Origin of the sequence: Clostridium beijerinckii HUN142, assembly GCF_000621745.1 — a bacterium.
GTDB classification, from domain to species: Bacteria; Bacillota; Clostridia; order Clostridiales; family Clostridiaceae; genus Clostridium; species Clostridium beijerinckii_A.
The window spans coordinates 1-57,671 of record NZ_JHXK01000029.1 but is presented as its reverse complement, the minus strand read 5'-3'; the positions used below and the strand labels follow the sequence as shown (position 1 = coordinate 57,671).

Sequence of the window (57,671 nt, the reverse complement as noted above, 5' to 3'; positions counted from 1 at the left end):
TAACATTTCCTTGTTATTAACACCTGTAATATTTGCCACTTTGATAACTTGGTTGACCATACACGGCAAGCATTTATCATGCATTTTCATAATTACACCTCTTTCTTCTTAAACAATTAGCAGTTTAAACTACCCTACAAATTACAATTTATCTTTTAGCTAATGATAGTAAATCTTATATATCAATCAGTTATTTTTAGATAATTATTTACTATCCTCCAAATTATTTTTTGTGCCCCTAAGACTCATCTTATATCCTAAATTTACAATTAAGTTATAGAGTATGTTTGTTTTAGATTTTCTTATTCTCTTATAAATAGATTTTAAAGAATAAAACTCTCTCCTAAACCACATGTAACCTTCAAACAGTTCTTCTGCACTCATATTTTTAGGAATAAAAGCTACTCTAGTTTTTCCATTGTAATAGCTCCAATCCTCTGTTATTAATCTATTTTCTTCTTTTAATTTCGAGTATACTGGTGTTTTAGGCAGAGGCGTTAATATACTTACAGTAGCTCCATCTATCCCTAGCTCATTGCAAGCATCTAGTGTTTTCTTGAATACATCCTTTTTATCTGTATCAAATCCAAATATTATTCCTGCTTGTACGCAAATTCCATTATTATGGATTTTATCTATTATACTTTTATATTTATTTACATCATTTATACCTTTATTTACACTTCCCAAACTATCCTGTGAAAAAGATTCTATTCCTACAAAAAAATATACGCAGCCAGCCTCTCTAGCTAATTTTAATAATTCATCATCTTTACATCTCTCTAATGTTACTTGTGCTGCCCACTTTTTATTAAGCTTTTTCAATTCTATCAGTAATTCTTTTACAAAATTTATATCCCCAAAAAAATTATCATCCCAAAATACAAAAAACTTACTTTTCATTGTCTTTATCTCAGAAATAACTTCTTTAATAGGTCTTGTCCTAAACGGTTCACAATAAATTTGCTTTAAATTGCAATAACTACAATTATAAGGACATCCTCTTGAAGAAATAATTGCCCCTTTTGTAAAGTATCTTTTATGAATTAGGTCTCTCCTTGCTATCGGCATATTTTTTAGATTAGGTACTTCTTCGCAAATATATTCTGGTCTCGCTTTATCCTCAAAGAAATCTTCTAAAAATTCCGGCCATATAATTTCGCCTTCTCCCACCATTATATAATCGCAATGTTTCTTTACCTCTTCTGGTAATAATGTTGCATGAGGACCACCCATCACAACTTTAATATTTTTATCCATAAACTTCTTAGATATATCATAACAATGGGTAGCATTTGATGTATTTACCGTTATTGCAACCAAATTAAATTTTTCTTCAAAAGGAACTTTTTGATTATATTCATCAACTAGCGTTATTTCATATTTATTTTCATCTATAAAAGCTGCTAAGTATGGCATAGTTATCTGAATAAAATTGTTAAATTGACTTTTTCTAAATCTGTTAATTTCCTCATTTTCTGGTGTTATTAAAAGTATTTTTTTCTTCATGCTCAGATCTCCCCATATCTATTATTAATTGATGCAAGTTTCTTTGTTACGATTTTTTTCTAAATGACTTTGGAGTTCATCCCAATTTGGCGTTGAAATATTTGATTTTTGCTTTAATATATTGAATGCATCATTCAGCATGAACATCTCATTAACTGCTGACATAGCATGATCACTTATTGCTAGTCTGCCCATAGGTGTTATCATAGTAACTTTCAATAATAGATAGAACATATATGATTTCCTTCTAACAAAATTTTCTTCATTTTTAGGTAAAATGGAGTAACCAAGCGATTCTAATACTTTATATCCTTCATCGATTGCTTTAATAATTTGATTTAAAAGTTTTTTGCTTTTAGCTACTTTATGTAAATCTCCATCACATGCATATGAAGCATAACAAAGAGGCATAATTAGAGCAATATGACTTTTAAGCCACGAATCCATATCATCAAAATAAGTTAATTTATATTTTGTGTTTTTAAAAGCCCTATCTATAATGTTTTTCCATGATAAGTTACCATCTAATCCACCTAACTCCATTTGTCCGATTATACGCACGCAAATAACTTTTCCATTTTCACGTCTTCCGCCAGTACTTTGGAACCCAAAAGCAATATGTTTTTCATTACAGCTATTTTTTAGCATATAATTCTTAATTGCATGGGGATCTGCATTATTACCAACAAATATAATATTAGAACTTTTATTATTTGAAAGACATGGTAATATTGAATTTAAATGTGTATATTGCATTACTACAAATATTATTTCATACACTTCATTTGAAGGAAGAAAATCTATTACTTTTACTTTGTCAGTGGTAGTTTTACACTGTATATAATGGCGAATAATAAGTCCATTATTCTTCAATTCTTTAAAACGTTCGTTTCTAGCAAGCAATGTAACATCATTGCCTCCGCGTATCAATACATGAGCCAAATAACTTCCTAAAACACCAGCTCCATAAACTAATATTTTCATGTAAATTCCCCCATTCGTAATATATTAGCTTCTCACTATAAACACCGCACTATTAAATCTTCAATAACATTTAGCTATAACTAACATTACAGTAATCAAAAAATGATCCTTTTTCATTACATGCCATAAAAGCAGATTCTATAAACCTATTGCAATTATATTTCTATTATAGCATTTTTTAACAATATAACATTATTAGACTTCTAAATATTATACTTTCTGTTTTATTTGCCATTGTCTACACCTCTTGTTCAACGTAACTTTTAATTGAATCTATAACAAAAAGTATCACATATCATATGATACGTGATACTTCAATTTACTATTTATTTTTATAACTGTATAAAATAATTTATTGTCCATTGCTATACCATTTCTTTATAACTTCTGTACTTTCTTGACTAGGATAATAATGTTTGTCATTACTTTGTTCACCCACTGCAAATATGGAAAATCCTAAAAACCAAGGTTCGTCTTGAAACTCTCTTCTATAGGCTTCAAAACAATTAGCTTGCTCAACGTTATTAATATTATTATTCTTATATGGATTCCAATTCCAAGGCTCATATGATGCATAATCAAATTTAGGAAAGCCAAGTTCTCCAAAGAAAATAGGCTTATTCCATTTATCATAGAAGTTTTTTATTTCTTGTTTTATATTTTGGTGTCTAACTTGTCCATTAAAATCTATCTGAGAATTTTCTATTGCGCTTGTAAGATTTTCAACTGTATTTGTAGGATTATTTGTAAGTTCGAAATAAGCTGCTATAGAAATAAAGTCTACTTTTGAAAATAACTTATTATTTAACTTGTTATTATATGCAGTAATACTGTCAGGAGCCCATGAAGCAGTATCCCATTTATTTGTTCTGTATGTTACCAATCCTTTATAATATGTTCTAACGTAATCTATCGTATCACACCAATTGTTTTCTTCTGATTCCATGTTAACTAGATTACTTCCTATGTTTAGGGCTGTTACATTATATGGCACTGCAATATCAGTCATCAATGTCTTTAATACATTAGTCTTCCAATTTAAAAAGAAAGCATTCATGTTATTAGGTTTCCATTCAGTTTCAGCCTTTATCCCCTGCTCTATCCAAGGATATGGCTCTAATATCACATTTATATTTGCATTTGTATTCTTTAATTGTTTAATTAAATTAATTGCCTTTTCTTCGCTTGTTTTATCAACTATCATACTACTCGAAGAAATATTATCTACATCTATCATTACAGGTATATTTAAGGTATTCAATTGAAACTTATTTATATCATTTAACACTTGTTCAGTATTATAGTCTGTTGATAAGCTACCTGATTTAATCTTCTTCCCATCAATTATCCATCCGATTTTAGAATTTGATGTTTGATCACTTGTAAGAGTTGCTGCTTTTACATTAGATGAAATAATAAAAAAACTAATGAAAATAATTGCTATTAAAATTATATTTTTCAGTTTATCTACTGTTTTGCAATTGTTTATATATTTCATGTATTTATTTCTCCCCTAACTTTGTGCTTTTATAAATTCTATTTAACATTCACCCTTGTAAATATATTCCTATTATAACACAATTTAAGGTAACACATTAGTTAATTTAAAAAACATTTTTATTTGTTATGTAAGCTTTACAGATCACTCCACCATATGAAAATAATATCAAATCTTGCTATCTCTTTTAGTAATTTCATCTGTTATTAACGATTTTGAAATATACATTGCATTTATGATATTTTTAAGGCGAGTATGATGAGATGTCCCCTCCTCAAATTTTAGCTGAGCCTTCTCACATTTACTAATAATAGAAGCTACAGGTGGTAGTGCTTCTATTAATTCTTCTTTTGTATATTTATCCATAATATCTTCATATGTTATTAACGATTTTGAAATGTATAGAGCTTTTAACCTATTATTAAGAAGTGTATGTTGTGAGGTACCTTCTGCAAATTTTAGCTGCGCTTTTTCACAATTATTAATAGTTGAAGACACAACTTTTAGTGCATCTACCAATTCTTCTCTTGTGTATTTTTCCATAGAATTTTACCTCCTAAAGATCCTTCAGTTTTTTTAATTAACAACTATAAACATCCATTTTAAATTTTAAATACTTTTCATAAGTTCAATATTAAACTTATATACTCAATATAGCTATGTCCATCTTTTACCTTTCTAATAACACTATTAATATAAATTTGTTTTAACTGAACAAGATAAATATTAAAATCAAACTATAAATTATCTCTAAATCATTATAAACAAGTATCATACCTTCTCAAACTAATCTATATACTCATTCTGGCTAAATCTATTTTACTGATTTAAACTAACTTATCTACTTAATAATTTTTCTTGTACCATTATAATATCTCTCATACAAAGAAATCAATAATTCTTCAACTTTCCTCTCATCTGGTTCTTTAGGCAATGTAGTATTAACTGATGCTTCTTTAAAATTAAAATCATATAACTCGACTAACTTAAACAATTCATCATAACTATACTTGCCTTTTCTGATATCCATTAATAAATCATGTTCTTTCTCTCGATAAGTGTTGATTTCATGAGTTTTTAATATTTCTGTTCCCATAATTAGGAGCCTTATTAAGTGCATAGCATGTTTTAAGAGCTTCCCCTCATCTTTTTTTCTATTCCTATGATTAAGCTTATCATAATCGTGAACAATATTACTCATTTCTGAGTATATACTTTTAAAATCTCTTAAAGAATACTTATCTATATGAATGTCCATTAATATCTCTGCTTCCTTTTTATCAGATTTATCAATATATAATTTTATACTCCCCTTTGGAAACTCTGTATAATTAGATGAAAAATGATTCATTTGATTATTTATTGTATTAAGTATATGCTTCTCCTTTTCTTCCTTCGGATACTCATCCCTTGCTAAGGCATTTTGCAGTCTTCTTAATTGTGCAGTAGCATAATTACCAAAAGTGTGTATCACTCTTTTTGATAAGAACAACCCTCTATTTTTACGTAATGCCTCCCCATATTTATTCATATATATAATATGCTCATCCTTAGTACCTAATAATTCAAGAATATTAGGATTTCCCTTTAATGCTAATGAAACAAATTTCCTAAGTCCATATATAACAGTATCAGTTGCTGTATCTTCAAATTGTTCAAAACTTTGAAATCCATATATATTTTCTTTTCTTTCAATTGTAATTCCTCGTAAATCTACATCACTATTATCTATATTAGTACCATATCCAATTGACCCTGAAAGTGTTAAGTATATTATGTTTTCTCCTAAGTTTTCATTTGAATGTATAAATTTATATTCCTCTTTATTTAAAATTTCCTTTGTTACTTTATTCATTCTATATCACCACTATATTCTTTAATAGTCTTATAGAAAAATTCATTTAGGATACTAGAATCTCTTTCTTTTTCAGTTCTAATATTTTTTGCATAACTATAATAATATTCTAGCTTGTCTCTTAAGAATTCCATTAATTCTGTAGGTTGTTTTATCGTGTCTGACTCTATCCTATCAGCTTTGATAGTAACAAGTTCTTCTATTATCGTCTTGACTTTGTCATCCATTTTAACTTCTTTCATCATTGCTTGTAAATTCATAGGTGGAATTGTATTGAAATTCTCTATCCACATACATGATAAAATTGGCCTAATAACATAAAAAAGCTTTTTGATGTTAACATTATTTAGGCCTTCCAATCCATCAAAGCTTTTCTTTGCAATATTTATATAATGGTATGTGACTGATATTGGTGAAAAGTACTTTTCTGCCACCTGTCTTAATTCTTTTACAAGCTCTTGATTTTGCCTGTAGGTAATTGGCGATGATAGCCATTCTAATAAAGATGCATTTGACCTGTACATTAGTTTTAATGCTTTTCGAAGATCCCATCCATTAACATCTAGCACCTCATCTACAGGTATTTCAATAATATCAGGGCCTTCAAATACACTTAAATACCATTCAACTGGATGTATATAAATAAATCTCACATCAAAATCACTATCCTTAGATTCAAATCCCCAGCCTCGACTTCCTGACTCTATTGCATATAGTATTTTTACATTATTTTTTTCTTCTATATCTCTTAATTGAGCTTGTATTACTTTATCCATACTCAGTCCCTCCCAACAGTTAAATATGTAATCCAATAAATTATTATTCATCTATACACTTCATCTATGATACTTATAAATTGCATTTTAGCATTACATTATACACATAAGGTAATGCTAAAATAATTATTTCCAATAATAAATCTTTTTCCATAACCTAAAATCTTTATCATCAAGCCTTTTTTTATAATAATTAGGAAAATTATCATAACTTCCATAAACTATCAGACAACTTTTAAGATCTCTTTCAAGTTCAATCTTATATTCATTCAAAGTTTCTCTAAAAACATAATCACGGAATGTCCAAGTATCATAAACCTTCCTATATGATTTTCCACTATGAATTTCAGTGGTTCTGCGGATCTTCTTATTTGCAGACCTCTTATACCAATATAAAGACTTTAATCCATATCCATCTTGATAAACCGGTGTTTTTTTATAACTTCTTGACATTATATCGCCTCCGTTACAAGGCGTCATCTCTCCAAATCATTATCCTCAGCTCCTAACTTATTTTAGAAAAAATAATTTTGAAATCAGTGATTTAAATATTCTAATTACCCTTGAGCTTTAAAATTATAAATTGGTTTGATTATTTCAATAATATCAACAGTCTCAGAAATATTTTCAAGTATTTCTTCCTTAGGCTTATACACCATTGGAGCTTCATCAATTGTCGCTTCTGTAACTGAAGTTGTAAAAATCCCTTCCATTGAAGCCTTAAATTCTTCCAAATTGACTTTTTCCTTAGCTTTAGTCCTGCTCATAATACGGCCTGCCCCATGTGGTGCTGAGTAATTCCAATCTGGATTACCTTTCCCTATTGCAATTATGCTTCCATCTCTCATATTAAGGGGAATTAATACTTTTTCTTCTTCATAGGCTGAAATACTTCCTTTTCTAATTATATTGTCTTTGAAATTTATATAATTATGAGTAGTAGAAAATGCTTCAAATTCATCAAAGCCTTTTCCAAACATCTTTTTCAAAATTATATCTGCCATTGTGTTTCTATTTAAGACAGCATATTCTTGGCAGATATTCATATCATGTAGATAATCCTTCCTATAATCTCCACTTAAAAAGCACAACTCTTTTGGGTAGCTTGGCATTAAGTCATTATATAGTGCTTCTAAATCTTTTAAAGCTTTCTGGATTTCTTTTCTACGCCCATCAGCTTTATATTCACTAATTATTTTTTCTCTTTTAACAAAGTAATCACCTTTACCACTGCATAAATCTATTGCAAGATTTTGATAAATGCTAGCCACTTGTGTTCCTAAATTTCTGCTTCCTGAGTGAATCACAAGATACTTTATGCCATCAGCACTTTCATTTATTTCAATAAAGTGATTTCCTCCACCTAAAGTGCCGATACTTCGCTCAATTCTTTTAGTATTTTTCAAGCTCCTATAACATTTTAAATTTTGTAATTCTGGAAATCTAACTACTCTTCCTTCATGGACATTCATTCCTGATGGAATATATTTATGAATAATCTCATCTAGCTTTTCTAAATCAACATCTACTATTCCTAAATTTACAGTTAACATCCCGCATCCAATATCAACTCCTACAATATTAGGAATGACTTTATCACCCAAATCAGCTGTAAATCCAATAACACAACTTGCCCCTTTATGCGTATCAGGCATTATTCTAACCTTACAGCCCTCTACAAAAGGCTGATTACATAATTCTTTTAATTGTTCAATTGCTTCTATTTCTATATTATCTGTAAATACTTTTGCAGTATTATATTTTCCTCTAACTTCTATCATAAATATTACTCCTCTAAAATTAAGGGGAGAAAAACTATTTAAGTATTTAGTGCTCTACCACCTGAGCTACTTATAATCTTTCCAAATTATAAGACCGGGTTCGAACCGGTGACATCTATCGTTAAAATCGAAGTAACTTAAATATACACTTCCCCTTACTATTTTTGTCTATATAATCAATTCTAATTTTTCCTTAAAATAATACTCTTCAATCTTGTCCTTTATATTGCTAAGACCATTTTCTACATTTGGTATGAATTCTAGTATTTTTTCATTCCAGCCTGCAATTATATTTACTTTGTCTCCTTTAAATTGCTGTGTGCCGTAACCTAAAAGGTCAATTGCATGTACCCAGACATTAGGATTTACTTGCTTTCTATATTGATTTATCAAATCTTGGCATACTCTAGCATATCCATAATTTATTTCGTTGTCTGATAGAATTATTATTCTATCAACATAAATTTTATTATCTAACAAATGATATATTGGCAATGAAAGATTTGTCCCTCCGCCTGTAACACTTATAGAATTTGCATTAGCTATAATTCCATTTGTAGCTGCAAAAGGAATTATTTTAAATCTTGTATCAAAAGTACTTGTTATAGCTTCATCACAAATGCTATTTGCAATCGCCATAAGAACAGTACCTATTTCAGCACAAGTAGTATCACTTTTTCTACTTAGCGTACTTCTCATAGAACCTGATACATCAGCTGATATAAAAGTCTTACCACTAAGTCGCTCTATGTTGTCTGTAGAAAATCTGATTGCATTTTCCAATACATCATAAATTTTTGATGTTCCTAATCCTTCATTTGATAATACTTTAAATGCTGAATAATATCTAAAAGGTAGCTGCTTGCTATTTTTAACTCTATTCTCATTTTCTAAAATTTCATATACCTTTTCTATATTATCTGGTTCAGCTTTAATGATGTTTCTCAAATTACGAAGTATAGCCATATAACCAAGCTTATTGCTATCAATTAATTTTTCCCAAGTATTCTTGTTATTGCCCTCACTTGAAAGCATTGTTTCCCATGTAAATGGTGTTTCTAAGTTATCCTCAAGTAATCTCTTAAACATATCGCTTTGCTTACCTGTACTTGGTTTTGGATGAACTAAATTTACTATGTCCTTAAGTTTAATCTCCTTTGCTCTATTGTATTTTGCAAGAGAATACTCATCAAATCTTATGAAAGAATCACCTAAACCTTTCTTGAGTGAATTTGGAATTGGTTTACCATATACATTTAAGTAATAACTTAAAATTTCCGCCATATCATCTACTCTTTCAACGATTTCGCTTAAAACTCTTCTAACATACTTCTTTCCCTGCACATCATGAGCAAGCTCTGCAGCCATAACATGAGAAATGCTTCGTAAATGAATTTCTTTTCTAGCATATATGGCCAAATTTGCTGCAAATTTCGGATCTATCTTAATAACATTTCTTAAATCATTAACTATTTCTAAAGAATTATCTCCATAAAACTTTCCTTCATTAAAGAAACTTGTTAAAACTTCAGTTATTAATTTTTCCTTCAGTTCCATTTTAAAAGCCACATGGCCTTCCTTATTTACTGTATTTACTGTTGTGTTTTTAAAAAAATTAAATTTTGACATTTTAATTTGCTCCTTTCAATGATGAAGTTATATTTTTCAGATGACTTATGGAGTTGCACCATACTAATACTCTTATCATCATGTTAAATCAATTTTAATTAAATTGATTTATATCCTTTGCGTCCTACTTGTGAAGAAAAAATTTAAAACAATAAGGGAGAAAACCTAAAAGTGTTCATTGCTTTTATTGCAATTATCTTTACTCCGAAGTAACACCTTCATGCACTTCCCTTAATTTAATTAGATTGTGGAGTAAATCTACCTGAGTTGTTTACACTTAGCTAGCCCAATGGTATCACTCTTCTCTCTGAAATAAAGTTACTTTAGGAATTATTTTAATCTTACTAAAGCATTAAGTTTGTATTGTTTATTTCTAAATTTAAACCATTCCTTTAACTTAATATTTTAATTATAATTTTCCTTTTACGAAGTAACTCAAATATGCGCTGCCACATCTAATTTTAATCTCTATGAAATATGGAGAAAAAAGCTATTTAAGTATTCTGGTGGTGTGTTATCCCTTCTACTATACATATTAAAATATGCAATTGGATTCGAACCAATATTACCACCCCTAAAACGAAGTAACTTAAATATACACTGCCATATTTTTTCATCAATACAACAATTTAATAAGGAGAAAAGTTATTTAAGTATAATCTATTAGTGCTCTACCTGCTGAGCTACTCACAACTTTTTTAAGAATTATGAGACTGGAATCGAACCAGTGACACCTATATTTAAAACGAAGTAACTTAAATATTCACTTCCTTATTGCTTTGTCCTCTCGACTACAATACTTATTATATTATTTCTATAATTTTCTTACAGACAAAAACTTTGCATCTTTTGAATTATAATCCATTAGTACCAGTAAAATGTCAAACACCTGTCTCAATAAAAATAATCTAAATACACTTAAGTAGCATATATACTGTAAAACAAAAGAGCCCGAAGTCTTTTTAACTTCCAGCTCTATTTCTTGATTATATATAATTAAGATAACTTATTTATATTTTCCATACCTTAAGTTGTTTCATACATAAATGCTCTTTTAATCTTATCAATAATAATCTCTCTAACCCTATTAGGCGCCTTTACTTTAACATATGGACCTAAGGACATTATTTTCCTTATAACCTCATCTTCTTCAAAGGTATAATAATAAATATCTATTTCATATTTATTTTTTGAAATGGTTCTAGAATTTCTTTCAAATGAAGAAAAACTCATAAAACACCTTTCCATAGCTCCCCTAATATCTTCAAGTTCAATTGTAATTGGAACTTCTGAGTATTTCTTTTCCTTTAATTTCTTAAGAACATCTTTTCTTTTTATATTCGAATCTACATTATTGGCTATTTTAACTTCCTTTAAGGTATGTAAATTAACTAATATAGATCGTTTCTCATCTAAAGAATATAGGGATGCTCTAAATTTATCATCTTTTAATGAATACTCAATTCTAATTGGAATTGCTAATTGGTTATTATATTCATTGCCGTTTTTATCTACATTAGAATATAATATAGGCTTCTCATTAATTATACCTTCCAAAATAGTATAGAAATCCTTACTTAATTTTTCTAAATCAATATCAAAGCCATTTTGTACTTTATTTGTAAATTCTATTATTTGATTACTTCCCTTTTCTTTCATATCTGTCAAAGCTGTTTCTAATTTTTTTAAGGTTTCTTTTCCAAGTAAAGCTTGTACTACTGGTTCCTTAATCATTCCATTAAGCCAGGATTTTTCTAGCTTTGAAAATCTGACTTTAAGAGGTATACTATCTTCACTATTTAAAATACTATAATATTTTCCTTCTCTTTCTTCTAAAAAATTGAAATTATCCTCTTTACCATATCGATTTAAAATCATTCCTTCAAAAGTTTTAAAGTCTTTTCCTATTACTTTTTCATCGTACTCCTCGTCTTCAATAAGCCTTATAATTTCATCTTTATAAAGTCCATTTTTTGCTAGATTTAAAATTCTAAACACTAAATGAAAATATTTATTTTTATATTCATGAAATAACTCCATAATTATTTAGCATATCCTCCCAATCCTTTTTTATTTTCTTATGAAGATATCTAGGTGAAATAACCTTTAAATAGCCACCATATTTTCTAATCCACGGAATCATTTCACAAGAATCATTTACTATCTTTTTAAATAAATATTTAGTATCACTTATCTTCTCAAAAGTGCAATCCCCAAGCTCCCCTTTTATCTTTTCAACTATATAATATTCATTTAAAGAATCAATATTAACTTCAAATTCAACTTCTTCGTATGGAGTATCAGCGTTATGAGGCACACTTGAAAAACTTTTTTCCATAGCTAATTTATACTTTTCCTCATATTCCTCATAATTAAATCTTGTTTTTAAAACCTCAATATCATCTTTCCTATCAAGCCTAGCACTAATACATCTTCCAGTGCTAGTAAACGAAAAGACGTAGAACCTTCCACATTCAACATCGTATCTAAGCTTAAAAGGCCTAATCACTTCATTATCATACATCTTGACACGAGTGGTTTTGCAATCATTTTTAAATCTTATCTCATTCCTATTTTCAATTGCTCTCATAACTTTCAAAATCAATTCTTCTTCAATTACAGGATGAAAATGCAGGTTTTTATATTGAAAACAATTCTTATCCTTTGGTATTACATTTCGTTCAAATTCTAAATAATCCCTTAGTGTATCAAAAAAATAATGTCCACTTACATTAGGAAAAATAATATTTTTATATAAATCCACTATATTGTAAAGCTTTAGAATTTCTTCATTATCAAGTTCTTTTAGTATATCCTCTGAAATGTAATACTCTTTAACCCGTCCATTCTTCTTAACTGATACGATTTCCATAGAATTTGCTAATTCATTAAGCTTTCTTTCTATAGTTTTACTACTTATATTTTCATAATCAATCAATTCTTCACTTACCAGTTCATTTTCAATATCTGAAAAGGCCATTGGTTTATTTTTATAATTTAAAATTAAAAGCAAATAATAATATAGGATAATATCAGCTTTAGTAAAACTCTTGCTCAAATATGTATTGACTAAAAAGTTTTTCGTATTTGAAATATCATCATAGCTTAAACTTAAAAGTTTATTCTTTCCATCTTTATCTATCTTAATAAAATCCTTCTCTATATATTGTTTAATTCGGCGCATCTCATAACTAACTTTTCGTGAGCTCCCATGATTTTTACTTTCTAAGTCACCTTTTGAAAAACATCCATACAAAAAAACGTCCCTAAGTATTGAACGTATTAAATCATAATGCTTAATAAAATCTGGAAAAATAGAAATCCCCACCTTTGCTTAATCAATATCTAATCAGCCTTTTTACTTTTTAACTTAGCTACTTTTGTTTATGAATCATCCAATTTCTTTTATAATATATATGTTGCAATCCACAGTGCACATTTCACAATTCACAATCACGGCTAAAACTCTTGCAGTATTTTTAGAATTATGATGAAGAATTATTTTTGCTATATATATATACTTATTTTCATGGCAGATAAATTAGAATTTGGCACTATAATGATTTTTCAAAGCACTTCAAATCTTCCCATATTACATTTTGAAAATGAAATTTTGTTGTACCTACATAAACATATCCAATCTTAGGATATAGCGTTGCAGCTGGAATATTGCCTTCATAAGTATCAAGGCGAATAACTTTATATCCTTGCTCTTTAGCGTATTTTTCAATGAATTCCATCATTATTTTTGCTTTACCTTTTCCACTTGCAGAAGGTCGAATACACAAAGTATGAATGACCATAATTTCGCTTGGTTTTGCCTTTGTAACCCACGAAATATTGTCATATTCTTTTGGTTGAATACTATTAAGCACTACGCATCCATATATTCCTTTTTCGTCTTCGCCAACAAACATTGTATTATTATCAATAGCACTCCTTGCATAATCAACTGTTGGATAAAGCCCCTTTTGCCAATTTGTATAAGACACTGTTTGTTCTTCATAATCCAAAATCTCATTATATATCTTTTCTATTTCCAAAATATCATCTACAGTAGCAACCCTAACCATCGTCTTTCTCCTCCACAAATCACTATTTTTTCTTTCACTTATTATAACATATCTTGTAAATACCACACTTCGAAATTTTTAAATAGCATTTTATACCTTTGCTCATAAATACTCTATAGATGACACAATCATAAACTATACTTAGACTATGAAATATATTCCAGCCAGAAATGAGTGATATACTTTTGTGGAATGTTTCATTGGTAATTTTGATGGATGTGATTCTTTGGCTATAAGTTGTTCCAAGTGTGCTAGTTCAAAGCTTGTTCTTTGAAGCTAGCACTTTGGGTGCAACTTTATAGCCTTAGAATCACCCATCAGAGTTACCTAGAAACTGGAACAAAAGTATGTTATTCATTTCGGCGAGTTATATGCATAAGTTCATGTCTTAGTTGGGTTATCTATATGTGAAATAGAACTTTTGCTTATAAAAATAGAGCAGCTTTTAAACCACTCTATAAAGTTATTTATTTAATTATTGTTTATGACTAAACGCTTACTACAATCTTATTTTCATTTACACCAGATCTACGTAAAAGTTGTTTCATTGCTTCACTCTTTACATAAAAGTTTGTATTTTTACATCCACCAAATGCACTCATTCCTATTTGAGTTACACTGTTAGGAATTGTCATACTTGTTAAGTTAGTGCAGCCTGCAAAAATACTAGGTTCTATAGATGTCAAACCACTTGGAATGTTTGCACTTGTTAAGTTTGAACATCCAATAAATGCACTATTTACTATACTTGTTACACTATCAGGAATTTTTATCTCTGTTAAGCCTGTACACCCTTCAAATGCTCTGTAATCTATAGTTTTTACACTATCAGGAATTTCTATGCTTGTTAGATTTGTACATTTACTAAACGCACTATTTCCTATAATTATTACACCACTGGGAATTGTATAATTTTTATCTACTTTTGCAGCAGGATAACATAGTATATTAGTTCCGTTTTTACTATATAACACTCCATCAACACTTTTATAACTTATATTATTATCATCTACAGATATATTTGCTAAGCTACTACAACCTATTAATGCTTTTTCCCCTATAGATTGAACGCTTGCTGGAATATTTAAGTTTGCCAAATTTGCACAGCCATAAAATGCAGAGTCTTCTATGTTTTTTACACTATTAGGAATAATTATAGTTTTAATATTATTGTGTTTATAAAATGTCTTATTACCTATACTTGTTACTGCAACATTATCAATTTTATCTGGAATTACTACATTGCTGTCAGAACCTAGATATGCTACTATTTCACCTGATAATTTACAAAAAGCCCATGCCCCATTTATTGTGACATTTGTAAATTGCCCATCATCATTTAATCCAACTTTATCTCCAAAATCATTTGGCTTACCATGATCCATATAGCCTTTTGAATCAAAAAAATATAAATACCCATCTATTACTCTGAAACCTTCAGCCCATGAGTTTCCTTCTGTATACCACCAGCCTTTTGCATCCTGTCTCCATTCTGCATTTGCTCCTATTGGATTTAATGCCAATACTGAAGCTGCTACTAATGTACTAGCTATTACTTTTGTTAATTTTAATTTTTTCATATTTCTCTCCTATATCCCCTAAAATTTAATAAGTTTTAATAATATATTAAATTTTACCATTCCTGTAAATAATTGTCTACAAACCCCTTAATCCTTTATAATAAATATAATAATCCTACTCGCATTGTCGCACTTTAAAGCTGCATAAAAAAATACCACATTTTCTAAATGCGATATTTCAATCTGTTATTTATTTTTGCTTGTAAATAATGATAAAATATTATAAAGATATAAGTTTTTTAGCAAAATCTTTTGCATTTTGAAAATCCTTATCATTTGGCCTGCCTTTAGCGATTCCACCAATTAATTTAAATGGTCCAAAAGTATCATAACCCTTGCATGCAAAACTACCAACAACATTAAACCCTTTTTCTTTTAGCTTTTGTTCAACAAAATCATTATATTTGGTTTTACCCTGTCCACTCGTAGAAAAAACAAATACTTTTTTATTAGACAAAGTTGGTAACTTGTCAATTAAATCAAGAATATTTTTATGTAACTTTCCATAATATATTCCAGAACCAAAACCTATTAGATCATATTCATTTAGTGTATTTATCTTTAAATCTCTTGTTTCTATTATATCAGCATTTATAGATTCGCCCATTGCCTTTGCTATTTTTTCAGTATTACCATGATGTATAGATGAATAGATTAATAAAACTTTCATGTTAATATCCTCCTAAAAATATACTATAAATCTATTATAACATATTTTGTAATTTTTCAATTGTTCTGTTTTCATATATATGTTGCAATTCACAATGTACATTTCACAATTCACAATTACGGATAAAATTCGTGTAATATTTTTAGAATTATGATGAAGAATTATTTTTGCAACGTATATATTATGGTTAATGGTATTTTAATTTAAATATTATTATATAGATTTATTTTTAAAATATCTTCTTCTGTATTCTTCTTCACTTATACTTTCAGTTAAAAATTTATGGGTCTGCTAGGTAAAAATATTGTTATCCTAGTACCAATGCCTTTTCTACTTAATACAGAGAAATATCCTTTATGTCCATCAACAATCCATTTTGCTATAGATAATCCTAACCCAGTACCACCGTTCTTTCTAACTCTTGCTGTGTCAGCTCTAAAGAATCGCTCAAATATATGTGGTATGTCCTTTTCATCCATTCCTATACCATTATCCTGAATTGAAAAATAAGGTTCCCCTTTTTCATTTATTCCTGTTTTTAGCATTATAACTTCATTTTCTTCAGTATACTTAGCTGCATTTTCAATTAATATTCTAGCTGCCTGCTTAAGTAAACCAATATCACCATGAACTATTATTTCTTCTGAACTGTAGTATTTATATATGTGCTTTTCATCTATCATCTTCGACTCTTCAAGTACTTCATTCATCATATCATTTAGTAAAAACTCTTTAGGGTTAATCTGTGTTTTACCATTAATCCCTCGAGCTAAAAATAGCAGCTGTTCTACTAGATTTTTCATATTTTCAGATTCACTTTTGATAGCTTCAATAGACTCGTTTAATACACTTTCATCATTTTTTCCCCATCGATCCAGCATATTAGCATAACCTTGAATTACTGAAATTGGAGTCCTGAGTTCATGAGATGCATCAGAAACAAACCTTGCTTGTTGTTTATAAGAATCTCTCATTCTTTCCAAAAGATTATTTATTGCCTCCTCTAATCCATGAAGCTCACTATCCCCTGTATATATTCTTTCATCAGAGGTTACAGGGCTAATTCTAGAGATAGCCTCTTCAAGATTTTGGAACTTCTCTTCATCAAAGGTCATATTACTAAGTCTGCTTGCAGTTTGAGCTATTTCATCAAGTGGTTTTAGCGCCCTTCTAATTTTCATTGTTCCAAAGATGATTTCTTTCAATAAGAATATTCCCTCTATAACAGCTATAGATTGAGCTACTCTCTGAATTATATATAAATAACTGCTTGAATCTTTAATCATAGTTTTACCGTTATCAAAAACTACTGTATATGTGGAACTTTCTATGGGAAAAAAGATAAATGTTCTTTTGGCATTTAACAGAAATTCTCCATAGAAATTAACTTCCAAATCAATACACCAATATCCAATAAGAAAGAGTATTAAAAATATATCAATCCAAAGAAACTTTGAAAATAGCTTTCTTACAAAAATAGAATTCAATTTTATTGCAATAGATGTAACATTTTTTGATTTACTAACTTTATTCATCTTTTATAACGTATCCTACCCCACGTACCGTGGATATTATCTTTGTTTTAAATGCATCGTCTATTTTGGTTCTTAAAAATCTTATATAAACATCTATTACATTAGTTTCTCCAATATAATCATAGCCACATACTTTTTCCATTAGTATATCTCTAGTTAATACTATGTTCTTATTTTCCAATAAAATTTTTAGTAAAGTAAACTCTCTGTTTGTTAATTCTATTTCTGTATTATCATACATTACCTTATGTCTCATCTTATCTAAAGACAATAATCTGCAGCTTATTATGTCTGTATCTCTTTTTTCAATAACAGTTCTTCTTTTAAGAGATGTTCTTATTCTTGCTAATAACTCTTCTATTGCAAAAGGTTTTGTTATATAATCATCTGCTCCTGCATCAAGTCCAGATACCTTATCCATAACAGCATCCCTTGCAGTAAGCATTATAACAGGCAAATCTGAAGTTTTCCTAATTCTACGTAATACTTCTAATCCATTTATTTGTGGAATCATTATATCAAGAAGTACTAAATCTGCTTCACCCTTCTCAGCTATTTCAAGGCCTAATCTTCCATTATCCGCCTTTAAGATTTCATATCCTTCATGTAACAATTCTAACTCTACAAATCTTGCAAGCTTCTCATCATCCTCAACAATTAAAATTTTAACCATTTTTAAATCCTCTCTTTAATTTACCTTTTATCTTTTTAATATTTTCTGATATTTCCTTAAGTACATGATTAATCTTATTTATTTCTGCCCTATTTCCTGATATTGAAAACTCAAAATCAAAGAAAAGACCTACTATATATAAAGGTATAACTGCCCAAAACGCAAATATTAATAATACTATAATCACTGTGACTGGAATCCTAAGAAATATCTTATTCTCTTTCTTTATCTCAAAGAAAATATTATTGCATATGTCTATTATTTTGCATACTTTTACAAAAACCCCTTCAAATCTATTATCCTTTTTTGAATTATTATAATTATTCCCTTGATCCTTATTATTAGTTATCACGCCATTTTTATGATTTTCCTTATATTCATTAGTATAAAAGATATTAACCGAAGGCTTTTGAACTTTACCCATGTCTTCTAAATAAACAAACGCATCTAAAATGTCCCAGTTTGACTTTTCTAGCGCACTTTTGGCTTCTTCATAACTTATATTAGCTTCGTTTTTTAATTTTTCTACAAGCTTATAATCTTCCATAGTAACCCTCCATATCCATGGCTATCTGATAAAGTGAAACTTTTCAGGCGGAGTATACTCCAGCTGAATTTAGTTGAACTTATACCCACAAGGGGCACCTAGTACAGTAGCGTGCAGCCGTTATCTCCAATTGGAATAAATGGGAGTGTTACGGATGCTAGCTATCGCATAAATTATACCATTTAATCTAATGCTTTTATATACACCAAATTAGAGGCTTCGAATAATTTCAAAACCTCTAGCACTATACTATTAGACTACTCCTATCCTTTATAGCTTTCTTTAAAATCACTTTTTATATTATCTGCTGATTCTGAAGCTTTATCCAAAATATCATTAACCTTATCAGTATTAATATCAGGACCTGCTATTGAATATTTATATCCAAAAAATAAACCAACTAATAATAATACTGAAACAGGCCAAAACCCGATTATTAAAAGTAACGCTGCTATCGTAAGTGATATCCTTATTGGCTTTTTATTTTCCTTTTTCATTTCAAAATAGTTTTCATTTCCTTTGCTTATAACCTTTCCTATAAACTTAAATATTCTACCAATAATTTCTCCAATGCCCCCACTTTTCTTTTTATGATTTTCCTCATTTTCTTTTTTATTTTCTTCATTATTATCTACAGCCACTTCTATAATTGTATTGGCTCCATTATTTTCAACTTTTCCTTGTCTTTCTAAATAAATTATAGCATCTAAAAGATCAAAGTCACATTCTTGCAACACTTCTTCTGCTTCCTCATAACTTACTTTAGTCTTTTCCATTAAAATTTTAATGATTTCATTTCTTTCCATATTAATCATCCTCCAAAACTTTGTATTGACTTATCATGTTTATATAGTACTTAGAGAAAATTAATCTAAAATATAAGAAAGATTAAAATCAGATTAAAATTGCATAATTTTTTATAATAATTTTATTGGAGCAATTACTCTTAAAGCTGAGCATTTCAATAAAATCTATTGGTCTTGATTTTTTAATTGCCTTACTTCCGTGTATTTCGCGTGCTCCTGTATATTCTAAAATATATTCAAAATAACCCATAAGAATCTTATATAAACATTCTCACAGGTTTCGTTATGATGCAAAATGCAACTTATTTTTTTGTTCCTAAATGTTGAAGATGTATACCTACATGTCCTATGCCAAGTATGATAACAGACGCGATCAGCCAAATAACTTTCCCATAAACACCCAATAACAGAAAAGCTGTGACAGGCAAACTGGCAAGAGGCACAGGAATTCCACAAAAACTACGATAAAAACTTTCTTCTGTATGCTCATTAATAAAATATCTAATCCAACAGATCTCATATAATAACATTAGCAAGAATGATACTATAAGCCACAAACTCCATGTTGAGAATGGAGCAAGGTTAAAATCACTAAAAATCAACACACTGCATGTACAACAAACTTGACCTACTCGCTCAAATGATAATAAAATTTTGTTTTCTTGAACATTGTTATAATCTATAGGTTGATTCTTACTCCAAATTATATTAGGAATAAATAACATTAATAAATATATCAGACCCACATATGAAAATCCTAAACTTCCTAGCATACAATTTCTCCTCTACAAATTACTATTTATCTTTCAGCCTAATTAACATGTAGTTTCATTTATGGCTGACCATTCTACTTACTATTTCTATTGACTCCACGCTTCACCTGAAAAATTAGTATGCTCAGACGATACTCTGTTGTTTTATAATCTTCTTATTTTTAAAGTAGATAAATTGTGATTTATTTAACTCTTTTGAACATTTGATGATTTTCGTTAAACTCAACCAGATCCCACAAGTTACCATATAGATCTTTAAATACTGCAACAATTCCATAATCCTGTTTCTTTAGGCTCTCTCACAAATTCTATTCCTATTTCTCTCATTTCATTATAATCACGCCAAAAATCATCAGTTCCTAAGAAAAGAAAAACTCTTCCCCCTGCTTGGTTTCCTATAAAATCCTCTTGTTCAGGCTTAGATGCCCTTGCAAGCAGTATTGTTGTTCCACTTGAACCTGGCGGAGATACTACTACCCATCTTTTCTGTTGTTCTGGTTGATATGTATCTTCTACTAATTCAAAATGAAGTTTTTTTGTGTAAAACTCTATTGCTTCATCATAATCTTTCACTACTAAAGCAATATGTACAATTGATTGAATCATTATTTATCCCTTCATTAATTCATTAAAATCAATACATAAATCACATTTATCTTTCAACATAATTATCACGAGTTTCATTTATGCTGACCATTCTAATTACTATTTCCATTTACTCCATACTTCATCTGAAAAATTAGTACGTTCATACAAATATATTTTATAATTCCTATAACTCTTCCTAGGTTATACTAGGTCAACTACATTAAAACCTTGTTTCTGTGCTTCCTCAATAAAATTTTCTCCATCAATATGAATACAATAAACTTGATTTCTATATTTGATAGGAATATTTTTACCCAAAACTCTTAATGAAGTGTGTACATTCTCTTCATTAAGACATGCATCATGATAAACTAAATTTCCCGACTCTAGATAAGGAATTAAATCAAAGTTTGTCTCATATGTATCTCCACTATAAAAAATATCGTTTCCTTTATCAAACTCCACTTTGTAAGAATAAGTATTCAATGTCTTGACATGCTTAGTTATCGATGCTGAAAATTTCAATTCCAATGAGTCAATTCTCTTATTATCAGCATTATCCACAATAAAACTCTCACCTTCTTTTAATCCGAGAAGTTCTAAAAACATACTTATTTTTTCTTTTTCATTAAAATAAACCTTAGTCACTATTTTATATTTCCAATAGCAGAATCCTATAAATCCACCTAATGAACCAATATGATCTGAATGCATATGGGTGATTAATACATGTATTTCTTTAATTCCTTCAAGTAATTCTTTTTCCAAAATCCTTTTAAATACAGTTTCACCACAATCTATTAGTAAAAATGTTTCATTTTTTCTTATATAGGCAGCAGTATTTCCTTCTTTAATGTGATAACCTGATCCTCTTCCTAAAAACTCTAATCTATTCATAACTCCCTCTCAGTTCCGTCATATTTATACTTTGCTCATGATATACGCCCAACAGCAGATCTTATAAACATGCTGTAATTTCATTTCTATTATAACATTTTTTAACATTACCTTTCGTAGAATTCACGCAGAATATAATAAATCTTTGATTAAACCTTAACTATCATTTAGTCAAATTCTTTTAAAATTGTCATTCTCCATTTTGAATTCAGTATTTAAACCTGAAGATTTCTTAATAAACTTCTCCTATAATTTATTAGTAATGAAAATATATGAATCTTTTTTCACCATACCTTGCATTATAGAGTAGTCAGTGTTATAGTGTATTTAATGTTATAGTGCGTTTAGGAGGTGAATATATTGGAGATTGATAAAGAAGTCCTGAAAGGATGCATAGATACCATTTTAATAGCTCTACTTAATGATACACCTATGTATGGTTACGAATTGATAAAGAAAGCAAGAGAAATTAGTGATCAAACTTTTGAAATAAAAGAAGGAACTTTATATTTATCTTTAAAAAGACTTGAAAAAAACAGTTATTTAGAATCTTACTGGGATGATAATGAAAGTGGTGGAGGCAGACGTAAGTACTACAAAATCACACCTATTGGCAAAGAATATTTACATAAAAAGAAGGACGAGTGGTCTTTATTAAACAATATAATGAATAAATTTTTGGGAGGAATTTAGTAGATGAAGAGTATTGATCAATTTGTAGATTCTCTTTATAAAGGGGTTGATGGAAATTTAGAAGAAATAAGCGGCTTTAAGGAAGAAATGAAAGCTCATCTTATTGAAACGGTTAAAGAGTTGAAAAAAGAAGGTAGAACTGAAGAAGAAAGTCTCAGAATTGCATATGAAAGATTTGGTGAAATTAAAATAATCAACACTGGATTATTAAATTTATTTCATAAACAAAAGAAATTTATTTGATTCATTTTAATCTCCGCTATAGTTTTCTTGTTAATCGGAGTAACTTCTTATATTTTTATGTCTCAAAGGGATCTAAAATTTCAAAAAGAGCAAAAGATATTAACACAAGGAATATTAGACATTGTTAAAGACAGCGATACTATTACAGAAGAGAATAAGTTAAAAATAGAAGAAATAGTCCAAAAGTATAATTACATTAATTACATTGCTTTATTTAAGATTGAAGATAATTCTCAAATACAGAAAGCAATTGAAAAAGATAGTACTCTAAATATTAATGGTACTTATAGATATCCATTTAATATCAAAATGGCTCAAATAATATATCCTAATGATGCGCAGCAATTAACTTCCCCGCTCAACAGTTGTAGCAACCAATAAGAAATGGGCTGTACAATATGAATATAAGGAATCTATTTATAAGTATGTTGAAAATTATTCAAGCAGGATAGTATACTCCTCTTTAGATTATTCTACTGCTACTTTTAACTATAAGAATTCACTTTATCTAATTATTATAGGCGGAACGCTTTTTGTATTATGGCTAGGATTTAACATCTATAATAAACTAAGTTTTCGTAAATTTGAGTATTAGTAAAAATGATATAACTTTTCAGCAATTCTTATATTTGCCATAATTATAGATGGATAAATCCATCTATAATTTTTTTTACTCTATTTTACTTATAAAATGTCTTTAAATTATTCTATATATGTTTTTTTATAAAGGTCTTCTCAATTCTTTAATTCCACTTTAATCATTTAAGAACACGCTCTATAAATTTATTATTCTATTAAAACCTTTCTCTGCTGATATTAAGATTTGTTTTACTATTTTAATTAACATAAAAATCTATGTTTTCTTAATTCTATAGCCTTCACCCCGTATTATTTAAGCATATTCTTAAGAATATATATTCTAGTATTCTTAAGAATAAATATTGCTTAGAATGTATATCCTTCACCATATTTATGGTAAAGAATATTAGAATACAGTAGTGCTTCTGGATTGTTTCTATTTGGAATCAGTGCTTATTACCATGTAACACTGATTATAAAGTATATTTCATCCTATTATTCACTTGTAATCAAATTTAACTATCTCTATATGATGATGTCCACTTGAATTATTAAAGTTACATCGTGTCATTGCTAATATAATTATAGTAAAATCGAGGAACCCTTTTGCTATTTATTTTTCTTTCATTAAGTGGTTGTCCAAGAATTTTTTTTATGTTATATCCATCTGATATACGAAAAAAAGTAAAAACTCTATAGTTAATAGCCATTTTAGGACAAGAGTAAACACATCGCATGCAACTGCAGCAAGAAAACTTAAATCTAATTTTACCATTACTCTCATATATATTTCTAGTTGGACAATTGCTTATGCAAAGTCCACAATGAGTGCATGATTCGTTAGCACTTAAATCTTTTCCAAGCAAAGGAAATATCCATCGAGTTATTGACATAACTCCTATCATAAGCGCCTTAAGACCAATTCCTGTTTTAAGTATTCGACTTTCACCGTTAATAACTTCTTTGCACATGATATCTACCTTTTTAGTTGTTGCCTCATAGAGTTTTTTAATAATTGCATCATCAAATTTATCTATCCAATTGCTGCTTATAGAGAATATCCTCTCATAGAAAACTTCATATCCTTTTTTCGAAAGTTTTCTTATTATTGGCCTTGAGGAATTATAATTAATTGGTACCACACCACCTGCTGTTCTAAAAATAAACATCTTTTTGTGCAATACTTTAGGCATACTATTAATAAACTTATATACTATATTAGGCATACCAAATCCAATAACTTGACATCCAATTCCAACCAAATCATATTTCTCAACTTCTATTTCAAGATTTTTCTTTAGAACATCTTCAATTTTCACTACACTAACTTTGTATTTGTAATTCATAAATCCTTCTTTAACCATGTTAGCAACAAGTTCCGTATTACCTGTTCCTGAAAAATAATAAATTATAACTGATTTCATATTCTAATAACCTCCTTACCATTTTTTCTTTTTACATTTTTAAATCTGATATCTTTTCTTTATTTTGCCCTTCCATTTGCTTCTGATTGCTTGATAAAATCCATACAAGTTGGTATACTATCAGTATACTAATATACCACCAGTATACTTTTTTACCTATTTCTTTGTCAATAGATGGGAGAGATGTTTTTTGAAGGAATTAACAAGACAAGAAAAAGAACGATTAGAACGTGAAAATATTATAGTATCTGTAGCTGAAGATCTATTTTGTAAATATGGATTTGAAAAAGTGTCAATGGATAATCTAGCTAAAGAATGTGAGTTTACTAAGAGGACAATTTACAGATATTTCACCTGCAAAGAAGACCTATTCTTTGCAGTTTCATTACGAGGCCATAAGAATCTTTTTAAGATGATACAAAGTGAAAGCCAAAAAGGGAATACAGGCTTTGAAAAAATACGTTTATCTTACTATGCTTATTATAATTATTTTTGTAATTCTCCTGAAATGGTGCAATTAACAAATACGTGTGGAGTTATAAAATCAAATTCTGAAGGGATTAATATTCCTTATCGTGACAAATTTACTGATTTAGATAAATGCTTGTTTGAGGAACTAATTAAGATGTTTCATGAAGGAAAAACTGATGGAAGTATTCGTTCTGATTTAGAAATATCTACACTTGCCCTTTCCTCAATTTTTGTTGCTACAAGCTTCTTCCAGATGCTTTCTTTATCAGGTAATACCTACACAAATTATTTTGGTTTAGACAAGGAAGCATTTATTAAATTCACAATTGAGATGCTATTAGATTCTTTTAAACATCAGTAGCCTAAGAAGAATTATTTTACAAACCTAGAATTGGTGATATGTTATCAAAAGAAAATTTAACACAGTAATTTAAATTATTATAAACCTCAAGCAAAAAGACTCTAGGGTTAAATCCCTGAGCCTTTTTGCTTATCTTTACACTTTTAATCTAATTCAAAACATCTTAGTTTAATAATGCTATATTCTGTAATCTCAGCTTCTCCATTTACACCTTGGCTTAGTTCTCCTAAATCACTTAGATAAATTACTAAGTTATTATTTTTATATTAAGCTCTTCTGATCCTACGTCTCTAGTTCTGTTTGCTGCTATCCGAGAAGCGAATGAATTTATAAATATCTGATCTATTTCAGATCTACTGTAAATTTATAATTTTCATGCAACTTATACATATCTTCGATTTTTCTCATGCATATTTTGTATTGTGTATTTTGGTTTACTCCTTTGAAATTTATCATAAAATCATGTTGATTTGATTCATCTAAACCTACACTTTCACCAAATACCTTTCTATTTTGACTGTCTAATAAATACATGTTTTCTGCTTGGATTAATTCTCTTTCTCCATCAGCAGTATAATAAATATTAAGATTATCCTTGTTCCATTCTAATCTATTTATTACTAGTTTTCCTGAGTTTCCCTGAGGTATTTCTAACGGAAGTCTACTTATGTCATAAGTTAATGGATCACCAACTTCATTGGCCTCTTCATAAGGTAAAAAAGTTAGTTCTTTAGTCTCTTTATTTATTAGACTACAATATTTGAATTTCTCATAACTTACCTCTGAATTGCTATAACTGCTTAAGCCTGTATACTTTATTATATTTCCTTTATCATCAAATATGAAATATCTATACTTTCCATCTAATGTGTCAGTTATTTCAATATCTGTTGATAATGGGGATGTAATTATTTTTTTGATATTAATCTTATCTTCACCAATATCCATATCTTTATTTATATTATATTCTTTTGTATCTTTCGAAGCCTGCTTTTTATCTATAATTAAATTTAATTTCCAACTTCCTTTCAAATCACCTATTGAAACTACATCTACATTAAGCTCAAACGAATCTAAAAAGTTTCCATTTTCTGCTTTTAACTCAAAAACACCTTGCCCAAGTATTTCATCACTTCCACCGCTACTAATTTGATTCTGTTCGATATCTTCCCCATTAATTTTAAAATTTGCACTAACTATTCCTTTGGCCTCTTCTCTGTTCTTGTCGCCAATTACAATATATGAAAGCATGATGTTATTATCATCAGAAATCACTTTATTTACCGCAAATCTAACTCCTTGATCATCTGCATATGAATATACATTTTGAGTATATTTATCTAAATCCACATAATTTCCGCTACGTAAAATCATCAATTTTTCAAATATCCGAGCACCTATTCCATTAGCAAAAGCTATATTATTAACAGTAGCTATAACTAAACACATAAACATCATTGCCGAGACGAAATATTTCAACTTTCTCCTCTTAGCATATAATTTCTTTTTCATTTTCTTTTCAATTCGTTTGTAAGTCAGTTTATCTAATTGAAAATCTTCATTATAATTATTATCTATTTCAGCATAGTTTAGTAATTCAAAGATATCATCTTTATTAATATCTGTATTTTTCATTTAACTACCTCCCCATTATCTCATTCCATTTATTTTTTATGATTCTTCTGCCTCGAGATAACCTATTATCTATAACACTTCTTGGCAATTTTAAATGATTTGAAATATTTATAATACTCTCATCTAAAAAATATCGCTTAATGAATATTTTCTTGTCCACATCACTCATGTTACTTATAATTTCATAAACAGTTTTTACATTGTTATTTTGAATAATTTTACTTTCTATATTGTCACTTGAAATTATCACATCTTCATTAAGTTCAACAGTTTCGTACTTTCTCCTTAATTTTCTAAAATAATCTATAGCCTCGTATTTCGATACCGCTACTATCCAATTTTTAAAACTTGTTATGTTTTCATTATATTTTATAGCATTATTCCAAACTTCTATAAAAATATCACTTACACATTCTTCAATATCCTCTTTAGCAGCTGTGCCGTTTAATATGTCATAAACAACTTTATAAACTAAACCTGAATACTTAGAATATATAAAGCCTAGAGCTTTTTGATTTTTATTTTTTAATTCTTTAACATAATTATCTTCATTTATCTTCATGTATAATACCTCCTGAAGAGCTCTTCATTAACTATATACGAGTATTACATTTCATTTCTATCAAATAAATAAAAATTATTATAGTAAAATAAAATTATAACGCTGGCAAAAGCTTTTACTGCTTATTGCCAGCGCTAATTTAGATATCTTATTCATTACCACATTCTATCTAATTATTGATCTTCTAAACATAAGAATATGATCTTTTTATTAACTTATAAGAAATTATTCAGCTACTACTTTATTTTCAAGAGCATCTTTTACTGCACCAATTATACCTTTAGATGAATATGTAGCACCTGAAACAACATCAACATCTGTAGATTGTTTTTCTAAAATTTCATTTATTACACCCTTTTTGGCTTTACTGTAATAATCCCAGTCATCCTGCTGCTCTAGTACAGATACTTTAGTAATCTTGCCATCACTAACTCCTACCCTAACTTTTATATTGCCCTTATACCCAGCGCTGTTACCAACATAATATACAGAATTATCAGCTTCTCCTTTTTTTGGCGCAGTTGTTTCTTCTTTTACTACTGCTTCTTCTGATTTTATGTTAGTCTGCTGCCTGTATTGATTTATACAAAAAAACACCACTAATACACCCAGAGAGCAGGCAATTTTTATATTACGTGTTTTACCTTCAACCATCCCATATGTAAGGGTATTTTTTTTAGGACAATTTTTAATACATTCAAAGCAGTTTATGCAATTAAGCGAGTTAACTGTCTTATTGCAGGTAGATATTTTAATATTCATATCACATGCTTTATCGCAGCGCTTACAATTAATGCAGGAGTTTGTATCTCTTTTTATTGTAAACAACCTCAAAGAACTAGCTAGTCCATATTTTGCTCCTTGAATACAAAAATATTTACAGAAAATTTTATTATAAAATAAAGATAAAGCGGCAAATCCTAAAATACTTACAAACATAATAATTTTAGCTGGTTTACCTGTTAGAATTAAAAACAAATTAGATCTCGCATCAAATTTTAATAAAGAACTTATAAAACCTATAGAGAAAAAAGTTACTAAAATAAATAGTACATATCTAAGCAATCTCAATATCTTATCAAGTTTATCTGGGATTGTTTTCTTTTTTATTTTGAGCTTCTTTCCTACTGCAGAAGATAACTCTTGTAGTAAACCAAAAGGACACAAATATCCGCAATAAAAGGAGCCACAAATTGCCGCTATTATCACTAATATAGTGGCACTATAGCTAAAATTATTTATAAGCATTATAGTTAATGGGAGTGCTGCTATTAATTGAATTATCTTTCTTATTCCGATTTTTTTTACATTTATTTTCAAGTTATTTCTCCAACTTTCTAATTATTTAGCTTTTAATAATGCTTCTAAAGTACCAATTCTAACAGCTTCACTTGATAAAGTAGCACCAGAAATAGTATCAACATCTGTAGATTGTTTTTCCACAATTCTATCTGCAATAATATCAAAAGCTCCATTAGATCTATCATCTTGAGGAGTTGCTTGATTAGCTTTTACATTTGATACTTTGCCATCTTTAACTGTGACTTTAACATTTACAGGACTTTGCATAAAACTAATTGAACTGCCCTCATATTCTCCGTCCTTAAGATCTTTTAAATCAGCTACTTGTCCACTTTTAGCTTTCTCTGCTAATTCTCTATAAGCTTGAATTTGAGCAAAAGATGCTTTCCATTGTCTCATTGCATACTCGTTATTATCTTCAAAACCTTCAAAATATGCTGGATTTTTGCTATCAACACCTTCCTTACTTATTTTATCTGTTAGTTGCAAGACTTTATCATAATCCCCATTTGAAAAAGCATAAGCTGCCGAACCTACATTTGAAGTTGCAGTCTTTAATTTGCTCTTTTCCTTAAAGTTATCTGGATTTGATGCAAATTCAAAGGTCTTATATGCTTCTTCTTTATTACCTAAAGTTCCAAGTGCAAATGCTATTGTTGAGGCATCAGTTGGGCTATCATATTCAATATCTTTATTCTTAGCTTTAAATTCTTCATCATATCCTTCAACTGCTAATATCTTTAAAATCATAATTTTTGCATTACTATCTAAATTTAAGTCTTTCTTTGTATTTTTTACTATCTTACCGTCTTTTCTAGTTTCACTAACAACTGTATCAGCTGGTAAGTCTATCACTTTTGTTAAATAGTTGTATGCTAACTTATATTCACCTACTTTTAAAAGACTATCCCCAAGGTTATACATCCAATAGTAATATGAAGGAGTCTCTTCTGATGGCTTTGTATTTTCAATTAAATAACGTAGCTGTTTAATATTATCGTGAGCACTTCCAAGATCAATGGAAGATCTTAATTGGAAAGTTGCATATTTCACATCCTCATCTATATCTACTGTACTTGGCTCTGCCCACTCTGGCCAAACATTTTCTTTTTTCTCCCAAGCTGCAAAAGTTGGTTTTACAGTTGATGATTTTTCGGCTGAATTGAAATTTGCACAGCCTGTAAACACGCTACTCCCCACAACCAATAATGATATTAATAATTTGCTTTTCTTACTAAGCATAAATGACCTCCTAAATAATAAAATATGTGTTTAAGCTATCAATTTCATTGATTTACTTAAAAGTAATGTATGAAAATAACGACCTTAAAACTTTTTTATCTTTTCGTCTTAATATAAAAATTTTATGTAAATTATTCATAAGATTAAGATATAAAAACTTTACTACAAAACAATACCATAACTGATAATGATTTTCAATATCTTTTTTTCTCAAAAACTTGTTGAGCCTCTTAGCTGACTCTCCAATACAAAAATACAATTATATAAGTTGCATTAAATATTTCATAAAAGATTATCAGCAGTTAAATTTAAAAATTAACTGCACTCCAAAGTTTTTATTCCAACTTATTTCAATCGTAAATTTCCTTTTAGACATATAAAAATTAATAATAGGTCTGAAACTTCTATGATTACACTAATGTAAATCCATCAGTTTTAAAGAAAGTAAAATCTTCCTTTAAACCTTTTGTAACATATATTTCTTTATCTTTAGTTATAAATATAGCCTCCATATCTTCTTGTCTATCAATTAACTTAATTCCAGCCTCAAGTCCTAATATAAATATAGCTGTGGACAGTGCATCTGCAACTATAGACTCCTTTGATACTATAGTTGTACTAATTAAAGAAGACTCAGCAGGATAACCTGTTCTAGGATCTAAAATATGGTGATATTTTTTATTATCTTTTTCAAAATATCTTACGTAGTCTCCAGACGTAACAACTGTTTTATTAGCTGCATTCACTGCTCCTAAACATTGCCCCCTTTGAAGTAATGGGTTTTGAATACCAACTCTAAAGGAATCTCCATTTGGCTTGTTCCCAAGAACTGCTACGTTGCCTCCAAGATTTACAAAAGCCGATTCTATTTTATGTTGTTTATATATTTCAATTGCTCTGTCAGCAGCATAACCTTTTGCAATAGCCCCCAAATCCACGCATTGCCCTGATTTTTCAAGTTTTGATGTCTTCAACTCATTATTTATACTTAGGTAATTATGTCCAATAAGTTTTAAAGCTTCATTAACTTCTTCTTGTAAAGGAATTTTTTCACTACTAGTAAAGATTCCCCACAATCTAGCAAGTGGAGCTATAGTAATATCAAAGCTCCATTTACAAATCTCTGAATAATATTTCGCTTTATTTAATACAAATAAAACTTCATCACTAAGCTTAACTTCATATTGACCAGCAGCTCTATTTAACTTACTCACTTCGCTAGATTCTAAAAAGAAACTCATAAGTCTCTCTAATCTTTTCATTTCATCCTCAACTTCAATTGCTGCTATTTTTGCATTTTCTCCGTAAACCTTCTGACTTATTATTGTTCCCATGCAAAAGCTTTCCATTTCATAAAATCTATCCATAAAAATCTCCTTTTATAACTCTATAATACTTTGTATAAATTGATATTTCATATCAATTGATAAATTTTATCAACCGTTCCTTATTATATACTGTTTTGCTATTTATCACAACGGTTTATTAAAAATTTTAATATGGATATGATATGACTAGACAGTTAGAAGTGCTTGTGACGAAAAAAAAGTAGCCACTACTCACATTTAGTTGCTACCATCTTTGTTTAAATTTATTTAACTTATCTACTTTTATAGATTGTCTGCTTTTTTAGATATCACTACTCATTCACACGGATAGTCAAACACTTCTGCTAGTTTTAAAACAAGCTGAGTATGATTAGTCAATTCTTCATATCCATCATTTTGTAGGCACCACTTAATTGCAGTCATAACAAGTGCTGCATATAAATCTGATACATAATCTAAAATTTCAGGTGACTTTTTATTTTTTGTTTCATACTGGTCATAAAAACTTCTCTTTAAAAAATCGGACATATCATCATATAGATGAATCGTATCTGTATGAATGGTAAAAAGAGCTAAAATTTCTTCTCGTTTAACAGATAATATATGATATAAAGGTTTTATAACCATAATTGCATCATCTACATTAGAACAGTCAAATCTATCTTTTACACCAGTTTTTAGTAAGTTAAATATTTCATTGCAAAGAGTTTCAGCTAGTTTGTATTTATCTGTATAATGCTTGTAAAATGTAGAGCGATTAATTAAAGCCCTGTCCAATATATCTTGTACTGTTATTTTGTAAAAATCTTTTTCCCCAAGTAAATAAATAAAAGATTCTTCTATGTTTCTTTTTGTCTTTATAACACGCAAATCATTTTCATTCATATGCAGTTCCTCCATACCATTATTTTAAAGAAGTATATATATATAAACAACACTTTATATACTTTTTGTAGTTTAAATACATAAACACTTAGATATTGATGTTTGAAGCATTAAAGTAAATGAGTAAAATAAATAACAAAGGGGGAATGAAAAATGAATGAATTAAAATGGTTTGTATGGATTTTTCCGTTATTATTTATTGTACACGATATGGAAGAGATTATTATGGCAAAGCACTGGTGTAAAAAGGATTTAAAACAATATATACCTCTAGCTATAACTCCATTTGGAGGCACAAAAAATACAGCTGGATTCGCAATAGGTGTATTTGAAGAATTGATTTTGTGGATTATAGCTACTATGATTGGCAACATTAGTGGATTTTATGGTTTGTGGTACGGTTTACTTGTAGCAAATATCGTTCATCTGATCTTATTCCATATTATATTATTACCATTATCCTACCGTCATTATGTCCCTGGTGAAATAACAGCATGGCTAACAGTTGTTCCATGTTGCTATATTTTAAAACTTGCCCAAAATATCTTGGGGTGCTCCGCTATTGAAATTTCTATTTGGGTAATTATAGGAATTGTATTTGTTTTTGCAAATGTAAAGATATTGCATAAAAACATTAATAAATTATCCGAATTAGTGGAATGATCATACTTTTACGGTATTCATTCCTGTTTACAGTAATATCTACACAGTTTTACAATCTCTATCAAACTAATCCCCAATCGTTAAATTAAGCACAAATCAATATTTTACTAAATGTAAACTGAAAGCATACGTTTTAGCCGATACGTATACTTTCAGTATAAATAAATCTGACTGGTTCCTTCGATACTTTTCATTTCGAAGATATCTCACATATTCTATATAAATTTCAATGATTAACTGCTATTATATTAAAATAGATAACTAAATTTTTATATCTAAATTATTAATATAATAATAAAATTTATATAATAAGGAGCGTTTTCAAATCATGAATATATATAGTGAGTATGTCATTCCAGAATCAGATAACATTGAAAGATTACTCCAAACAAAAATGACTCGATTAGCACACCTGCTATATACCTGTGCTCCACAGGATGGTGTTTTAACTCTGCCCATCTCTGGTCTGTCTATCATTCGTTATTCAGGAACAGAGATAGATTGTCCAAAGACTTTCTATTTACCTTCTTTAAGTATTGTTGCCAAAGGAGCAAGGTCTATCTCAATAGGTCACGAGACATACAAGCTTGATAAATCACAAATGTTAATGAATCCAATCACCCTGCCAATTTCTCTGCAAACTATGAAGGCAACTAAATCTGAACCTCTCCTTATTATAAGGCTGGATCTTAATCCCGAGCGGATTGCTGAGATTGTTCCAAAAGTTTATTCTCATGGTCTGCCTGAAATAAAACAGTGGCGCGCTGGACATGTTATGAATGCAGATATAAACATTATTGATGCAATGATAAGGCTTTTAGAGTGCTTGCAAAAACCAGGAGATGTAGAATTCATTGCACCACTGATTATGGACGAAATTCTAATTCGCCTACTTCGCAGTTCCGCTGGAGTTAATGTTGCGGCCATGGGATTTGCAGACTCAGGAGTACATCAAGTGTCAGATGCAATAGCTTGGCTTCGTAAAAATTTTTCTCAGGCAGTTAAAGTTTCAGACTTAGCCAAACTGACACATATGAGTGAATCCTCTTTCTATAATCATTTTAAAGCGGTCACTTCGATGTCCCCTATGCAATATCAAAAAGCTCTGCGTCTACATGAAGCAAGGAATCTAATGCTGTCACAACACATGGATGCGACCACTGCCAGCAGAATGGTAGGTTATGTTAGTAATTCTCAATTTAGCCGGGATTACAGAGCTTCTTATGGAGCTCCCCCTAGAAAAGATATAGGCAAATTATATAGACAACCCTAAAAAACATATTAATCTAAAATATAGCTTTGAGTTTATAGTAATTGATATGATTTTTGATCCACAAAAAAGAGACTCCAATCACTGCTCTATCATGCCTGCTGCCTATGAGCTTGCGGGCTTTCCTTATATTAATGAAGAATATTCTGTTGGTTTAACACCCTCAGTTTTCTAATGTGGCTGAGAAATAATAAAGATCTGGAGAATAAGGCAAAAAGATAATTGAAAAAGGCAAATATTCTTGTTATGTAACATTTATAATTAATTTAGTCTTTGAACCGGTACTAGCCTATCATCTTGGAATGTCATGCTGGTTCGAATACTCTTTTAATTTTGAATTGATATTAGGAGGTAATAAAAATGAAAGTTATAGCTTTTGTAGGCAGCGCAAGAAAGGACGGAAATACTTCAAAAATAGTTGATGCCATTTGTTCCGGCATTAAGAAAAATGGACATGAAGTTGAAACTTATAATTTAGCAGAACTTGATAATAAAGGCTGCAGGGCTTGTGGTTTATGTCAAGCAAATAAGGTAGAATATTGTTCTATTAACGACAAGATGACTGAACTTTTACCTAAGATAGCTGATGCTGATTGCATTATAGTTGGAACACCAGTCTATATGGTGCACGTGAGCGGTTATACAAAAAATTTCCTAGATAGACTATTTACGTTTTTTGTGGAATCCAATCATACCACAAGACTTTTACCAGGGAAAAAGTATATAACTGTTACATGTAGCGGTGCACCTGCTGAAGCATTTAAAAATGTTACAGAATATCTTAATCAAATTTTTGGCGACTATAGTCAAATGGTGAATGCAGGTAATATCATCGCAGGAAACTTGCACAGTAAGGATGATATCCTTAGTCAACAAGAAATGTTAAATCAAGCTGAGGAAATAGGGCAAAAACTAAACTGATTGTTGTAAAGTAGAAGAAAATCCCCCTACCATCCAGGCACGGCAAAACTTCTAGCCACTTTTAAAACAGCCCAGTACCTTATTCTTGAAGGAAATGTTTGTTTCTCCCAAAGCATTGCGGAGAAGCAAACAACTTTCCCATAAACATTTTTCAAAAGATTAATGAGTCCGATAATAGCTCATTAAATTTATATATATATATATGTTGCGATTCACAATGCACATTTCACAATTACGGCTAAAATTCTTTCAATATTTTTAGAATTATGATGAAGAATTATTTTTGCAATATATATGCAATAAATACATTAGGGATTATATTTTAGCAGTTTCTCAGGACAATTATCTTTAATGCAATCAGGGGTATGTTTAGCAATCGAAACAGAAAAATTCATATTATTTTTTTCTTCTATCTAAAAATGTAACATCTAAAAAAGCCAAGCCAAAGGATAAACTCAAGGCATGAGAAGCAGCCTTAATTATATCTATATTAGGACTTTTAAAGATGTAATCAAAAACGCAATTAAGTGCAAAAAATATTACAAACTTAATAGCAAATTTACTTAATACTTTTCTAAGATAATCCCATTTCAATTTTCTCGCATTAAATAAAGTAATTATAGGCACATACAATAACATAAATAGAGCAAACACAGCATAGCCAATCACAAATTTTAAAGCCATACTATTATCTATGTTGCCATAAACAATGATACATGTAATTATTGTACATATAAAAAATATTGAATAAATAACTTTGGTAAAGAGTAATGTTTTACTCATATAATACCCCCAACTCTATATTAAGACTATAAATTTACTATAACAAATAAGTTATAAAATATTTCTGTAAAATCCATGTTTAATTTTATTTGAAAGATTATAATATAGTGGTATAAGTTTACCATTTGCTAGAGAATCCTTCAATTTCTACTGAAGCTCTGGTTCATCTCCTACTATTTTGTAACTGCGTTCTTCAACAACTGTTCCATCTGATTTCGTTTCTTTAAAAGTGATCACATCATATCCATCAGCGCTTTTACTTTGAGATGTTTCATAAATTAGCCTTATTCCATTTTCCACACGCTCTTTTGTTCCTAGCCAATAAGGACAGTCATTTATAAATAAATCATGCTTCCCCAAGTATATAAATAATTTATTTTCTGCTGAAACATTAATATTAGGACGTTTTTTCTCAACATATTTTGAGCTTACTGCAGCAGTTCTACCAATTTGTTTTAAGTATTCTTTAGCCTCATTCTCTTTTGATTCTGCAAGCTGCAAATAGCTTTCCTGACCTTTTAAAACCTTGTCCCATAGCTTCTCTGGAAACATCTGTTTTATAGAATTTTCACATTCTTCTCCATCTTCAGGTTCTTTATATTCGATTAATGAATAACCACCATTTGAATTTTTAGAAAATGTCATTACCGTAGGAATAGCTCCACTTCCACTGATTTCTGTGAAAATCCCATTTTCAAAGCCAAAATAACCCAAACTTGAAATAGTGTAAACTTTCACGATATTATCTTTTTCTTCAACATCTAAAACTATGTGCCCTTCTGTAACCACTTCTCCACTTAGATAATTTGTCCCTCTACTTTTTATGGCTTTACTTACAGCTTGGTCAATATTTTCAGTAATATTGTTATTGTTAACATCTGTTGAATTTACAGTATTGTTTGATGAATTGTTTTCTTTCATTTGGACCCATGCTCCATCAGCATTTAATTCATAACCACCAATACTAGTATTTTTAGCCATTACTCCATTATCATATAAATAATACCAATCGTTTTTATCTTTTATCCATCCTGTTTTCATATATCCATTGCTATCAAAATAGTACCAGTTATTATCAATAAACTTCCAGCCACTTGACCATGAGCTTCCTTCTGTATACCACCATCCATTATTATCTTTTTTCCATTCAGCATCTGCGCCCATTGGAAACATTGCTAAAACGCCAACTAATATCAATCCCTTGACAATTAATTTTTCTATACTTCTTCGATTCATTTTTTACCCCATCCCCCTTATGATTAGCAATTTAAAATTTACAATTGCAACAATTTTTAAGTAACTTTTTATTATTAGCATGGTTATAACACTAAAATTTATTTAATTATTTTAATTTCTTCAATGGAATTAATGCAGGTATCGTGACAACAGTAATTATTGAGTAACTCATAATCACCAAAGCATTTATTGAAATGAATTTGTTATTTTTGAGAATATATATGCCAGAAACAAAAAATATCATTTGCACAAAGAAGCTCCACCATGGCAGTTTACTTTTACGAAAACAATGTGGACATGTGACACGTGTTGAGAAACGAGAGTCACCACCAACTTTTTTCGATAAAGTAATAGTTTTAAATTTACAATGCGGGCATTTGAACATAAATTTCACCTCAATTACGTTAATATGTAATCTAATATAATATAAATTGTAAATACAATATTATTTAGACTTTCAAAGATCAGAACTTATATTGTCTACTAAACCAAATCTGCATGTTATATATATTATATTAATTATGAATAATGGTAAGTTTCTCATAAAATTTTATTATAAATTAACTGTTTTCTGTATTCTTATTTGAAATATTCAACAACAAATCACAGAACTTATCGTTTTCAGTATACTGGGGAAAATGCGCTGAATTCTCAAACCAAATAAATTCTTTATGCGGAGCTTCTAGAGTTTCATAATATTTTTTCACTAAAACTGATGGGGTAGTGTAATCATATCTTCCAGCACAAAAATATACTGGAATATCCACTTTCTGTGCTTCGTCAAATAAATTAAATTCATTATTTGTTCCCCATAGTTTTTCTGCTGAAAGCTTATTTCCAAGGGCATATTTTATGGCATCTAATCCATTTGATTCAGGTGAAAGTAATGATCCTTTAATTACATCATTTGTCACATTAACATTATGTTTAAAGGTTGAGTATTTATTTATAATATTTTCCTGTTTTAATGTGGAATTTATAACATCTTTATATGGCGGACTCCCCATATTTTTCAAATCATTTAATGCACTATTATCTTGATTCTGTTTTGCTAAATCCATAGCATATTCATATGATATACGCTCCCCTTCTGCATGATCAACTACTTGTCCAACCCCAATATATGATGAGATTCTAGAAGAATCTTTCTTTATTATATCCATTCCAAGTTCAGTCCCCCAAGAATGTCCTACCAGAATTATCTTTTCTTTTCCATAGGTCGTACATAAATATTCAATTATTTCTTCCGCATCTTCCACTATTTGATTTTTTGTGAGACTGTCTTTATCCATAAAAAAAGAATATGACTTTCCAGACCCTCTCTGATCCCAATTCACAACCACAAAGTCATCTTCTAGCTTTGACTGATACTTTCTCGCATAACATATTTGCGCTAATCCTGGACCACCATGTAAAAATAAAACAATAGGCTTGTCTTTATCCTTTCCTCTTATTAATAGTGTTTGATTTTGACCTCCAACTCTAATACTAACCAATTTACTAATACTTTCACTTCCATTTATGCTTGGTGTATATGCAGGCCTAAATAAAAATATAGTAAGAGCTAATATAATTAAAACACTTACTCTTTGAATATTTTTCTTTTTCATATATTTTCTCCATAACAATTTCTTATATTGCGTCAATTTATACAAATTTACAATATAAAAAGAATTTAATAAAAAATTTTATGTGTTAAAAAGAAGAAAGATAGCAGCAAAATAAATTATTGGTACTAAACTAACTATAATTGCTTTATTATATAATTTTGATTTGAATAAAAGAAAGAATGATATTATTACTGATATTAATATGACTACTGGAAGTGAGAAAGTGGATAGGAAAAATATCCATGTATATATGCTTTCCGTCGAACCTGGTGAATCAAATGCCATAGGCGAAACCATTGCTCCAAGCAAACTTAATGGAAATATAAAACAAAATATCATATTAATAATTATTGTTATAATCTTAATAATTATATTCCCATTCTTTTCTTTATCTACTTCATTTAAAATATGACCTAGCTCTTTATCCATTTGTTTATTTCTGCTTATAGATTTCCGAAGCTCTTTTACACCTTTAATCATTGCTATCATTATCGCTACTACCACTGCGATACAAATAAACTTAATAAGTATTGACATAAAATTAATTGCTGTAGAATTAATTTGCATACAAATCCCCCCCAGTAGTTCAAAAAATATTCTTGTAACCCAATTCCAACAAGTATATTCCCAATTATAACATATATTACAAGTATCATATTGTTCAATTTTCAAAAAACACTATTTTTACTAATTATCTTGCAGTTAATCCTAATATAATATTTTGTAAATACCGTAATGTTAAATTATCAAAGAACAAATTTTATGCACCATACCTAATCTCACCGTCTCATTATTAGCCTAATGTTGGTCATACCCCTAAATATTCTATAGCATTCTAATGATTTATTTACTTAATTACTAACATGAAATTTGTTAAAAATATTATTAATTTAAATTACGATAATCAATTATTAATGCTTACTTTTCATTAAATGACACTAATACTTCCTTCACCAATGTTAGTAATGTCAAGATTTCACTTTACTTTTTATCACATTTTCTACAAATCCAATCCTGTCAATCTCCAATCTAATTATATCTCCATTTTTAAGCAAGTATCCATTTTCTAAACCGCTGCAATTCGCTATTGTTCCAGATCCCATAAATTCACCAGCGTATACTGTTTCACCCTTAGATGCATAGGCAACTGCCTGTCCAAGAGGAAAAATAAACTCGTTCATCTGACTAGTTGCAACTATCTTATTATTAATGATAACTCTTGTTTTAAGCGTTTCAATATACGGTAATATTTCATCTGGTGTTACGGCAACATTAGAGATTGAACTGGCAAAATCTTTTGCCTTGCACGGACCAAAGCCTGTTTGTCTCATTTCCGGTATCTGAACATTTCTTGCACTGAAATCATTAAATACACAAAATGCACCGATGGAATCAAGCGCAGTTTTCTCATCCGCATTCCTGATTTCCTTTGTAATAATCATGCCAAGTTCAAGTTCATAATCCAATACCGTTGCGTAGTCAGGATAACTAACTTCGCTTCCGCTCCCAACAAAGGACAGATGATTTCCCTTATAATAGACCGGATTCTCATAATATGCCTTTTTCGGCTTAATTGGAGGAAATGTATGTCGTGTAATGAATTCATATGCTTTTAAGATCGGATAAGCCGATGCCATGCAATTCTTGACCATTCCTCGACCATTATTAATCACATGACGTTCGCTCAGCATAAAATCACGATATAGAATTGGCTTGAAGACCATAACTTCAGTCATGTCTGACCTTACAAATGATTTGCTTGAAGCAGAGAAAATTACTTCATCTATTTCATCCATATGTGTTTCACGATATTGCAAAAAATAAATCAAATCATCGCAAAAAGCTAATAAATGATTCTTTTTAATTTCTTTTACTGCTTGCCTTAAAACGATCCAATTATCATCCCTCTGAATAGCAAGTGACATTGTTCCTTGATTGTCCATTAATAGTTTTTTGATTTTCATTTTTATAACAATTCCTTTCGCTCACTCAAGGCACAAACCTCAATGAGGCGTTATCAATTCTTAGCTTTGAGCGAATTATTTTGTATTCTTTATTTGTAGGTACAACAATCCATTTTTATATAAATATTAGTTAATAAATCCCTTTCTTCATTTTCCTATTAGTAATAAAACTTCCAAATAACCAAAGTCCAACAATCCAAATAAGTAAATATATAAATTGCCCTTTAAATTCTAAAATTCCACTACCTTTTTCTATGCCATGAATCATTGTGATATAATGCTTTTGTGGAAAAATACTGCAAATTGCATCAAGAACTTTATTATTATCTGTAAATGAAATGAAACATCCTCCAACAACACAGGTTATCATAGAAATTCCACTTGCTACTAAAGAAATTTCACTATCCAAGACTGCTGTCATAAATAAGCCAAATGTAGTTGCTAAAGCACAAAGAAGCATAATCAATAGTGCTAACATTCCAAAACTGAAACCGATATTTATTTTAAAACACACAGTTATTATAGTAACTGCTAAATATGATGGTATAAACAAACATAGAAATGTAAACATTCCTTGTGAAAAAAGATATTCTTTTTCGCTTACCGGTGCTATCAATATTCTTCTAAAAGTTTTTATATTTCTATCTTCTTCAAAAAATATTGTTAGAGCAACCCCTTGCATTAAAAGGATCATTAAAATAAATCCTAAAATGTTGGTTCCAACACCTCTTTCAGCCATTATTTGATCTTCCCCTTTATAACTTTCTGGGATTTTACCAGATTTAAAGAAATCTTCTATTACTTTTATATCATTTTCACTTTTAAATGATGTTACCTTATAGTTTCCATCATTTTTATCTTCAACAATGGCAACATATTTACCTAAAACAAGATCACCTTGTGTTGGTTTTTTATCGACTACTTCAACGGTAAATTGACTAGATTGTGGGAGGTTTTGTGCATTACTTGAAAGAAAAGCAATAGTCTCCTTTGAGGCTGGTTTGCTTGAGAATAATATAGCGATTCCAATCATAATAGGTATAACTATCATAGCAACTATTATTATAGGCTTTTTAGTTAAAACTCTATCTAGCTTGTTTTTAAATAAATTAATTATATTCATTATACATATTCCTCCGGTTTGAAAATAATTTGACATGCTATTATACAAATGATTGAAGTAATTAACAGAAATGCAAGAACCGGACGGTATATGCTGAAGTCATTATCATACATTATACGAATAGCACATTCATTAACCCATTTTATTGGCGATAAATTAGTTAATGCAGCTACGAATTTTCCAAGCCTATGAACACCAAAAATTACTCCTCCAAAAAATAAAAAGAATAATAATGGAATTTGCATTGTACTATTTGCACCTTCTTCACTTTTGAAAATACAGCAAAACAGCGTGCCTAAACTACAACCAAATAAACACAATATATTAATCAATAAAATAATATAAAGAATATTCCTCCCCCCAAAGTTTAGATGAAATAAGTATTGTAATATAAATATTAAAATACTATATGAAATTGTGCCTAAAATATAAGTAGATATTAACTTAGATAAATATATTGATGTTTTTGAAACTGGAGCATATATTATACGGGTGTTTCCCGCTTTAACTTTTTCCTCCATAAATGTGTTACTAGCTGTCATTGCAATTAATAATGCAGTAAAAATAATCATCTTTATGCCATAATAGTCATAAAAACTCATACTTCCTTCACCACCAAAGACACTACTCATTACAAAACCCATGACCCCAATGAGTATTAATGGAAATAACGTATTTACAATTAACAGCATTGGATTTCTAACAATGTTCATAAAATCAAATGTTACTATTTTTATAAATTTCATATTCTTTAACCTCTAATCTCTCAAATTTCTTCCTGTTAATTCTAAAAACACAGTTTCTAGAGATGCTTTTTTGCTACCCATATTCTCAATTCTGCAGTTATTTGATGTAATTACGCCTATAATTTCATTTATATTGTCTTTTGAATTTTCCATAGTTATTTCTAAAGTATTTTTTAATATTTTAACTTTTGTTACACCGTCAATTTTATAAAACTGTTTATCATTTAAATTATTGAGATTGTCCAAATTAAAATAATATGTTGTTTCATCATTAACTTTTTGTTTTAATTCTTCTTTTGTACCTTCAGCAATAATCTTTCCCTCATTCATAATAATGATTCTATCTGAAATTTCTTCTACCTCTTCCATGTAATGTGTAGAATAAATTATTGTGATGCCACTCTTTTTCAAGATTTTAATTGATTCTAATATATGATTTCTTGATTGGGGATCTATACCTACTGTAGGTTCATCCATAATAATAAGCTTTGGCTTATGGGCAATGGCGCAGGCAATATTTAATCTTCTTTTCATACCACCTGAAAAAGTTTTTGGTTTATCATATCTTTTATCATAAAGACCTACCAGTTCTAAAGCTTCTTTTACTTGATTGTTAAGCTGGTCACCTTTTAGATTATATAAACTTGCAAAAAAACGTACATTTTTCTCAGTAGATATTTCTTCATAAATAGCTATATCCTGAGGAACTATCCCAATTTCTTGCTTTATAAGATTTATGTCCTTTTTAAAATCATGCCCCAATATAGTTATTTCACCATTATCAGGTGATAATATAGTAGATAAAATATTAATAGTTGTACTTTTACCTGCACCATTAGGGCCGAGCAGGCCAAGAATTTCACCTTCTTTTACTACAAAATTAATCTTATTAACGGCTTTTTTTGTATTATAACTTTTTTCTAAATTTTTAACTGTAACAACAGTATTCATTTTTTATTGCCTCCCAGTTCTTATTTTTTCAAATTCATTTAATATACCTGTTTTCATTTCATTTTGATTTTCATCCATGTCAAAATCAGCTTTTTTTAAAATAATCTTGTTTTACAGACTCTGTAATTTTAAAATTGATGGCGCCCTTATCCTGCTGACTATGTACAGTGATATCATAACCTTTATTCTCTATAATCTTCATTAATTGCCTACTTGTTGAATTCTCACAATGTTTATCGCATTTTATCTGAAGCTTATTAGTTAGAGAAAAATTGTTACGTAAATTTGCGTATTAAAAATAGTACTTGTACTTACTCTAAATATCTCCATTCAATTTGACAGTATACTGTCTAAAAACTACAATAGCATAATATTCCAATTAAGTCAATATACTGTCTAATTATTATTGCTAATACAGGTAATCCAAGCAGATCTACAACTAGGCAAAAAGCCCAAAATGTAACTTAATACTAAATTCAATTTTTTTGATTATAGTCTAAATAAATAAAAAGCTAAGAATTAATTAGAATGGAACCTATGAAATAGTCTTTTTCTTGTGTCTATTTCATAGGTTCCATTTTAAACATTATCTATTTATTTATAAATTCATAATCAAGGTTAATTTTCTTAGAATTCATATAGAACTTAATAGCAAAAAGAAAAAGCACCCATCCAACAATGATTAGTGCTTTAATCTTTTTATAACTCTATAATTTTTATCCAATAGACCTAAAACAAAATAAGCACTTTATGAAAGTTACTAGAACCAAATATAAAATTTGTGCTATTTACTTTTGTTCTAAGGATTGCTTAGTGTTACCAGCACTAAGCTTTTCTTATTTATATTATATCAAATATGTTAGAAAATTAAACATATTTGATATTTCATTTATGATAAGTTTCTCCGTAACTACTTCAAGTGAGGTTTTTCCATTTTATTCTCATGCAATTTCTATCCAGTGACTTAAGATATTATCTATTACAAATCCTCTTTTCAAATACATATTTAAAGCAATTGAGTTTTTTTCAATAACAGTTAATGTAACCTTATCCACATTAACTCCATTTAAAGTGTATATAGCAGTTTCTAATAATCTCTTGCCATAACCTACACCTCTAAACTCATTACACAAGCCAATATCAAAGCTCCCAACCTTATTCTCTATCTCTATATTCATAAATCCTATTAATTTGTTTTTATCTCTAACTAAATAATATCTATTTTCACTATTATCATTTAAATATTTCTCTATATCCTCCATTTCGTAATAGCAACCATGGGGCATATCACTAAATGATTTATTAAAAACATTAAGATACTCTTCCTTATTCGTCTCTGATAGATTAATTAACTCTAAGGGTTCACTAGTTGTTTTCCTATTTTCAAGTTTCATTTTATAGGAATTATACCTTGGAATATATCCTAATTCATCAAGTAACTTTAAGATTTTCTCATTCCTTACCCCTAATAAGATTTTGCTGCCCCCTTTACATTTACCAAGATTAATGGCAGATGTAAGAAGCTCACTTACAATATGAACCTCATTCTCTGCATTATTAGATACAGTTAAAAAATGAATATATACTACTTTTAAATGCTTTATAGCTTCTAGGATAACTTTTACTGAACCTACTACCTTATTATCCTTAAAGAAAAATAATATTCCCTCACCAAAATTATAAACTTTTGTATTAAAGTCCTCTTTTATTTGTGGTATAGATTTATCATTTTTTTCTAAGCTATTTAAATATAATTGTACCTCTTTTATTTCATCACCAATTAAATTTCTAAACTCTTTTATCATCTCATCCCACTCCTATTCCTTAACCCAGTACTTAGTGCAATCATTACTTCTATCTATAAATCCATACTCAATTAAGGCTCTTCTTATGGTTGCATAGTCCTCAAAAATCCTTTTTAATACTCTATTTATTTCCTTCTCAGTATAAGTCCTACCAGTGGAGAAGTTTTTCACTATTTCCCCTAAAACTATAATCTTCTTCTTTTCCTTAGCTGGATAGGATTTTAAAGCATTTGTTTCATCCATATATGCCTTAATAGTTACTTCTCTTTCCTTATCAGTAATGTTATATCTATCATCTAAGGTTGTAGCAGTTTTGTGAGGGTCTGTTATAACTTCCTTATCTAAAACATTTATCTCCTTTGATGCTGTATTACTTAAAAGCTCCATTACAGCTAAAAATAGTCTAGCTTGCTTTTCCTTTTCCCTTAGCTTAAATCTATGGTTTCTAATAGTTGATTGGGCTATGCCAAGCTTTGTTGCTATCTCCTTGTCTGAAAACCCTTGAGCCATTAATTTTATTAGTTCTCTATGAATCTCAGATATTCCTGTAAAGTCTGAATTCATATTTAATAAATAACCTAAGGAAGAATTATGCACTTCTTTAATATGGATTTCAGTTATTTTTTTTGCATCATAAAAATCCTCTTCTCTCTTAAATATTCTCCCCTTTTCAAAGCTACTATTGCAAAATATACAAGTAAACTCTTCTGCTCCTTCGATGTAACCTTTTTTAATCTCATCTATAGATGACTCCCATAAAATTTCATTTCCCTTCATTACTCGCACTCCAATCTCAAAGTTTTCTAATTATATTTTATGCAATAATTTCACTTTTGTCTATATATAAACAAACTTTTTTAATATTTGTTTGCATTATTTAAGTTTATACTTAAATACCAGTAATATATTTAAACCTACTCTTAAAAGTCTTGCTAGTGCTGTTAATATAGTTATATATGAATAATAAATACCCTTTTCCCATTTATTCACTGCTGTTGTTGATATACTCAGGTAATCAGCAACTTGTTCTTGAGTTAACCCTTGAGCGTTTTTTTCTCTTTTATTATGCTAATAAAATTCCAAAACTATTTCCACTACCTCAATCCCTCACCCATCGAATGTAATGCAATCACAATACTTAACCTGCATTCATTAAAAAATAACCATTGCTACCAATACAACGCTATAATAAATATTACAGAACCATCTGTTTTTTTGGAAAAGTCGTCTCTCTTTTTAAATTCAATTTTTATTTAGCCCCTAATCATTTAACAAACACACTCCATAATTTTATTACTCGATTAAAACTTTTCTCTACTAATATTTAAGACGTATTTTCCTATCTTAAATCATATAAGAGTCGATTTTTTTAAAGCCAACGACCTTCAAACCCGCATTATTCCAGCATATTCTTCAGAATATTAGAATATCAGAATATATATTCTAGTATTCTGAAGAATAAATATGGTGGAGAATATATATTCTTTACCATATAAGAATATTGACTAAATGTTTTTGAGCTTGTTTTAAATCTCTCTCTAAATTTTACAAAGCCTTATGAAAATTCTTGCGCCCTATTGCTTAGTAGCTTATTACACTCATAAAATAAAAAAAGAATACCAAAAGCTCTTATTGCTCTAAGTATTCCAGTTAATTATGTAAGTCTATTATTATAATATATATTTATTTTTATTCTTGTTTCTCTATAGTGTTCCTCATTGAAAATTTGAAATATCTCAAGCAGAAAAGTTGGATACATATTTGTGAAATTTTCATAGTCATATGGAACAAGTATGTATTCAATTTCGGCTGATATCCGCATAAGCTCGACTCTCATTGCGAAACCCTATATAAGCAAACCAATTACAATCTAAATCCATACTATGAAACATATCCCAACTAGAAAGCAGAAACATTTTTATGCAGCAGGCATTTGAAAATAAGCTGTTAAAAGTTCTTAATTGTAGATTGTTCCACTAATGCTTGTCACAATGAAATTGGGAACAAGCACTAGTGATGCAATCTGAAATTTAGTACTTTCAGCGAAATTTTCATAGTCCTGCGAAATAACAATGTTTCTTCTTTCGGGGGATTATTACATAAACTTAAATCTAATATTGTTTATCTAGGTTTTTTATTTTTATCTTTTAACTAAAGGAAATGCAATAACATCCTTTATTGTATTTGATCCAGTTAGAAACATTATCATTCTATCAATACCGATACCTAGGCCTCCAGTTGGTGGCATTGCTGTATCAATAGCTATAGCAAATTCTTCGTCCATTGGACTTGCTGTTTCTAGTCCTCCTCTTAATTTTTCAGCTTGGTCATGTAATAATATACGCTGTCTTAATGGATCATTTAATTCTGAATAAGCATTTCCAAGTTCTACTCCATAAGCATATGGTTCAAATCTTTCAATTAAATCTGGATTTTCCCTATGAACTTTACAAAGTGGTGATGATTCTTTTGGAAAGTCTATAACAAAAGTAGGTTGTATTAATTTTTTCTCGCTATATGCTTCAAAAAGATTTGTTATTAATTCTCCTTTAGAAACTTCATTTATATTTAAACCTTCATTTTGTTCTTCAATCAAAAGAGAATTCTCTTTTATTTTACTTATAATTTCTTCTTTAGTTAAATTCTCTACATCAATACCTGCATCTTGTTTTACAAGATTGCACATAGTTTCTCTCTTCCATGGAGCCTTAAAATCAATTTCTTCTTCACCATATTTTATTTTAGTAGAGCCATTAACAGACATAAATACATGTTCATACATTCCTTCCATAATTCTCATCATATCTTCATAATCTGCATAAGACATGTAACATTCCATTAGAGTAAATTCTGGATAATGTGTTCTATCAATTCCTTCATTTCTAAAAGATCTTGCAAATGTATAAACCCTTTCTATTCCTCCAACAATAAGTCTTTTCAAATATAATTCTGGAGAGACATTCATATATACTTCACAATCTAAATCATTAACAAAAGTTTTAAATGGTTTTGCTTCTCCTCCACCATACTTAGTATCAAGTACAGGAGTATCACATTCAATAAAATTCATATTATTTAAATATTCTCTAATTGCAGTAATTGCTTTAGAACGGTTAATAAATCTTTCTTTAACGTCTGAATTCATTATCATATCTAAAGATCTATGTCTTTGTCTTAAATCTGAATCTTGAATTCCATGATATTTTTCAGGAAGGGTTCTTATTGATTTAGATAACAATTCAAATTTGTTTGCTCTAATAGTTATTTCCCCTGTCTGAGTCTTAAATACACTTCCCTCTACCCCAACAATATCGCCGACATCCATTAATTTTAAAACATTATAATTTTCATTTCCAATTAACTTTTTACTAAAAAATATTTGTATATTTCCTCTTTCATCTACTATATTGGCAAAAGTTGCATTTCCCATTCTTCTAAGAAGCATTATTCTTCCTGCTAACGAAAACACTTTACTTTCATCAATAGTATTAAAATTATCACAGATCTCTTTTGTATGAGTTTTTTTGTTGAAATCATAATTATAAGGATATGGATTTATTCCTAACTCACTAAGTTTATTTAACTTTTTTATTCTCTCCACTATAAATTCATTTGCGTTTGTCATTATATTTTCTAATTCATTTAAATTTTCATATTGTTCATACATTTTTGTTACCACCTTTACTTATTTATTAATCAATTTAGGCACATAAAAGAAAATATCACTTTCAAATTTACCATGAATATTTTATCAGGCAAGAAAGCGGATTTACTTATTATTCTTTTGATATTGCCTTAATACAAATAAAAAAAACCTTCACCTCCAAGATTTCTAATCTTGAGGACGAAAGTTATAAATTCGTGGTACCACCTCAGTTTATGTATGCGTTGCCGTATACACCTCTTCAAGTACATCAAAAAAAAGAGATACTCTATACCTATAACGTGGTATTCCGTCACATCCTACCTCTGCAAAGCAGACTCAGTGTGCAGCTCCAAGACCTTCTTCAATAAAAATCCATTGCTCAATCCCACCATCTAGAGCTCTCTGAAAATGAATTATTTTATTTACTCTTCTTTTCATTGCTTTTAATACATTTTACAACAAAAACCTGTTTTTGTAAATATAACATCAAAAAACTCTCTTCATAGTGTTTTATCTTCAATTATCATTTATAAATAGGTGACTCTAAAGATTCAAGCCTAGGAATGGATATCCCTAGTCTACGTGCTTCAGCAAGAGTATCGCGTACGAATATTACATTACTTTCAGCTTTTAGATTTTCACTCCCACTAGCACTTCTCATTATTTCTCTTGGCAGCTTACCTTCAGCTAATGCTAATTTCATTACAAAAGCCACAAGGCCTGCAGGTAAATTCACTGCAATATTTATTATTGTACTAACCTTAGAGCCTTTAGCTTCCATCAATGGTGTAAGTTCCCTTAATATTAAAGCAAAATTTTTAAGGGCACTTGTGGAATTAAATAGATTATTAAGCGAACCTGCTTTTGAGGCTGCAGCCATCATACTTGCGTTAGTAATTACGTGAAACCATAGCCAATTGCGCATATCTTTCTGTTCAGAAATACCAAAACCTGCATTTTTAAATAAGCGAGTCGCCATATCATATCTAGCTTTATTAGTAGTATTATCAATGAATCCCATAAATATGTTTTTCATAAACCCACCATCTAATGTGTTTTTATTTATAAAAGATCCACCAGCTCCTGGGAATCCCCAAACAACTTGTTCTTTAGGAATTGATCCAATTGAGTTTAAAGGTTCATCAATAATATTATTAAATATTAAAACAGTTGAATTATTAACAAGTGGCTCTAACCAATTTATTATATTGCTTAATTGATTATGATTTACGCTAATCATAATCAAATCAAAATCATGATTAGATGACAGTTCTTCTATCATTTTGATTTTCCAAGATTTATTTACTAAATCACCTTTTTTGTTCTTTCTGCCATCTAATATTTTTAAATTCACTATATCGCCATACTGATTGATTCTTCCTTTACGCACGTAAAATGTCACATCATTGCCTGCTTGTTCTAAAGCCCATCCATATTGTGTTGAAATTACTCCTCTGCCTATCATTAAAATTTTCATTATATTTCCTCCTATTAAACATGTGTTGTTTAAAATATAAGTGTATGTTAATATAATATTTGATTACTCATAAAGCTACAACCAATAGATTTTTAGCTATGTTGTATAAACAACATTTTATTAAATCTGTTGTTTTGTCAAAGGAGATTAATGATAAATTATGAATGAAAAAGACCCAAGAGCAGTAAGAACTAAAAATTTGCTTAAAGAGTCGTTTGTCCAATTACTTGAGGAAAAAGATTTTAAATACATAACAATTAAAGATATTACAACAAAGGCAACTATAAATAGAGCAACTTTTTATGCTCACTATATAGATAAGTATATTTTATTGGAAGAACTCGTTATAGATTGCTTTGAGGAAATGTTACCAATAGAAATTTTAAACTCTATAAATTTAACCGAAGATATTATAAAAGAACTTATTGTATTCCTTTATGAATACAATATCTCTTTTTATCAAAAGCGTAAAATTGATTCTACATCTATAGCTTCTACTGTAGATAATTTATTAAAATATAAAATAGATACTCTTATTGAAAAAATATTAAATAGTATGGTAGCCAGAAATGAGTTAGATTCTAAAGATACAAATATATTAGTCAAACTAATTTCATCATCAGTATATAGTTGTGCTCAATATTGCTATTTTAGTAAAAATAATAAAGAATACAATATTGAAAAAACGATTAGCTTTATTATGAATGGGATGAAAGCTGTTAAATAAAAAAATATCGCAAATTTATTCTTAGTTATGAATAGATTCGCGATATTCTAATTTAATATTAGATTTTTAAATGTAATATTACTTATCTTAAATGCTACAAATTGAAACCCATAAAGACAACATCTGTAATTAAAATTGCATTTTAACTTTTTACTTTCCCTTACTACTATTTTCTGTAATCATTTCTGGCGAATGGCTCTTGAATCTTTTCAGAAATAAGTAATTTATATTTCTGTGGATGGCGGTATGAATTGCCATGTACTTCACGACTTCTATACTCTCTGATTTCATCAATAGGAAAGTCAGCTATATAAATCCCCTCTCGTTCACCAGCTTCAATAATAAGTGTATCTCTTGAACAAAAGTCAGAAGGTCTGTACGCAATCCCATCAAATGCAGAAGAATGGCCATTGCAGTCAGGTTTACCTTTGGGATGATCTCCGCTCTTTCTTTATAACTTATCAAAAAGTTTTAAAGACATAAAAAATAGTACTACTAGTTTCATCTTCTTTATTCATCCTATTATAATTTATCATCTTAGTATCCAATAAGCGAAATTAATCCATTGGCAAGTGTCTGCCCCCAACTCAGATAGTCATGTCCACTTTTAAAAAATTCAAAATCAACATGATAACCTAATGATTCTAAGGTGCTCTTAACATTCAATGAATTGTTAATCATTCTTTGTTTATTTTCAAGAACGCCTATATTCATATAAAACTTTAGTGGCAGTTTTGGGCTTAATTTTATTTGTTCACTCATCCAGCAATCAAGTTTACTATCTTTCTTTTCAAGTTCTACTTTACATTCCTTTTTTTCGTCTGATTTTTTAGGCTTGTACCAAAATGAACCTGATTCACAAAGTACATTTCCAAACACCTCAAAATGTTTTACCCCCATATATATAGCTGTTAATCCGCCAAGGCTCAAACCACCAATTATTGCATTTTGAGGTTCCTCTGATAAGTTATATTTTTCTCTAAGCCAAGGAATCATTTCATTTGCTACAGAACTACAAAATAAATCATTACACGATAAATCCTCAGATCTTTCATCTATTGTATCAATAAAAATCGCTACAATAGTCGGGATTTTTTTATCATCAATCAAATTATTCAAGGTTTGTTCTGCTTTAAGAACATTTATATAATCATATCCATCTGTCAATGCAATAAACCCATAAGGTGGTGAATCTTTGCTATAACCATAAGGTTTATAAATGTTTATAACTCTAGGTTTTATGAAGTATGAGCTTTCAAATTCAAGCTTTGTAATAGTTCCTTTTGGGATATTGATTCTTTCTTCAAGCCAAAAATTTTCTTCTGAATTAGGCATGTTAACATATGGTGTCTCCGCCATAAAACAACCTGGCCTATCAAAAGTTAGTTTATTTTTGTTAAATTTATCCGCTATCATATTTTTATATCTTTCTGGACATCCTCTAAGTAGAGAGTCATTAGGGAACAAATTGTACGAAAATTTTACGTCATTTCTAACTTTATAAATCCCATACCATAAATTTGTATCACGGATACGATCAAGAAGATGTTCTTCAATATTCTCATCAGTTAAAGCCGGTAGTATTGTTGAAATTATAAGTACATTTTTAATCGGTTGTTCAGCAAAATGGAATATTGTAACTAATGAATAATCTGGTTCATCCTTTATTGGTTCAATAATTGGGTTCCCTTTTTCCTTTAAAAATTCGAGAAATTCACTCAAAGCCTTTTTTTCGTCATTTTTAATATTCATTTTTAATTTTTTTATTAATTCTGTTTCAATATTATTTTTAATCATAATTCATTGTATACTTTTTATATACTATCCCCTCTTAAATTAAATAGCTTAATAATATTTCCTTTATAATATTAATACTAAAATAGAGCAAAACCACATGAATGAATCATCATGGCAAAACAATGGTTGATATTTTACCCCTATTAAAATATCAACCATTGTTTTGCCATGAGCATCTAGAATAGATGTGTTTTCTGTTTTCAATTCCTAATATTACATTTTAAAGAGATTCACATATATTAGACTTTTCAAATTCATACATCACAGACCATTTAGTGTCGTATTCTTAAAGATATATTTTTCACCTATCCCCATTCTACCCATCCGTACTCTTACTATTATAAATCAATTATAACATAAATTGTAAATGCCATAATATTCAATTTTAAAAGACTAACTTTTTATTTAATACATTCAATCTAAAAATTAGACAGTAAAAATATCACACTTTTACATATAAATAAGTGTGACATTTCAATCTAATATTACTATCAATTACATAGATACATATCTTTTTAATATGCTGGACAGATTACGCATTACTCATTATAATCACTGTTTATATTGAATATAAACGTGATTAATAGTCAATAATCCATTTATATTTACAACTTTTCATACTGCACTATTTTCTTTACATAAAGATTATTTTTACTATAGCTTTAGGAGGTAATACCAATGATTCCAACAAACACACTTTCCGTATTACTAAGAACATTCATACTTTTTATAACATTACTAGTTTTAACCAGAATATTAGGAAAAAAACAAATGAGCCACCTAACCTTTTTTAATTACTTTACTGGAATTACAATTGGCTCAATAGCAGCTAACATGATTCGTGAAACTGAAGAACCTTTTTGGGATGATTTTATAGGATTAGTTTTTTGGTGTCTATTAACTCTTTTAGTTGAATACATTGGCTTAAAATTCAGCAAATTAAGACAAATAATGGATGGTCAACCTACAATAGTTATAAAAAGAGGGATGATTTTAAAAGCTTCTCTAACATCTAATCGTCTTAACTTAGATGATTTACTAATGCTACTTAGGAAACAAAATATATTCTCTATTAAAGAAGTAGAATATGCTATATTAGAACCTAACGGAAACTTAAGTGTACTGAAAAAGCCACAAGATCAACAAATTACTAAATCTGATATGAACATTACTATTCCTACACCGAAATATTTACCATCTGAAATAATTTCTGACGGAAAAATAGTTAGACATAATTTGAAAGAATTAAATTTAAGCGAAGATTGGTTATATACTCAACTTAAAATGCAAAATATATCTAATTTAGCGGATATAATATATGCAGAACTTCAAAGTGACGGTACATTATTCTTACAAAAAAAATAATTTATATGCGAAATCTTCTTCTTAACATTTTTTATATAATTTATTGTACATAACCTCACTAGTCTTTATGGTACCTAAAAATACATTATATAAAGTTTCAAATTTAATCTGGTCAACAAAAAAACACCAATTATTTATATTTTACATATGAAATCAGTGTTTCTCAGTTTTTAATAATTATTTTCTTAAAATCTTATTCATTGCTTTTCCCTTTGCTAATTCATCTATTAGCTTATCCAAATAGCGAATTTCCTGCATAATTGGTTCTTCAATTTCTTCCACTCGAACACCACAGACAACTCCTTTAATCAAAGTCCGTAAAGGGTTCATTTTGGGAGCTTCTGCAAAGAAAGTCTCGAAATCAGTCTGTTTTTCCAGCTCAGCTTCTAGCTCTTCCTGGCTATATCCTGTCAGCCAACGGATGATTTTATCAACTTCTGTTTTTGTACGTCCTTTTTTCTCCGCCTTCATAACATAAAGGGGATAGACATTTGCTACACTCATTGTATAGATCTTATGTTTGGTCATAATATATCCTCACTTATGTAATCTTCTTTATTTAGACATTCTTTATTCTATTATAATTTTAAAATTACCCTTGAATATTAATATACAAATCTAAAATACCAACAAATAATAAGTACTACAATAAATAAATTCCATAAGATTAATTCTATTACACTTTTCCTATTAACTATTAACTATTAACTTATTTGCAAATCTATAACTCATACTTAATATTATAGTATATAAAGACATTATAATTACCATTAGAAATTTCACATACTTATTTGCATGAAATGAATCAGAAACTATGTAATATATTATTAAAAAAATGACAATTGAGACATTATACTATTTAAAGCATTTCTCTAAAATTTTCACTCAAAAAACTTCTCCTAACAATATTACGAATTTATAAGTTTAATTGATACTATTGAACTTAAAAACAAAAATATGCTTATACATATTGATAAAGTATATTCTTTTTTCTTATTTAATTTGAAAGAATTAATTCCCATTATTAGTTGTTGCATTCCCAATAAGATGAGCATAATTGGCATAATAATTTTCAAATCATGTTTCACCATAGAAAATATTGCTGTTAAAATAGTTACTATTGATATTGTTATATTAATAATTTTGAATTTAGTATTATAATACATAATTATCCCCTCAAAATTCATAGCGAGTTTATTCGCATTTATTTACATTAATCTAATTATATACCAATTACTTGTAAATATTCAATTTAATCTAATATGATTACACCTTCTTTAAATTTGCTTGTGTTTAATAACTCCATATTTCGAAAATTAGAAATTTCATTTTCATAGTCTTGCCTACAGTTTTATTATGAAGGGGATAGAAGCTGTTAAATAAAATCACTTTATATTTATGACAGATTTCTCTGTATAAGTAGAAAGTGATGAATCTTTTATTACATCCGTTTTTAGAATTATGCACTAAGTTTATAAACTCTTCCATATTACAAAAATGGTCTTTTATGAATTTTTATATTATCTTTAGCCCAAATTATATATTTATATAAAATCCTTTATTTGAAATATCCTGGAATTCTTCTATTATTTATATAATACTTTTTGAAAAACTGTATCCTTTAATACTGTAACCTATACTTTCATAAAAAGAGTTAGCTTCTTTGCGATTTATTCCACTATTTAAAGAAACTGCAATTGAATTTTCTTCTAATGCCCACTTCTCAGCTGCTTCAACTAACTTTGAACCTATACCTTTTCCCCTATATTGCTCACTAACTATCAATGCAACAATTCTTACATAATCTCCATCATATTCATACGCATATAATTTACTTAATCCGATAAAACCCACGACTTTTCCACTAACTTCTGCCACAAATGTTTTGTAATTCTTACTTGAATTAATTTTACTTAGTCTATCAGACACCTTACTTAAAGTCGATGGATATCCTAATTGTTTAATTAATTCTGTTAAAGTCTCAAAATCACCGTTGTTTATATCTCTCACATAAATCTCTTCTGTCATTATCTTCTATACCTCCTGCAAGCAACAATTCTTATTTTAATTTTTGCATGTCACTTATTATATAATGATAATATTAAATGATTTTTCAAACTTTAGTTAGTACCACAAGTATAGATATATCACCAATAGGTGGATTCTAAAACACAGAGAAATTAACTTTGGATAAATTAATACAATAATAATTACTTCATACTTTTTTAGGATTGCGAATTACCTCAACGATAAATTGGACTTTTTACATCAAAATTCTCAATAAACTTACTCTTGAGAATCCAGTTTCCAATATTCACGGACTATTATTTCAACATTCTTATTTAACTCCCCATCACCACTTAACCTAAGTACTTTACAAGGCAACGAATCTGCCCATTGTGTATGGGTGCTCATACATGGAGAGCCATCTGTATCATATCTTGCTGAGTTATCAAGAAAACGGCAATGTACTTCATACATATCGCCACCTTCTAAAATTCTCTCTCCATATACTTCATATTCTCTCTTATGAATTCGGGCAATTCTAGTATTAACAGATGCAGTAATATGTATAGCTAAATCAAATAATGGAACAAAGGGCTGATTAAAACTATCCATTGAACCTGCCATCACAAAATGAGTTCTTTTTGATATATCTGTCATTAATCTGTTAATCTTTTCTTCATG

General features: G+C 29.0%; 54 protein-coding genes, 2 pseudogenes and 1 other annotated feature (1 of these 57 running past the window's edge). Of the genes and pseudogenes, 9 read left to right on the top strand and 47 right to left on the bottom strand.

The annotated features are described in order from the left end of the window. The 22 genes and pseudogenes from T483_RS0113725 to T483_RS0113620 all read right to left on the bottom strand — a co-directional run. Window positions 1-90: the start of a damage-control phosphatase ARMT1 family protein gene (locus T483_RS0113725; protein ID WP_026887377.1), read on the bottom strand. It extends 774 nt beyond the left edge of the window; the window shows 90 of its 864 coding nt (coding positions 1-90); its start codon is at window positions 88-90; the stop codon falls past the left edge of the window. A 114-nt stretch (window positions 91-204) separates the two neighbouring features. Then, a complete protein-coding gene (locus tag T483_RS0113720) occupies window positions 205-1,509 on the bottom strand; it encodes a B12-binding domain-containing radical SAM protein (RefSeq protein WP_026887376.1) in 1,305 nt (434 codons plus the stop codon). 24 nt (window positions 1,510-1,533) lie between these two features. Beyond that, entirely contained in the window at window positions 1,534-2,493 is a 960-nt protein-coding gene (locus tag T483_RS29140; RefSeq protein ID WP_035790185.1) for a ketopantoate reductase family protein, read from the bottom strand. Window positions 2,494-2,845: 352 nt separating this feature from the next. Continuing rightward, window positions 2,846-3,991 carry a glycoside hydrolase family 113 gene (locus T483_RS0113710; RefSeq protein ID WP_026887375.1) on the bottom strand — a complete coding sequence of 382 codons (1,146 nt, stop codon included), beginning with the start codon at window positions 3,989-3,991 and terminating at the stop codon, window positions 2,846-2,848. Window positions 3,992-4,159: 168 nt separating this feature from the next. Beyond that, window positions 4,160-4,534 (bottom strand): hypothetical protein, encoded by a 375-nt coding sequence (locus T483_RS0113705; RefSeq protein ID WP_026887374.1) that lies wholly within the window; start codon window positions 4,532-4,534, stop codon window positions 4,160-4,162. 298 nt (window positions 4,535-4,832) lie between these two features. Further along, window positions 4,833-5,846, bottom strand: a complete 1,014-nt coding sequence (locus T483_RS0113700) for a nucleotidyltransferase domain-containing protein (RefSeq protein WP_026887373.1) — start codon at window positions 5,844-5,846, stop codon at window positions 4,833-4,835. Next, window positions 5,843-6,622 (bottom strand): nucleotidyltransferase domain-containing protein, encoded by a 780-nt coding sequence (locus T483_RS0113695; RefSeq protein ID WP_026887372.1) that lies wholly within the window; start codon window positions 6,620-6,622, stop codon window positions 5,843-5,845. The genes T483_RS0113700 and T483_RS0113695 overlap by 4 nt, the downstream gene beginning before the upstream one ends. 126 nt (window positions 6,623-6,748) lie before the next feature. After that, window positions 6,749-7,075, bottom strand: a complete 327-nt coding sequence (locus T483_RS0113690; protein WP_026887371.1) for a hypothetical protein — start codon at window positions 7,073-7,075, stop codon at window positions 6,749-6,751. Between the two features lie 104 nt (window positions 7,076-7,179). Continuing rightward, window positions 7,180-8,403 carry an RNA-splicing ligase RtcB gene (locus T483_RS0113685; protein ID WP_026887370.1) on the bottom strand — a complete coding sequence of 408 codons (1,224 nt, stop codon included), beginning with the start codon at window positions 8,401-8,403 and terminating at the stop codon, window positions 7,180-7,182. A 168-nt stretch (window positions 8,404-8,571) separates the two neighbouring features. Further along, window positions 8,572-10,032, bottom strand: coding sequence for a TROVE domain-containing protein (locus T483_RS0113680; RefSeq protein ID WP_026887369.1), 1,461 nt, complete (start codon window positions 10,030-10,032; stop codon window positions 8,572-8,574). Between the two features lie 1,026 nt (window positions 10,033-11,058). Beyond that, entirely contained in the window at window positions 11,059-12,072 is a 1,014-nt protein-coding gene (locus T483_RS0113675; protein ID WP_026887368.1) for a WYL domain-containing protein, read from the bottom strand. Continuing rightward, window positions 12,056-13,360: a helix-turn-helix transcriptional regulator gene (locus T483_RS0113670; RefSeq protein ID WP_026887367.1), complete on the bottom strand. Its 1,305-nt coding sequence runs from the start codon at window positions 13,358-13,360 to the stop codon at window positions 12,056-12,058. Before T483_RS0113670 ends, T483_RS0113675 begins: the two co-directional genes overlap by 17 nt. 226 nt (window positions 13,361-13,586) lie before the next feature. Next, window positions 13,587-14,105, bottom strand: coding sequence for a GNAT family N-acetyltransferase (locus T483_RS0113665; protein WP_026887366.1), 519 nt, complete (start codon window positions 14,103-14,105; stop codon window positions 13,587-13,589). Between the two features lie 488 nt (window positions 14,106-14,593). Next, window positions 14,594-15,685: a leucine-rich repeat domain-containing protein gene (locus T483_RS0113660; protein WP_026887365.1), complete on the bottom strand. Its 1,092-nt coding sequence runs from the start codon at window positions 15,683-15,685 to the stop codon at window positions 14,594-14,596. 220 nt (window positions 15,686-15,905) lie between these two features. Next, window positions 15,906-16,355 (bottom strand): flavodoxin family protein, encoded by a 450-nt coding sequence (locus tag T483_RS0113655; protein ID WP_026887364.1) that lies wholly within the window; start codon window positions 16,353-16,355, stop codon window positions 15,906-15,908. Window positions 16,356-16,627: 272 nt separating this feature from the next. Further along, entirely contained in the window at window positions 16,628-17,890 is a 1,263-nt protein-coding gene (locus T483_RS0113650) for a sensor histidine kinase (RefSeq protein WP_026887363.1), read from the bottom strand. Beyond that, window positions 17,883-18,563: a response regulator transcription factor gene (locus T483_RS0113645; RefSeq protein ID WP_026887362.1), complete on the bottom strand. Its 681-nt coding sequence runs from the start codon at window positions 18,561-18,563 to the stop codon at window positions 17,883-17,885. The genes T483_RS0113650 and T483_RS0113645 overlap by 8 nt, the downstream gene beginning before the upstream one ends. After that, on the bottom strand, window positions 18,556-19,110 hold the full coding sequence (locus T483_RS0113640; protein ID WP_026887361.1) for a hypothetical protein: 555 nt from the start codon (window positions 19,108-19,110) through the stop codon (window positions 18,556-18,558). The genes T483_RS0113645 and T483_RS0113640 overlap by 8 nt, the downstream gene beginning before the upstream one ends. Before the next feature lie 263 nt (window positions 19,111-19,373). Continuing rightward, entirely contained in the window at window positions 19,374-19,916 is a 543-nt protein-coding gene (locus T483_RS0113635; protein ID WP_026887360.1) for a hypothetical protein, read from the bottom strand. 302 nt (window positions 19,917-20,218) lie between these two features. Further along, window positions 20,219-20,689 carry a hypothetical protein gene (locus T483_RS0113630; RefSeq protein ID WP_026887359.1) on the bottom strand — a complete coding sequence of 157 codons (471 nt, stop codon included), beginning with the start codon at window positions 20,687-20,689 and terminating at the stop codon, window positions 20,219-20,221. 182 nt (window positions 20,690-20,871) lie between these two features. Beyond that, window positions 20,872-21,295 (bottom strand): annotated as a pseudogene (locus tag T483_RS29135) (VOC family protein). Between the two features lie 183 nt (window positions 21,296-21,478). Beyond that, window positions 21,479-22,174 (bottom strand): MBL fold metallo-hydrolase, encoded by a 696-nt coding sequence (locus T483_RS0113620; protein WP_026887358.1) that lies wholly within the window; start codon window positions 22,172-22,174, stop codon window positions 21,479-21,481. A gap of 360 nt (window positions 22,175-22,534) precedes the next feature. Between T483_RS0113620 and T483_RS0113615 the strand changes: the two genes are divergently transcribed. Genes T483_RS0113615 through T483_RS30145 form a run of 3 tightly spaced genes read left to right on the top strand, consistent with a single transcriptional unit; the run spans window position 22,535 to window position 23,491 of the window. Beyond that, complete coding sequence (locus T483_RS0113615; protein WP_012059745.1) at window positions 22,535-22,867, top strand: PadR family transcriptional regulator; 333 nt, start codon at window positions 22,535-22,537, stop codon at window positions 22,865-22,867. A 3-nt stretch (window positions 22,868-22,870) separates the two neighbouring features. Continuing rightward, complete coding sequence (locus T483_RS29130; protein ID WP_051560384.1) at window positions 22,871-23,110, top strand: permease prefix domain 1-containing protein; 240 nt, start codon at window positions 22,871-22,873, stop codon at window positions 23,108-23,110. A 57-nt stretch (window positions 23,111-23,167) separates the two neighbouring features. Then, the gene (locus T483_RS30145) at window positions 23,168-23,491 is read left to right on the top strand and encodes a hypothetical protein (RefSeq protein WP_026887357.1); all 324 of its coding nucleotides are present in this window, start codon (window positions 23,168-23,170) and stop codon (window positions 23,489-23,491) included. A gap of 755 nt (window positions 23,492-24,246) precedes the next feature. Here T483_RS30145 and T483_RS0113600 read toward each other — a convergent pair. Continuing rightward, complete coding sequence (locus T483_RS0113600) at window positions 24,247-25,113, bottom strand: EFR1 family ferrodoxin (RefSeq protein ID WP_026887356.1); 867 nt, start codon at window positions 25,111-25,113, stop codon at window positions 24,247-24,249. 190 nt (window positions 25,114-25,303) lie between these two features. Here T483_RS0113600 and T483_RS0113595 point away from each other — a divergent pair, with 190 nt between their 5' ends. Next, entirely contained in the window at window positions 25,304-25,945 is a 642-nt protein-coding gene (locus T483_RS0113595; protein ID WP_026887355.1) for a TetR/AcrR family transcriptional regulator, read from the top strand. 342 nt (window positions 25,946-26,287) lie between these two features. Here the strand turns inward: T483_RS0113595 and T483_RS0113590 are convergent, their stop codons facing one another. The 6 genes from T483_RS0113590 to T483_RS0113565 form a co-directional block, all read right to left on the bottom strand. Then, entirely contained in the window at window positions 26,288-27,580 is a 1,293-nt protein-coding gene (locus T483_RS0113590) for a DUF4179 domain-containing protein (RefSeq protein WP_026887354.1), read from the bottom strand. Window positions 27,581-27,584: 4 nt separating this feature from the next. Then, window positions 27,585-28,142: a sigma-70 family RNA polymerase sigma factor gene (locus tag T483_RS0113585; protein ID WP_026887353.1), complete on the bottom strand. Its 558-nt coding sequence runs from the start codon at window positions 28,140-28,142 to the stop codon at window positions 27,585-27,587. 225 nt (window positions 28,143-28,367) lie between these two features. Next, window positions 28,368-29,462: an FMN-binding protein gene (locus T483_RS0113580; RefSeq protein WP_026887352.1), complete on the bottom strand. Its 1,095-nt coding sequence runs from the start codon at window positions 29,460-29,462 to the stop codon at window positions 28,368-28,370. Window positions 29,463-29,483: 21 nt separating this feature from the next. Then, window positions 29,484-30,686: an FMN-binding protein gene (locus T483_RS0113575; RefSeq protein WP_026887351.1), complete on the bottom strand. Its 1,203-nt coding sequence runs from the start codon at window positions 30,684-30,686 to the stop codon at window positions 29,484-29,486. Between the two features lie 410 nt (window positions 30,687-31,096). Further along, window positions 31,097-32,053: an FAD:protein FMN transferase gene (locus T483_RS0113570; RefSeq protein WP_026887350.1), complete on the bottom strand. Its 957-nt coding sequence runs from the start codon at window positions 32,051-32,053 to the stop codon at window positions 31,097-31,099. 276 nt (window positions 32,054-32,329) lie between these two features. Then, window positions 32,330-32,899, bottom strand: coding sequence for a TetR/AcrR family transcriptional regulator (locus tag T483_RS0113565; RefSeq protein ID WP_026887349.1), 570 nt, complete (start codon window positions 32,897-32,899; stop codon window positions 32,330-32,332). Between the two features lie 153 nt (window positions 32,900-33,052). Here T483_RS0113565 and T483_RS0113560 point away from each other — a divergent pair, with 153 nt between their 5' ends. The 3 genes from T483_RS0113560 to T483_RS0113550 all read left to right on the top strand — a co-directional run bounded on the left by T483_RS0113560 (window position 33,053) and on the right by T483_RS0113550 (window position 35,753). Next, entirely contained in the window at window positions 33,053-33,562 is a 510-nt protein-coding gene (locus T483_RS0113560; RefSeq protein WP_026887348.1) for an HXXEE domain-containing protein, read from the top strand. Window positions 33,563-33,890: 328 nt separating this feature from the next. Further along, a complete protein-coding gene (locus tag T483_RS0113555) occupies window positions 33,891-34,835 on the top strand; it encodes an AraC family transcriptional regulator (RefSeq protein ID WP_026887347.1) in 945 nt (314 codons plus the stop codon). 357 nt (window positions 34,836-35,192) lie between these two features. After that, window positions 35,193-35,753, top strand: a complete 561-nt coding sequence (locus T483_RS0113550; protein ID WP_026887346.1) for a flavodoxin family protein — start codon at window positions 35,193-35,195, stop codon at window positions 35,751-35,753. Window positions 35,754-36,149: 396 nt separating this feature from the next. Here T483_RS0113550 and T483_RS0113545 read toward each other — a convergent pair whose 3' ends face one another. The 13 genes and pseudogenes from T483_RS0113545 to T483_RS0113485 all read right to left on the bottom strand — a co-directional run bounded on the left by T483_RS0113545 (window position 36,150) and on the right by T483_RS0113485 (window position 51,094). Further along, complete coding sequence (locus tag T483_RS0113545; protein ID WP_026887345.1) at window positions 36,150-36,536, bottom strand: hypothetical protein; 387 nt, start codon at window positions 36,534-36,536, stop codon at window positions 36,150-36,152. A gap of 147 nt (window positions 36,537-36,683) precedes the next feature. Continuing rightward, complete coding sequence (locus T483_RS0113540; protein WP_026887344.1) at window positions 36,684-37,772, bottom strand: cell wall-binding protein; 1,089 nt, start codon at window positions 37,770-37,772, stop codon at window positions 36,684-36,686. 560 nt (window positions 37,773-38,332) lie between these two features. Continuing rightward, the gene (locus tag T483_RS0113535; RefSeq protein WP_026887343.1) at window positions 38,333-39,382 is read right to left on the bottom strand and encodes an alpha/beta fold hydrolase; all 1,050 of its coding nucleotides are present in this window, start codon (window positions 39,380-39,382) and stop codon (window positions 38,333-38,335) included. Window positions 39,383-39,460: 78 nt separating this feature from the next. After that, window positions 39,461-39,949 (bottom strand): hypothetical protein, encoded by a 489-nt coding sequence (locus tag T483_RS0113530; RefSeq protein WP_026887342.1) that lies wholly within the window; start codon window positions 39,947-39,949, stop codon window positions 39,461-39,463. A gap of 401 nt (window positions 39,950-40,350) precedes the next feature. Continuing rightward, a complete protein-coding gene (locus T483_RS0113525) occupies window positions 40,351-41,073 on the bottom strand; it encodes a fumarylacetoacetate hydrolase family protein (protein ID WP_242841863.1) in 723 nt (240 codons plus the stop codon). 403 nt (window positions 41,074-41,476) lie between these two features. Next, complete coding sequence (locus T483_RS0113520) at window positions 41,477-42,469, bottom strand: ABC transporter permease (RefSeq protein ID WP_035790181.1); 993 nt, start codon at window positions 42,467-42,469, stop codon at window positions 41,477-41,479. Further along, the gene (locus T483_RS0113515) at window positions 42,469-43,215 is read right to left on the bottom strand and encodes an ABC transporter permease (protein WP_026887339.1); all 747 of its coding nucleotides are present in this window, start codon (window positions 43,213-43,215) and stop codon (window positions 42,469-42,471) included. Before T483_RS0113515 ends, T483_RS0113520 begins: the two co-directional genes overlap by 1 nt. Before the next feature lie 12 nt (window positions 43,216-43,227). Further along, window positions 43,228-44,166, bottom strand: coding sequence for an ABC transporter ATP-binding protein (locus T483_RS0113510; protein ID WP_026887338.1), 939 nt, complete (start codon window positions 44,164-44,166; stop codon window positions 43,228-43,230). Window positions 44,167-45,107: 941 nt separating this feature from the next. Further along, on the bottom strand, window positions 45,108-45,971 hold the full coding sequence (locus tag T483_RS0113500; protein ID WP_026887337.1) for a GNAT family N-acetyltransferase: 864 nt from the start codon (window positions 45,969-45,971) through the stop codon (window positions 45,108-45,110). Between the two features lie 12 nt (window positions 45,972-45,983). Next, window positions 45,984-46,748, bottom strand: coding sequence for a DUF2087 domain-containing protein (locus T483_RS0113495; RefSeq protein WP_026887336.1), 765 nt, complete (start codon window positions 46,746-46,748; stop codon window positions 45,984-45,986). Window positions 46,749-46,850: 102 nt separating this feature from the next. After that, a pseudogene (locus T483_RS30490) lies at window positions 46,851-47,033 on the bottom strand (helix-turn-helix domain-containing protein); the annotation flags it as partial. Between the two features lie 1,078 nt (window positions 47,034-48,111). Then, window positions 48,112-49,638 (bottom strand): lysine--tRNA ligase, encoded by a 1,527-nt coding sequence (gene lysS / locus T483_RS0113490; protein ID WP_026887335.1) that lies wholly within the window; start codon window positions 49,636-49,638, stop codon window positions 48,112-48,114. A gap of 170 nt (window positions 49,639-49,808) precedes the next feature. Beyond that, window positions 49,809-50,064 (bottom strand) — a binding site (T-box leader). A gap of 76 nt (window positions 50,065-50,140) precedes the next feature. Beyond that, complete coding sequence (locus T483_RS0113485; RefSeq protein ID WP_026887334.1) at window positions 50,141-51,094, bottom strand: ketopantoate reductase family protein; 954 nt, start codon at window positions 51,092-51,094, stop codon at window positions 50,141-50,143. Between the two features lie 160 nt (window positions 51,095-51,254). Here T483_RS0113485 and T483_RS0113480 point away from each other — a divergent pair, with 160 nt between their 5' ends. Then, window positions 51,255-51,821 (top strand): TetR/AcrR family transcriptional regulator, encoded by a 567-nt coding sequence (locus tag T483_RS0113480; RefSeq protein WP_026887333.1) that lies wholly within the window; start codon window positions 51,255-51,257, stop codon window positions 51,819-51,821. 537 nt (window positions 51,822-52,358) lie between these two features. Here T483_RS0113480 and T483_RS0113475 read toward each other — a convergent pair. Further along, on the bottom strand, window positions 52,359-53,618 hold the full coding sequence (locus tag T483_RS0113475; RefSeq protein WP_026887332.1) for an alpha/beta hydrolase: 1,260 nt from the start codon (window positions 53,616-53,618) through the stop codon (window positions 52,359-52,361). Between the two features lie 678 nt (window positions 53,619-54,296). Between T483_RS0113475 and T483_RS0113470 the strand changes: the two genes are divergently transcribed. Beyond that, complete coding sequence (locus T483_RS0113470; protein ID WP_026887331.1) at window positions 54,297-54,983, top strand: YetF domain-containing protein; 687 nt, start codon at window positions 54,297-54,299, stop codon at window positions 54,981-54,983. Between the two features lie 177 nt (window positions 54,984-55,160). Here the strand turns inward: T483_RS0113470 and T483_RS0113465 are convergent, their stop codons facing one another. From T483_RS0113465 to T483_RS31615, 4 genes are all read right to left on the bottom strand, one after another. Further along, window positions 55,161-55,511, bottom strand: a complete 351-nt coding sequence (locus T483_RS0113465) for a DUF2200 domain-containing protein (protein WP_026887330.1) — start codon at window positions 55,509-55,511, stop codon at window positions 55,161-55,163. A 380-nt stretch (window positions 55,512-55,891) separates the two neighbouring features. Beyond that, window positions 55,892-56,149 (bottom strand): hypothetical protein, encoded by a 258-nt coding sequence (locus T483_RS0113460; protein ID WP_242841862.1) that lies wholly within the window; start codon window positions 56,147-56,149, stop codon window positions 55,892-55,894. Between the two features lie 424 nt (window positions 56,150-56,573). Further along, on the bottom strand, window positions 56,574-57,011 hold the full coding sequence (locus T483_RS0113455) for a GNAT family N-acetyltransferase (RefSeq protein WP_051560381.1): 438 nt from the start codon (window positions 57,009-57,011) through the stop codon (window positions 56,574-56,576). A 258-nt stretch (window positions 57,012-57,269) separates the two neighbouring features. Further along, the coding region (locus T483_RS31615) for a shikimate kinase (protein ID WP_035790177.1) at window positions 57,270-57,671 on the bottom strand (402 nt) is incomplete at its 5' end.

What these genes read in the sequence shown, in the direction of transcription:
- T483_RS0113485 (WP_026887334.1), bottom strand. Translation starts at nt 51,094, where the DNA reads ATGAAAATTTTAATGATAGGCAGAGGAGTAATTTCAACACAATATGGA.
- T483_RS0113575 (WP_026887351.1), bottom strand. Translation starts at nt 30,686, where the DNA reads ATGCTTAGTAAGAAAAGCAAATTATTAATATCATTATTGGTTGTGGGG.
- T483_RS0113465 (WP_026887330.1), bottom strand. Translation starts at nt 55,511, where the DNA reads ATGACCAAACATAAGATCTATACAATGAGTGTAGCAAATGTCTATCCC.
- T483_RS0113520 (WP_035790181.1), bottom strand. Translation starts at nt 42,469, where the DNA reads ATGAATATAATTAATTTATTTAAAAACAAGCTAGATAGAGTTTTAACT.
- T483_RS0113650 (WP_026887363.1), bottom strand. Translation starts at nt 17,890, where the DNA reads ATGAATAAAGTTAGTAAATCAAAAAATGTTACATCTATTGCAATAAAA.
- T483_RS0113495 (WP_026887336.1), bottom strand. Translation starts at nt 46,748, where the DNA reads ATGAAGGGAAATGAAATTTTATGGGAGTCATCTATAGATGAGATTAAA.
- T483_RS0113530 (WP_026887342.1), bottom strand. Translation starts at nt 39,949, where the DNA reads ATGCAAATTAATTCTACAGCAATTAATTTTATGTCAATACTTATTAAG.
- T483_RS0113550 (WP_026887346.1), top strand. Translation starts at nt 35,193, where the DNA reads ATGAAAGTTATAGCTTTTGTAGGCAGCGCAAGAAAGGACGGAAATACT.
- T483_RS0113585 (WP_026887353.1), bottom strand. Translation starts at nt 28,142, where the DNA reads ATGAAGATAAATGAAGATAATTATGTTAAAGAATTAAAAAATAAAAAT.
- T483_RS0113460 (WP_242841862.1), bottom strand. Translation starts at nt 56,149, where the DNA reads ATGTATTATAATACTAAATTCAAAATTATTAATATAACAATATCAATA.
- T483_RS0113640 (WP_026887361.1), bottom strand. Translation starts at nt 19,110, where the DNA reads ATGGAAGATTATAAGCTTGTAGAAAAATTAAAAAACGAAGCTAATATA.
- T483_RS30145 (WP_026887357.1), top strand. Translation starts at nt 23,168, where the DNA reads ATGTCTCAAAGGGATCTAAAATTTCAAAAAGAGCAAAAGATATTAACA.
- T483_RS0113600 (WP_026887356.1), bottom strand. Translation starts at nt 25,113, where the DNA reads ATGAAATCAGTTATAATTTATTATTTTTCAGGAACAGGTAATACGGAA.
- T483_RS0113525 (WP_242841863.1), bottom strand. Translation starts at nt 41,073, where the DNA reads ATGCTGAGCGAACGTCATGTGATTAATAATGGTCGAGGAATGGTCAAG.
- T483_RS0113455 (WP_051560381.1), bottom strand. Translation starts at nt 57,011, where the DNA reads ATGACAGAAGAGATTTATGTGAGAGATATAAACAACGGTGATTTTGAG.
- T483_RS0113480 (WP_026887333.1), top strand. Translation starts at nt 51,255, where the DNA reads ATGAATGAAAAAGACCCAAGAGCAGTAAGAACTAAAAATTTGCTTAAA.
- T483_RS0113645 (WP_026887362.1), bottom strand. Translation starts at nt 18,563, where the DNA reads ATGGTTAAAATTTTAATTGTTGAGGATGATGAGAAGCTTGCAAGATTT.
- T483_RS0113475 (WP_026887332.1), bottom strand. Translation starts at nt 53,618, where the DNA reads ATGATTAAAAATAATATTGAAACAGAATTAATAAAAAAATTAAAAATG.
- T483_RS0113655 (WP_026887364.1), bottom strand. Translation starts at nt 16,355, where the DNA reads ATGAAAGTTTTATTAATCTATTCATCTATACATCATGGTAATACTGAA.
- T483_RS0113535 (WP_026887343.1), bottom strand. Translation starts at nt 39,382, where the DNA reads ATGAAAAAGAAAAATATTCAAAGAGTAAGTGTTTTAATTATATTAGCT.
- T483_RS0113500 (WP_026887337.1), bottom strand. Translation starts at nt 45,971, where the DNA reads ATGATAAAAGAGTTTAGAAATTTAATTGGTGATGAAATAAAAGAGGTA.
- T483_RS0113560 (WP_026887348.1), top strand. Translation starts at nt 33,053, where the DNA reads ATGAATGAATTAAAATGGTTTGTATGGATTTTTCCGTTATTATTTATT.
- T483_RS0113515 (WP_026887339.1), bottom strand. Translation starts at nt 43,215, where the DNA reads ATGAAATTTATAAAAATAGTAACATTTGATTTTATGAACATTGTTAGA.
- T483_RS0113720 (WP_026887376.1), bottom strand. Translation starts at nt 1,509, where the DNA reads ATGAAGAAAAAAATACTTTTAATAACACCAGAAAATGAGGAAATTAAC.
- T483_RS0113710 (WP_026887375.1), bottom strand. Translation starts at nt 3,991, where the DNA reads ATGAAATATATAAACAATTGCAAAACAGTAGATAAACTGAAAAATATA.
- T483_RS0113470 (WP_026887331.1), top strand. Translation starts at nt 54,297, where the DNA reads ATGATTCCAACAAACACACTTTCCGTATTACTAAGAACATTCATACTT.
- T483_RS0113695 (WP_026887372.1), bottom strand. Translation starts at nt 6,622, where the DNA reads ATGGATAAAGTAATACAAGCTCAATTAAGAGATATAGAAGAAAAAAAT.
- T483_RS0113680 (WP_026887369.1), bottom strand. Translation starts at nt 10,032, where the DNA reads ATGTCAAAATTTAATTTTTTTAAAAACACAACAGTAAATACAGTAAAT.
- T483_RS0113510 (WP_026887338.1), bottom strand. Translation starts at nt 44,166, where the DNA reads ATGAATACTGTTGTTACAGTTAAAAATTTAGAAAAAAGTTATAATACA.
- T483_RS0113565 (WP_026887349.1), bottom strand. Translation starts at nt 32,899, where the DNA reads ATGAATGAAAATGATTTGCGTGTTATAAAGACAAAAAGAAACATAGAA.
- T483_RS0113675 (WP_026887368.1), bottom strand. Translation starts at nt 12,072, where the DNA reads ATGGAGTTATTTCATGAATATAAAAATAAATATTTTCATTTAGTGTTT.
- T483_RS0113660 (WP_026887365.1), bottom strand. Translation starts at nt 15,685, where the DNA reads ATGAAAAAATTAAAATTAACAAAAGTAATAGCTAGTACATTAGTAGCA.
- T483_RS0113540 (WP_026887344.1), bottom strand. Translation starts at nt 37,772, where the DNA reads ATGAATCGAAGAAGTATAGAAAAATTAATTGTCAAGGGATTGATATTA.
- T483_RS0113630 (WP_026887359.1), bottom strand. Translation starts at nt 20,689, where the DNA reads ATGCTAGGAAGTTTAGGATTTTCATATGTGGGTCTGATATATTTATTA.
- T483_RS29130 (WP_051560384.1), top strand. Translation starts at nt 22,871, where the DNA reads ATGAAGAGTATTGATCAATTTGTAGATTCTCTTTATAAAGGGGTTGAT.
- T483_RS0113665 (WP_026887366.1), bottom strand. Translation starts at nt 14,105, where the DNA reads ATGGTTAGGGTTGCTACTGTAGATGATATTTTGGAAATAGAAAAGATA.
- T483_RS0113590 (WP_026887354.1), bottom strand. Translation starts at nt 27,580, where the DNA reads ATGAAAAATACAGATATTAATAAAGATGATATCTTTGAATTACTAAAC.
- T483_RS0113635 (WP_026887360.1), bottom strand. Translation starts at nt 19,916, where the DNA reads ATGGAAAGAAATGAAATCATTAAAATTTTAATGGAAAAGACTAAAGTA.
- T483_RS29140 (WP_035790185.1), bottom strand. Translation starts at nt 2,493, where the DNA reads ATGAAAATATTAGTTTATGGAGCTGGTGTTTTAGGAAGTTATTTGGCT.
- T483_RS0113555 (WP_026887347.1), top strand. Translation starts at nt 33,891, where the DNA reads ATGAATATATATAGTGAGTATGTCATTCCAGAATCAGATAACATTGAA.
- T483_RS0113700 (WP_026887373.1), bottom strand. Translation starts at nt 5,846, where the DNA reads ATGAATAAAGTAACAAAGGAAATTTTAAATAAAGAGGAATATAAATTT.
- lysS (WP_026887335.1), bottom strand. Translation starts at nt 49,638, where the DNA reads ATGTATGAACAATATGAAAATTTAAATGAATTAGAAAATATAATGACA.
- T483_RS0113545 (WP_026887345.1), bottom strand. Translation starts at nt 36,536, where the DNA reads ATGAGTAAAACATTACTCTTTACCAAAGTTATTTATTCAATATTTTTT.
- T483_RS0113705 (WP_026887374.1), bottom strand. Translation starts at nt 4,534, where the DNA reads ATGGAAAAATACACAAGAGAAGAATTGGTAGATGCACTAAAAGTTGTG.
- T483_RS0113685 (WP_026887370.1), bottom strand. Translation starts at nt 8,403, where the DNA reads ATGATAGAAGTTAGAGGAAAATATAATACTGCAAAAGTATTTACAGAT.
- T483_RS0113690 (WP_026887371.1), bottom strand. Translation starts at nt 7,075, where the DNA reads ATGTCAAGAAGTTATAAAAAAACACCGGTTTATCAAGATGGATATGGA.
- T483_RS0113620 (WP_026887358.1), bottom strand. Translation starts at nt 22,174, where the DNA reads ATGAATAGATTAGAGTTTTTAGGAAGAGGATCAGGTTATCACATTAAA.
- T483_RS0113570 (WP_026887350.1), bottom strand. Translation starts at nt 32,053, where the DNA reads ATGGATAGATTTTATGAAATGGAAAGCTTTTGCATGGGAACAATAATA.